The organism is Azorhizobium sp. AG788, assembly GCF_004364705.1.
Lineage (GTDB): Bacteria > Pseudomonadota > Alphaproteobacteria > Rhizobiales > Xanthobacteraceae > Azorhizobium > Azorhizobium caulinodans.
Genome location: NZ_SOBM01000008.1, coordinates 114823 through 172493 on the forward strand (window position 1 = coordinate 114823; position 57671 = coordinate 172493).

Below are 57671 nucleotides of genomic sequence, written 5' to 3' on the forward strand. Positions count from 1 at the left end.
CTTCTTGGCGGGAAGCTTGGCGGCTTCCTCGGCCAGCATGGCGGCCTGCATGTAGTTCGAGGGCCGCAGGCGGAATGTGTACTTGTTGCCCTGCGCCCAGGTCATGGCGTCGGTCAGCGGTTCGGCCGCCAGGAACAGCACCTTCTTCTGCTTGGCGTAATCCGCCACCGCGAGGCCGATGTTGGAGAAGAAGGTGCCGGTGAGCATGGCCACCCCTTCGCTCGACACCAGCTCGTTCGCCGCCGTCACGGCATCGGCGGGCTTGCCGCCGTCGTCCTTGGAGACGACCACGAACTTCTTGCCCAGCACACCGCCTGAAGCATTGATCTCTTCCACGGCCAGCTGCCAGCCCTTGCGATAGGGCTCAGTGAAAGCCGGCAGGCCCGAATAGGAATTGATCTCGCCAACCTTGACCTCACCCTGCTGCGCCCGCGCGACACCCGTCGCCAGCAGCGTGGCCGCCAAGGCGGCTCCCAAAACCTTTTTCATACGGTCATCCCCTCTGGTTATTCGACGTACCGTCTGCAAATGGTGTGCGCCGAAGCCGGCGCGAGCTTAACGCAAGCCGTCCTCGCCTTTGATCTCTTCCACCTTCAATCCACCGACGCGCGGCAGCGGCCGGCCGGAATCCGTGACCGCCACCGCGACCACGATCTCATTGGCGCGCGGGGCATCATTGATGCTCACCTGCATGCCGTCGAAGTGGCTGCGCACGAACGCAGCGTCCTTATGTCCCAGCGGAATGTCCAGCTCGGCACCGAGGCCACCCCGCCGCTTGGAGGAGGGAATGAGCGCCGCGCCCTTGCCCAGCACCTTGCGCACCGGCGTGCCCATCTTGGGGTGAAGCAAAGCGGCGGCGTGCTCCAGCTCGCCATTCTCGCCCACCAGCGCCGCCTTGCCGTAGCTCTGCGCTGCCGAACCCTCGATGCCGAGGGCCGCGACCGCGCGCTCCGTCAGGAGGCCGCCCAGTTCCTCGCCGATGGCGATGAGGTCGGACAGATCCTCCACATAGCGGCCGGCGAAGGGGTTCTCGATCACCGCCACCGCCGCCGCGCGGCGGGTGGGCGGAGAGACGGGCTTGCCCATCTCCGTATGGGTCTCTTCAACGAAAGTGACGATCTTGCGGATGGTCGCGCTCATCGCAGGCCGTCCTCGCCCTTGATCTTGTCCGCCGCGAGACCGCCGACGCGGGCATGGACGCGCGGGCCGGTGGTCATGACGAGGACCAGCACGATCTCGTCCGCCTTCGGGCCATCCGGCACGCCGACTTCCATGGCGTCGAAATGGCTGCGCACGTAGGAGGCGTTCACATGGGTCACCGGCACATCGAGCCGGGTGCCGGGGCCGCCCACCTTCTTGGTGGAGGGCACGATGGCCTTGGCGTCGCCCAGGATCTCGCGCATGGCATAGCCGCCGGGGACATGCCACAGCGCGCCATGCTCCAGCTCGCCCGCCGCACCCACGATGGCGCCCTTGCCGTAGCCGTCGATGGCGCTCTTGTCGCCGCCGAGAGCGGCGAGCAGGTCGCCCGCCATGGCGACGCCGAGCGGTGTCAAGTCGTCCATGAAACCGGCGATGTCTTCCACATAGCGACCGGCGAAGGGGTTCTCGATCACGGTCAGAATGGCGCCGCGCTTGCGCGGCTGGGCCGCGACCGGGCCGCCCTCGTGGAGGATCTCCTCAAGGATGATGAGACGCTTACGGATCTTCACCTCAGGCATGTGCGCGCCCTTGTTCTGGTTGTGGCGTTACGGAAAGAGGAACGGCGGTCGGGGCCGCGGAACCGGAGAGATGGGCGAGCGCGGCACCGGTGCCGACCGTATCGCCCTGCAAATGCAGCGCCGCCCCACAGATGAGGCCGCGCCGCACCAGATCCTGCGCACAGGCGAGGCCCGCGCCGAGCGCCTCACGCCGCTCGGCGGCGGAAAGGCTCGGCACGTCGCGGGTCACAAGGCGGGGGCCGAGGTCGCTATCCGGCTGGAGTTCGCAGGCGGGCACGCGCAGCAAACCGCGATGGCCGGGCAGGTCCACCGCATTGGCGACGATGCTTGCCGCCGCATCCGCCAGCGCGGCGCTGGGGGCGAGGATGGTGACGGCATCGGCGATGCCAAGCGAGAAGCTGCGCCCGCGCCAGCCGCTGGTGGCGACGCCACGCACCGGGCTCTCGGTGGTGAGGACCGCCGTGCCGGTGAGATACGGCCGATCCGGCCGATCCACCAGCCCGACGGTGAAACGCGCGCCCTCGGGCAGATAGAGGGCGATGTCGCCGCCATTGTTTACATAGGCCCGCGTCAGGCCGGGCCGTACCAGACCGCCGAGGACGGCCTCGGCCACGGCACCCGCCACCGCCGCCATGGGCGTGATGAAATGATCGGCCGCGAACGGCGCCACCGCCTCCCACATGCGGCGGGCCACCGGACCCGTCACCGGGCACAGATCGGGCGAAGCGGGCGCGCGCAGGGCGGTGAGTTCGCCGCACAGCGCGTCCAGCAGGCCGGTGAAGCACTCCACCGCCGCCGCATAGGCCGCGCGCACAGCCGGCTCCGCCCCCTCGGCCTCGATCACGAGGTCGATGGGGCCGTCCTGCAGATGCAGGCGGCGGCCATCGCCCAGCAGCGCCACCTGAGGCGCCCGCCGGATCGGGTTAGAGGAGGGAGCGGCGAGCATCAGCGTCAGCCGTGCGAACGCTTGGCGGTGTGCGGCGCAAGCGGCCAGGGATTCTCAAGGAAGGGCGCCACAGGGCGCACCCCCTCGCCGCGCGGAATGCCATCCACCGGGCGCACATGGTCCATGTGGCCGCCCAGCGCCTCGTAATCCGACAGGCGCAGCGTGAATTCGATGGGCGCGACCAATGCCGGGGTCGGCACATAGCCGAAGGCGTTCTCCGGCAGGCGCGTCACATCCACCATGAAGGTGATGCCGCCGCCGGGATAGACATAGACCGGCGCGCCACCGCTGGTGACGTAGGTGAGCGCGTCCTTCACCGATTTGGTGAGGCGCACCGGGTTCTCCGTCACGCCGGAGCGCAGCGAGCCGCCGGCGCCAGCCATGAACAGCACGGTGCAGAGCGCCGGCTCGCAATTCTCCTTCACCCGCTCGGTGGAGGCGACGAGATCAGCCGGCATCTCCTTCGCAACGGGCGCCAGCGTCTCGTCCAGCTCGTAATAGGCCGAGTGCTCGCCAGTGGTGGAGATGAAGAACAGGCGCAGGCCGGGCTTCGCCACCTTGGCATCGAAGGGACCGATGATGGAGAGCGGATCGGAGATATTGGTGCCGCCCCAGCCGGTGCCGGGCTCGGCCACCTGGAAATAGCGGCCGGGCGTCGAGCGCCGGCCCTTCATCTTGATGCCGGTCTCGGGAATATCCAGCAGCTTGCCGGCCTGATGCTCGGAGAGAACGCCGGTGATGTGGTCGTCCACCACCACCACCTCGTCGGCCTTGCCCAGCCACTGCTTGGCGAACATGCCGATGGTGGCCGAGCCGCAGCCCACGCGCATCCGCTCTTCCGGAATGCCGTTGACGATGGGCGCCTTGCCCGCCTGCACGATGACGGTCGCGCCGTCATCAATGGTGAGTTCAACCGCCTTGCCGTTGCACAGATCCAGCAGCGCCTCGCAGGTGACGCGGCCTTCCTTCTTGCCGCCGCCGGTGAGGTGATGCACGCCGCCCAGCGAGAGCATCTGCGAGCCGTATTCGCTGGTGGTCACATGGCCCACCGGCTCGCCAGCGGCACGTACAGTCGCCTGCTCCGGGCCGAGATAGCGGTCGGTGTCGATCTTCACCTTCACGCCGCAATAGCTGAAAATACCCTCGGTCACGACCGTGACCATGTCCACGCCCTCGACCTGCGAGGAGACGATGAAGGGCGCCGGCTTGTAGTCGGGATAGGTGGTGCCCGCGCCGATGGCGGTCACGAAGGTTTCGGGCGCGTTGATGAGCTTGCCGTCCCAGTCGCCGCTGCGATTGAAGGGCACCACATTGCCGCCCTGCTCCAGCGTGCGGTCGAGCAGCACATGGGGATCGACCCGCACCAGTTCGCCCGCGTGGTTGGCGTAGCGGTCGCAGGCGCCCGTCATGCCCGGCTTGATGTAGCACATCACGGGGCAGGCATCGCACCGGATCTTCTCATCGGCGGGACGGGCCGCTGCGGTCGCGTCGGACATGTCGCTCAAGGCTCCAGGGCACGGGAGAACCGATCGGCAGCAGCGGCGGACCGCGCGCTCCAGTTCATATGTGTACTAATGAAATAGACGCCCTCATCCGTGTCAAGCACAAGGAAAAGGCACGCTGCCTGAAAGGGCAGCGTGCCTGACATTTTTCGCGCTATGAAGGGCTTGCGGCCGCCGGCGCGCAGGTTTCACCAGAGCTCGCCGGCCTTGAAGGCGGCGGTGTGGGAACCGAGCTTGGGCGAGGGCTGGCCCGAGACCATCGGCTCGCCATCGATATTGATGGGCGTTCGCACACCCGGAACGGTGCCTCCGGCGGCATCGGGCGCCTCCATGTCGATGCGCAGCCCCCGCGCGATCACCTGCGGATCGGCGAAGACCTCATCCAGCGTATTGATCGGGCCGGCAGGAACGCCTTCCGCCTCCAGCTTCGCCAGCAGGTCCGCCTTCTGGAAGGTGGCCATGCGTTCGCTGAGAATCACGCCCAGCGCCGCCCTGTTGCGCACCCGGTCCCGATTCGTCGCATAGTCGGGGTCGGTGCCGGTCTCCGGGATGCCGAGCACGGTGCAGAAACGCCGGAACTGCCCGTCATTGCCCACCGCGATGATCACATAGCCATCCGCTACCGGGAAGACCTGATAGGGCACGATGTTGGGATGGGCGTTGCCAAGGCGCGCCGGCGCCTTGCCGCTGACCAGATAGTTCATGGCCTGATTGGCAAGCACGCCCACCTGGCAGTCGAGCAGCGCCATGTCCACCACCGCGCCCTGCCCCGTCGCATCCCGCCGCCGCAGCGCCGAGAGGATGCCCACGGTGGCATAAAGGCCGGTGTAGATGTCGGCGAAGGCGACGCCCACCTTCATGGGCTCGCCCTCCGGCTCGCCGGTGAGCGACATGATCCCACCCATGCCCTGCACCAGATAGTCGTAGCCCGCCCGCTCCGCGTAGGGCCCGGTCTGGCCGAAGCCGGTGATGGAGCAATAGATGAGGCGCGGGTTCACCGCCTTCAGGCTCTCGGCGTCGAGCCCGTATTTCTTGAGGCCGCCGACCTTGAAATTCTCCACCAGCACGTCCGCCTTGGCGGCGAGCCGGCGCACCTCCTCCTGCCCCTCGGGGGTGCGGAAGTCGATGACCACGGACTTCTTGCCGCGATTGGCGGCATGGAAATAGGCCGCCGAGAGATCGCCGCCATCGGCCGCCGGTACGAACGGCGGGCCCCAGGTGCGGGTGTCGTCGCCATCCGGGCTTTCCACCTTCACCACGTCCGCGCCGAGATCGGCGAGCACCTGCCCCACCCAGGGGCCGGCGAGGATGCGGGCGAGTTCGAGGACCTTCAGCCCCACCAGAGGACCGCTCATGGGCGCCCTCCCCGGTGGCTGGACGCGACGACGGAACACGGACACAACGACATGGAACGCCTTCTTCCGCAATGACCTTGCCGCCAGCATGGAACCGGCGGCGGCACGGTGTCGAGAGGGGAATGCGCAGCGCAAGCGGCGCTTGACGTCATTCATTAGTACAGAAACAATCTAGGCAAACAATCGCGCAAGCCAGCCAGAGGGGCGGACATGATCGCGAACCCACAGCGCGCGGCGGACCCGGCGGCCTGCGGCGCCCGTTGCCGTTTGTCCGGCCCGGAGCGGGCGTGACATGGCGGATGAGGTCTCCTTCACCGTGAACGGCGTGCCGCACAGCTTCGCGCTGCCGCGTGAGACCCCGCTCATTTATGTGCTGCGCAACGATCTCGGGCTCAACGGCCCGAAATTCGGCTGCGGCCTTGGCGAGTGCGGCGCCTGCACGGTGCTGGTGGACGGGGTGGCGGCGCGCTCGTGTGTCACGAAGCTCGCCAGCGTGGAGGGCCGGGCGGTGACGACGCTGGAGGGCCTTGGCACGCTGGCCGCCCCGCATCCGGTACAGGCCGCCTTCATCGCCGAACAGGGCGCCCAGTGCGGCTATTGTCTCAACGGCATGATCATGACCACCGTCGCCTTCCTGAAGCGCAACCCCAGCCCCTCCGAGGCCGAGGCCCGCGAAGCGCTACGCTACAATCTCTGCCGCTGCGGGACGCACGTGGAAATCCTGCGCTCCGTGCTGCGCGCCGCCCACGACATGGCCGCCGCCCCCGAGACGAGCGAAGCGTCATGAGCGAACCGACGCCTTCCACGGACGCTCTGCTCGCCCGCGCGGGCACGCTCGCCATCCTGCGCCCGGCGCAGCATGTGAAGGGCCTCGTGCCCACCGCCCCGCCGCCGGAAGGCGCGCTGGACCTCTTCCTGTTCCTCGATGATGACGGCCGGACGTTGGCCTTCAACGGCCATGTGGACCTCGGCACCGGCATCCGCACCGCACTGGCCCAGATCGTGGCCGAGGAACTGGACCTGCCGCTCGACCGCGTGACCATGGTGCTCGGCCACACCGGCGGCACGCCCAATCAGGGCGCCACCATCGCCAGCGACAGCATCCAGATTTCTGCCCAGCCGCTCCGCCGGGCGGCGGCGCAGGCCCGCCATCATCTGGTTGCGCTGGCCGCCGCGGCGCTGGAACTGCCGGAAGCCGACCTCACGGTGACGGACGGCGTGGTGCATCCGAAGGCCGGCGGCAATGCGGGCGTCACCTATGCCAACCTCCTCGCCGGCCGTCGCGACCGGCTGATGCTGGCGGAGAGCGTGGCGCTGAAACCCATCTCCGACTATCGGATCGTCGGCCAGCGCATGCCCCGCGTGGACATTCCCGCCAAGGCCACCGGCACCTTCACCTATGTGCATGACGTGCGCGTGCCCGGCATGCTGCACGGGCGCGTGGTGCGCCCGCCCTATGCGGGCATTGATGCGGGCGAGTTCATCGGCAAGAGCCTGATTGCCGTCGATGAAAGCTCGGTGGCCGATATTCCCGGCATGGTGGCGGTGGTCACCATGGGCGACTTCGTGGGCGTGGTGGCCGAGCGCGAGGAGCAGGCCGCCGAGGCCGCCCGCCGCCTGAAGGTGCGCTGGAAGGAGCCGCCGCCCCTTCCGGCGGACCTCACGGACATTCCCAACGCCCTGCGCGCGAACCCCAGCACGGTGCGGCTGCTGCACGAGCGGGGCGATGTGGAGGCGGCCCGCAGCAGCGCGGCGCAACAGATGGACCGCACCTATGTGTGGCCCTACCAGATGCACGCCTCCATCGGCCCCTCCTGCGCCGTGGCGGATGTGCGGCCGGAGGGCATCACCGTCTGGTCCGGCACGCAGAACCCCTATCCGCTGCGCGCCGACATCGCTCTGCTGCTGGGCCTGCCGGAAGAGACCATCGAGATCGTCCGCTTCGAGGCCGCCGGCTGCTATGGCCGCAACTGCGCGGACGATGTGGCGGCGGACGCCGCCTTGCTCTCACGCGCCGTCGGCCGCCCGGTGCGCGTGCAGCTCACCCGCGAGCAGGAGCACGCCTGGGAGCCCAAGGGCGCGGCGCAGCTTATGGAAATTCGGGGCGGCATCACTGCCGACGGTTCGCCGGCAGCTTACGACTTCTCCACCCGCTATCCGTCCAACGCCGCCGTCACGCTGGCGCTGCTGCTGACGGGCCGGGTGCCGGCGGACAATCCCGTCTTCGAGATGGGCGACCGCACGGCCATCCCGCCCTATGCCTATGACAACATGCGCGTTGTGGCCCATGACATGGCGCCCATCGTGCGCGCGGCGTGGCTGCGCGGGGTCTCGGCGCTGCCCAATTCCTTCGCCCACGAGAGCTATATCGACGAGCTCGCCGCCGCCGCTGGCGTCGATCCCGTCGAGTATCGCCTGCGCTATCTGCACGATCCGCGTGCCGTGGACCTCGTCAAAGAGGTGGCCGCCAAGGCCGGCTGGGAGCATCGCACCGGCCCGCGCCAGCAGGTGGTGGAGGGCGACATCGTGCGCGGCCAGGGCTTTGCCTATGCGCTCTATGTCCACTCCAAATTCCCCGGCTATGGCGCCGCGTGGTCCGCCTGGGTGGCGGACGTGGAGGTGAACAAGGCCACCGGCGACGTGAACGTGACCCGCGTGGTGGTGGGGCAGGATTCCGGCCTGATGATCAATCCGGCCGGCATCGAGCACCAGATCCACGGCAATGTCATCCAGTCCACCAGCCGCGTGCTGAAGGAGGAGGTGAGCTTCTCCAAGACCGAGGTGGCGAGCCGGGAATGGGGCGCCTATCCCATTCTCACCTTCCCGGAAGTGCCGGTCATCAAGGTGGTGCTGATGCCCCGGCCGGAGGAGCCGCCGCTCGGCTCTGGCGAGAGCGCCTCCGTGCCCAGCGCCGCCGCCATCGCCAACGCCATCTTCGATGCCACCGGCGTGCGCTTCCGCGAGCCGCCCTTCACGCCCGACCGGGTGCGCGCGGCGCTCACCGGCGAGGCGCTGCCGCCTGATCCGAAGCCTGAGAAGAAGAAGCGCTCCTGGTTCGCCCTGGCCGGCGCGGCGCTCGCCGGTGCGCTCGGCATGGCGAGCGTGGCCCTGCCCATCCGGGGCGCCATCGCACCTATCAACCCACCCGATCCCACGAGCTTTTCCGCCGAGATGATCGCCCGTGGCAAGCAGCTCACGGCGCTGGGCGATTGTGCCGTGTGCCACACCCTTCCCGGTGGCGTGACGAACGCGGGCGGGCGGGCCATGGAGACGCCCTTCGGCACGGTCTATGCCACCAATCTCACGCCCGATCCGGAAACCGGCATCGGCCGCTGGTCCTATGCCGCCTTCGAGCGGGCCATGCGCGAGGGCATCTCGCGGGACGGGCGGCATCTCTACCCGGCCTTTCCCTACACCGCCTTCACCAAGACCTCGGACACCGACCTTCAGGCGCTCTATGCCTATCTGATGTCGCAGCCCGCCGTCTCCGCCCCGACGCCCGAGGCGAAGATGGCCTTCCCCTTCAACATCCGCCCGCTCATGGCCGGCTGGAACGCGCTGTTCCTGAAGCCCGGCCAGATGGAGGCGGACCCGGCCCGCTCAGCCCAATGGAATCGCGGCGCCTATCTGGTGGAAGGGCTCGGCCATTGCGGCGCCTGCCACACGCCCCGCAACGTGCTGGGCGCCGAGAAGACCGGCGCCTCCTATCTCGCCGGCGGCATGGTGGACGGCTGGGAGGCCCCCGCCCTCACCGCCCTCTCCTCCGCGCCCATCCCGTGGACGGAAGAGGCGCTTTATTCCTATCTGCGCACCGGCTTCTCGCCCCACCACGGCACGGCGGCCGGCCCCATGGCGCCCGTCGTGCAGGAGCTCTCGTATCTGCCGGATGCGGACATCCGCGCCATGGCCACCTATCTCGCCTCCTTCGCCGGCCCCGCCCTCGCCGATCCGGCTGCCAGAGCGGCCGAATTGCAGACACAGGCGAGCGCCTCCCTGCGGCCGCTCGATACGCTGGGCGGCAAGCTCTATGAGGGCGCCTGCGCCGCCTGCCATGCCGAGAGCGGGCCGACCCTGTTCGGCGTGCGCCCGGCACTGGCGCTGAACACCAATGTCCATGCGGCGCGGCCGGACAATCTCATCCGCGTCATTCTGGACGGCATCCCCTCCCCCGCCGCCCGGGACCTCGGCGACATGCCCGCCTTCCGCGACAGCCTCGACGACGGGCAGGTGGCCGCGCTGGTGCGCTACATCCGCGCCAAATTCGCGCCCGACGCCAAGCCCTGGGAGGGCGTGGAATCGGAGGTGACGCGGCTGAGGAGCGCACCGGCGACGCATTGAGGCTCTGTACTCTCTGAGGATCTGGTCTCAACCATCCGTTCCGATGCGCCCGCCCTCGCACAGATAGCCCCTGCCCGCCCATCGCGCAGCCCTGCCCAAAATGTCCGCATCGCCAGAGCACCCAGGCGATTGACAGCCGCACGGCTTGGCTTATTTTCATTTGTATACGAACAAACTGTCCGCCACTCGCTGGTGGACGCCAGAGCCGGACGCTTTCCATGGCTTATGTCGTCACCGATGGCTGCATCCGCTGCAAATATATGGACTGCGTGTCCGTGTGCCCGGTGGACTGCTTCTACGCCGGCGAGAACATGCTGGTGATCCACCCGGACGAGTGCATCGACTGCGGCGTGTGCGAGCCGGAATGTCCGGCGGAGGCCATCGTGCCGGACACCGATCCGCGCGCGGCAGAGTGGCTGGCGCTGAACGCCGAATACGCCGCGAAATGGCCCAACATCACCGAGAAGGGCGAGCCGCCCGCCGATGCGGACGACTGGAAGGGCAAGGCTGGCAAGCTCGCTTTGCTCGACCCCGCCCCCGCCGCCTGATCCCTCCCGAACCGCCGAGCCCGACCCATGAGCAACCTGCTGGAAGAGCGCGTCCTCAGCGTCCACCACTGGACCGACCGCCTGTTCTCCTTCACCACCACGCGCGACAGCGGCTTCCGCTTCCGCAATGGCGAGTTCACCATGATCGGCCTCAGGGTGGACGGAAAGCCGCTGCTGCGCGCCTATTCGGTGGCGAGCCCCAATTATGAGGAGAATCTCGAATTCTTCTCCATCAAGGTGCCGGATGGCCCGCTGACCTCCCGCCTCCAGCATCTGAAGGTGGGCGATCCCATCATCGTCGGCAAGAAGGCCACCGGCACGCTGGTGCTGGACAATCTGAAAGCCGGCCAGAACCTCTATCTGCTCGGCACCGGCACCGGCCTTGCCCCGTTTCTCTCCATCATCCGCGATCCGGAGACCTATGAGCGCTTCGAGAAGGTGGTGCTCGTCCACGGCTGCCGGCAGGTGTCCGAGCTCGCCTATGGCGAACTCATCACGCAGGATCTGCCGGCCCACGAGTTCCTCGGCGAGGAGATCACCAACAAGCTGATCTACTATCCGACCGTGACCCGCGAGCCCTTCCGCAATCGCGGCCGCATCACCGATCTCATCGAGAGCGGCAAGCTGTTCGAGGACATCGGCCTGCCGGCCATCGACAAGGCCCGCGACCGGGTGATGCTCTGCGGCTCGCCGGAGATGATGGTGCAGCTGCGCGGCATGTTCGAGGCGCGCGGCTTCGAGGAAGGCAACAGCGGCGAGGCCGGCGACTTCGTGCTGGAAAAGGCCTTCGCCGAGCGCTGAGATTTTTTGCCCCGACGCGGTTCTCAAGCGCCGCGCCGGGGCGTAGTTTTCATATGCCTACAAATAAATGGCCGGGATCGCCCGCGCGTCGCCGGTCGCCTTCCGGAGTGCATAGATGGCCCACGACGCCCCGAGCGGCCCCACCGGCCCCACCAAGCTCGTCATCCGCAACATCGGCCTGCTGCTGAGCGGCGATCTTGAGAAGCCCATTCTCGATGCCGACACCATCGTTGCCGAGAACGGCCGCATCACCGCCATCGGCCGCCTGAAGGACGTGGACGTGGAGGGCGCCACCACCACCGTCGACGCCAATGGCGCGGCGGTGACGCCCGGCCTCATCGACAGCCACGTGCACCCGGTGGCCGGCGACTGGACGCCCCGCCAGCAGCAGCTCAACTGGATCGACAGCTTCCTGCACGGCGGCGTCACCACCATGATCTCGGCCGGCGAGGTGCATTATCCCGGCCGCCCGCGCGACGTCGTGGGTCTCAAGGCGCTCGCCATCACCGCCCAGCGCACCTTCACCGCCTTCCGTCCCGGCGGCGTGAAGATCCATGCGGGCGCTCCCGTCATCGAGCATGAGATGGTGGAGGAGGACTTCAAGGAGCTCGCCGCCGCCGGCGTGAAGCTGCTCGGCGAAGTGGGCCTCGGCGGCGTGAAGGACGGCCCCACCGCCCGCAAGATGGTCGGCTGGGCGCGCAAGTATGGCATCCAGTCCACCATCCACACCGGCGGCCCCTCCATCCCCGGCTCGGGCCTCATCGACAAGGATGTGGTGCTGGAAGCGGACACGGACGTGGTGGGCCACATCAACGGCGGCCACACCGCCCTGCCCGACAGCCAGATCCGCTGCATCTGCGAGGGCTGCAAGCGCGGCCTGGAACTGGTGCACAACGGCAATGAGCGCTCGGCCCTTTACACCCTGCGCATCGCCAAGGAGATGGGCGACCTGCACCGCGTGATCCTCGGCACCGACGCCCCTGCCGGCTCGGGCGTGCAGCCCCTCGGCATCCTGCGCATGGTCTCGCTGCTCTCCTCGCTGGGCGACCTGCCGGCGGAGCAGGCCTTCTGCCTCGCCACCGGCAACACCGCGCGCATGCGGGCGCTGGACACGGGCCTCATCGAGGTGGGCCGGGCGGCGGATTTCGTCATCATGGACACCGCCCAGCATTCCGCCGGCAAGAACCTCCTGGAGAGCGTCCAGCTGGGCGACCTGCCGGGCATCGGCATGACCATCATCGACGGCATCGTGCGCACGGAGCGCTCGCGCAACACCCCGCCCGCCACCCGCGTGCCCTTCCTCGTGAAGTAAGGCGCGGGCGGGCGGATCACGCCGCCCCGTCCCGACATTCGAGGCCGCACCCAATGGGTGCGGCCTTTTTCTTGTGCTGGCGTCCTGTTTTGGGAACCCAAATGAAAAGAGGCCCCGCTCGGGGGCCTCTTCAAAAGATCGGTCAGGCTGCGCGGAAGAACGGTCAGTTCTTCTGCACCAGGCAGTCGGCACCTTGCGCCCGCAGGCTCTGGCAGAGGTCGTTGGCCTGCTCGCGGGTGGTGAAGGGACCGACCTGCGCCCGGTAATAGATGCCGCGCTCGCCAAGGTCCGCCTTCTTCACGCTGGCCTTGTAGGTGCCGAGCAACTGCGGATAGCGCGACTGCAGCACCTTGAAGGAGCCGAGCGCATCGGCCTCGGACTTCTGCGAGGCCACCTGCACCACGAAGCCGCCGGCAGATCCCGGTGCCGCCGCCGGGGGCGGCGCGGCGGGAGCGGCGGCGGGCGCCGCCACGGAGGCGGTCTGCACTGGCGTCGGGGCGGGCGCGCCCGACGGAACGGGATTCTGGTTCGGCGCGAAGGCGATGGGCGCAACGCCGGGCGGCGGGGCCGGCACTGGCGAGGGTGCGTTCACCACGGAGCCGTCGGCGCGCACGGTCAGGGTCCGGACCTTCTTCGGCTCGGTGGGATTGGCGGCCTGGGCCGCGGCAGCCGCCGCCGCGGCGGCATTCACGTCCACGGGCTGCTCCTCGCGAGGCACCACGCGCTCATTGCCCGGATTGCCACCGCCGACGCGGTCATAGATGAGCTTCTGGCCGTCGCTCGTCTGCGTCGGCGCAGGACCCGCGGTCTTCACCGGACCTTCGCCCGCGCGGATCACCGGCGGCTGGCCGCTGGCGCTTTCCGAAGACGAGCCTTTGCCCGCGAACGTCTTGTAAGCGAACACGCCGCCAACGCCCACCACGGCCACCGCCACAACGGCGAGGGCCGCGACGATCAGGGTGCGGTTCTTGCGGCGCGGTTCGGGCTCGTAGAAATCCTCGTCGTGCGGCGGCATGTAGCCGTCGTCCGTATAGGCCGGGTCATAGGCCTCGTCATACTGCTCGTCGTGCGGGTGCCGGGACTGGGCCGTATAGGCGTAGCCCGCCTCGTCCTGCGCATAGGGGTCGTGCTGGGCCTGGCGTGCCGTCGGCTGGGCGGGGGCAGCGGCGGTGCGGGACTGGGTGTATTCGTCCCGCTGCGGTGCATAATCGCCGCGCTGGGTGAGGCCTGCATCGCGGTGATCGTGCCGGGCGGCGGCCTGCGTGAAGGCGCCACCGCGCGTCACCGTCCGCTCGGGCGGCTGCGGCGCGGGCTGCTGCTCCTCGTAATATTCGTCTTCATAGCCCTCCTGCGGCGCTGCCGGATCGGGGCGGCGGGAGAGCGAGCCATAGCCCTGACGCACGGAAGCGCGGTTCGGCTCCGTCCATTCGTCAGGCCGGGCAGCGGCGCGGGTCGGCGCCATGTGGGCGGGCGTGCCGGGCGGGGGCTCGCGCATGCCGCGACGGCCGGGCTGCCAGTCGTCATAGCGCCGATCGGGCGCGGGGGCGGGAGCGGCCTGCTGCTGGCGACCGGCCGGCGCACGGTTCGCCTCGGGCTGCACCGGCGGCGGGGCGCGACGCGGATCGTTGAAATCGGCGAAGGGGTCTTCATCCCCGATCAGCCGCGCGAGTTCAGCCAGGGCCTCGTCGGCGCGACTGGCGGGCGCGGCGTCTCGCGCGGTGGGACGCTCCATGCGCGGCACGCGGCCGTCATTGGCCTGAGTGTCGTCGCGCCGGTAGCGGAACCTGCTTTCGTCGCCCATGTCGCCTCGATTATGCCCATCGGCCATCGAGGGTGGCGGGCCGCCGGCTCTGGCGGCCCCGACCCGCGACGGTCACTTCATTTCGTCGACGGCCTCGACACCCAGCAAGCCAAGGCCAGAGGCGAGGACCGCAGCCACGCCGTGGACCAAAGCCAGACGGGCCATGGTCAATTCTCGATCATTCTCGATAATGAAGCGTAAATGTGGCAAGTCTTTTCCGCGGTTCCACTGTCCGTGGAACTCGCTCGCCACCTCATGCAGATAGAAGGCCACGCGGTGCGGTTCGCGGGCGTGAGCCGCCTGCTCCACAAGGCGCGGCCAGCCCGCCAGCCGCTTCACCAGACCAAGTTCGCCCTCGTCCGTCAACCGGTCCAGCGGCGCGTGCGCATAAATGGCGCCGCTTTCCGGCAGATCGGCATGCTGTTCCTTCGCGTTGCGCAGGATCGACTGCGCCCGCGCATGCGCATACTGCACATAGAATACGGGGTTCTCGCGGGACTGCTCGATCACCTTCGCGAGATCGAAATCGAGCGTCGCGTCATTCTTGCGGAACAGCATCATGAAGCGGACCGCATCGCGCCCCACCTCGTCCACCACCTCGCGGAGCGTGACGAAGGAGCCCGCGCGCTTCGACATGCGCACCTGCTCGCCGTTGCGCAGCAGGCGCACGAGCTGACACAGTTCCACATCGAGCGTCGCCTGACCGGCGGTGACCGCCTTCACGGCGGCCTGCATGCGCTTCACATAGCCGCCATGGTCGGCGCCCCAGACATCGATCATGCGGCGGAAGCCGCGGTCGAACTTGTCCTTGTGATAGGCGATGTCGCCGGCGAAATAGGTGTAGCTGCCGTCGGACTTCACCAGCGGGCGGTCCACATCGTCACCATGGGCGGTGGAGCGGAACAGGCTCTGCTCGCGATCCTCCCAGTCCTCGATGGGCGCGCCCTTGGGCGGCGGCAGGCGGCCCTCATAGACCTCCCCGGTGCGACGCAGTTGCTCGATGGTGAGGCCCACCCGGTCGATACCGGCGGCGGTCAGGGAGCGCTCGGAGAAGAAGACGTCGAAGGAGATGCCGAGCGCCTGGAGATCGTCGCGGATCATCTCCATCATCGCGCCGATGGCGAAGGTGCGGAAAATCGGCAGCCACTCGCTCTCAGGCGATTCCAGATATTCCGAGCCGTGCACCTCGGCGAGCGTCTTGCCCACGGGCACGAGGTAATCGCCCGGATAGAGCCCGTCGGGGATCTCGACCGTCTCGCCGGTGGCCGCCTCGCGATAGCGCAGGTAGGCGGAGCGAGCGAGCACGTCCACCTGGGCGCCCGCGTCGTTGATGTAATATTCGCGGGTCACCTTGAAACCGGCGAAAGCCAGGAGGCTCGCCAGCGCATCGCCGAACACCGCGCCCCGGCAATGGCCCACATGCATGGGGCCGGTGGGGTTGGCGGAGACGTATTCCACGTTCACCGCCTCCCCGCCCCCGAGGTCCGAGCGGCCGAAGTCGGCGCCCGCGCGCAGCAGCGCGGCGAGCACGCCGGGCCAGTAACCGGCGTCGAGGGTGAGGTTGATGAAGCCGGGTCCGGCCACGTCCACCTTGGCCACGTTCGGCACCTGCGCGAGCCGCGCGGCGATCTTCTCGGCGAGATCGCGCGGCTTCATCTTCAGGTCCTTGGCGAGGACCATGGCCGCATTGGTGGCGAGATCGCCATGGGCGGCGTCACGCGGGGGCTCGACGACGATCCGGGAGAGGTCGAGCGCGCCGGCCTCGGGCAGTTCGCCGGCAAGAGCGGCGACGGCTTCTCTCACGTGATCGGCGAAGATCGCGTAGACGTTCATGGCATCATCCGTGTGGTGAAAGCAGCCGGGCGCCTAACGCAATTCCGGCGTCGTGTCAAAAAAGCGGGCGTGCTGGTCGAGGGCGTAACGGTCGGTCATGCCGGCGATATAGTCCGCCACCCGGCGGGCCATCCGGTCGGGCGGCGCTCCCTCCAGTTGCCAGTCCGCCGGCATTTCCTGCGGCCGCGCCATGAACAGGGCGAACAGGTCGCGCACCACGCCCTGCGCCTCATCCATGATGCGATTGACCCGCGCGTGACGGTACATGTGCGGGAAGAGGAAGCCCTTCACCGCCGCCTCGGCAGTCCGCATCCCGGCCGAGAAGGCCACCAGCGGCGCGCCGGCCATGCGCACATCGAAGGAAGAGCGCACCTTGGCGGCGCGGGCGCGCGTTTCGGTCTCGCGCACCACATCCTCGACGAAGCGGGTGATGAGGCGGCGCATCACCTCGTGGATCACCCGGCCGGTTTCGAGGCTCGGCCATGACGCGCGCACCTCGGCCAGCACCGCGCCCACCAGCGGCAGCGCCTCCAGTTCGTCCAGATGGAAGAGACCGGCCCGCAGCCCGTCGTCGAGATCGTGCACGTCATAGGCGATGTCGTCGGAGATCGCCGCCACCTGCGCCTCCGGCCCGGCGTGGGTCCAGAGCTCCAGATCCTGGACCGCGGAATGGGCGACAATGGCGTGGGGCAGCACGGCACCCGTCGCACCCAGCGGCTTGCCGGAGCGGTCGGTGAGCGGACCATTGTGCTTGGCGATGCCCTCCAGCGTCTCCCAGGTGAGGTTGAGGCCGTCGAAGCCGGCATAGCGGCGCTCCAGCCGTGTCACCACCCGCAGCGACTGCGCGTTATGATCGAAGCCGCCATAGTCGGCCATGCAGGCGTCCAGCGCCCGCTCTCCGGCATGGGCAAAGGGCGGATGGCCGAGATCGTGAGCCAGCGCCAGCGCCTCCGCCAGATCCTCGTCGAGCCCGAGCGCCCGCGCGATGGAGCGCGCGATCTGCGCCACCTCCAGCGTGTGGGTGAGGCGCGTGCGATAGTGGTCGCCCTCATGGAACACGAAGACCTGCGTCTTGTGCTTGAGGCGCCGGAAGGCGGTGGAATGGATGATACGGTCGCAATCGCGCCGGAAGGCGCTGCGCGTGCCCTCCTGCTCGGGCACGAGGCGGCCGCGCGTCCACACGGGATCGCAGGCCCATGTCATGCGGGGCCGCGCACCGGAAACCGCCATGCCACCTCCATACGCCGATACCGGCGACATTGGCCGCGCACGTTGACTCGGCGGCGGGCGCACTTAACTATCCCTGCAACATGCAATCAACCGCCGAAAGGCGTGGGACGACATCCATGGATACCCCCACCACCGTGATCGTCACGGACAGCGCCGCACGGCGCATCAGCGAAATCCTGTCCGCAGAGGCGCCCGAGAGCGCGCTTCGGGTGAGCGTGGAAGGCGGCGGCTGCTCCGGCTTCCAGTATCGCTTCGACGTCACCCGCGAGCGCAACCCGGACGACATCGTCATCGAGCAGGACGGCGCGACCGTCCTCGTGGACAAGGTCTCGCTCGACTACATGTCCGGCTGCCGCATCGACTTCGTGGACGACCTGATCGGCGCCGCCTTCAAGATCGAGAACCCCCACGCCACCGCCTCGTGCGGCTGCGGGACGAGCTTCTCCATCTGAAGACCGCCTCCTATGGGCGCGCCCCCAAGCAGGGCGCGCTTGCATCGCTGCACGGGGCGGCGGCTAGGCCTTGCGCCGCGCCCCGATCACGACGCCGGTCAGGATGAACAGGGCCGAGAGGATCAGAACCGGATCCAGCCCCTCCCCGATAGAGCGTGGCGTCAGTCGCCGAGATCGCGGCGCGGCACAAGGCGGAACTGCGCGACGCAATTGCGGATCTGCTGCGTGCGAACGCCGCCGCACCGGGGACCGCCTGGGCGGCGACGCTGGCGCTCGACGGGCCATCATGAATGCGCAGATGGGCGCCGCCTCCATCGAGGCAGCGCTTCAGGGCCTCAACGACCTGCTGGACGCCCTCAACCAGAGCCATGCGGCGATGACGCGCGATTGAGGGGCTGACGATGCCGGCCGCAGGCGGCTAAGGCTCCGGCAGATGGTCCGGCCAGGCATCGTCAAGGCACGGGAACAGCCGTTCCGTGCGGGCGAGGATGACGAGGTCGGGCTTGAAGTCCTTCACGTCGGCGGCATCGAAGCCGCAATAGCCGAGCGTGCGGCGGGAGAAGTGCATCCAGCCCGCCTCCGCCACCGGCGTCCCCGCGAACAGGCGCGTCCAGGTGCCGATGGTGAAGCTGTCGCCGATGATGAGCACCCGCGGGCCTTCCGGCCGGAAGCGCTGCACATAGGGACGGAAGGCGGGGTGTTCATGCGGCGCCCGCAGCACCGGCGAGCGCTCGATGGGCGCGTCGGGCGGCTGGAAGCGCGGCACGAAATTCTGGTCATGCACCGGCCGCGCATTGCGACTGGTGCGCACGAGGTCGCCGGGCGGCGCCGGCTCCAACGGGCCGATCACCACCTTCGGGTCCACCGTCCAGTCCGGATGCCCGCCCGCCCGCAAGGCGGCGTTGAAGGCATAGACGGAGCTTGCAAAGGTCCAGTGGGTGTCGGAGCGCATGTAGCGCGGCCCGGTGAACGGCGCCTCCCGCAGCACCTTGCGCAGGTCCACGGCGGCGATGCCGTCCGCCTTCAGGCCAGCCAGCAGGAGATCATATTCGGTCGGGCGGGGCGTGAAGTCCTTCTGCCAGTCCGGCAGGTCGCGCAGTTCCACGGACTGGGCATTCGGCGGAATGGCGACCACCACCTGCCCGCCCTGCGGCGCCAGCTCGGCCTGCAGGGCCTTCGCCATCGCGACGAAGCGCTCCACCGCCTCGGCGCGCACGAGGTCGCCGGAGGACTGCGCCGGTGTGTTCTCCCGTCCCCAGAAGAGGTGGCCGTTGGAGCCCTCATAGATGTTGCGGTCGTTCGGCGCGTCCAGCGCGGCCCGGACGGTGCGGCGGAGCGCCGGCAGGCTGGCACGGAAGCCGAAATTGTCCTGCACATAGAGGCTGAAGTCCTGCACCTTCCAGAGCAGGCGCTGCGCCTCATTGGCCGGCGGGCGGCTGCGCCCGCGCCACACCCCGCGCCCCAGCGGATCCGGCACGAAATTGGCGGCCAGCAGCAGCGTGAGGATCACTAGGACGACGACGCCGAGATAGCGGCGGTGATGGCTGAGCATCGTCATGTCAGAACCGGTAGTAGAGGAACGGCGTTCCGGAGCCGCCGCCCACCCAGAGCACGCAGACGAGCATGAGGGCCGCGACCATGACATAGTCCGCCCCCACCGCCACCCAGCCCTCTCCCTTCAGCAGCGCCGGCCGGCGCCAGCGCCAGAAGCCGAGCAGTCCGCCGGCGACCAGCGCCGCGGCGCTGAGCGGGTGAAGGCCGAAGCCCAGCGCCAGCGACTGGTCGGAAAAGCCGTTGAAGCCGAGGAGGCCGCGATAGATGTCGATGGCGCCCGAGAAGGTTTCGGCGCGGAACCACACCCAGCCCAGCATCACCACCAGCACCAGATAAAGGTGCGACACGCCTGGCGGCAGGCGCCGCAGGTGGCGCCCGAGCCAGGCCCGCTCCAGCACGAGGAACGCGCCGTGCCAGGCGCCCCAGATGACAAAGTTCCAGCTCGCCCCGTGCCAGAGGCCGCACAGCAGGAAGACGATCCAGAGGTTCACATAGGTGCGGCTGGCGCCGCGCCGGTTGCCGCCGAGCGTGATGTAGACGTAGTCGCGCAGCCAGGAGGACAGGCTCATGTGCCAACGCCGCCAGAAATCGGTGACGCTGCGCGCCGTATAGGGCAGGCGGAAGTTGCGCGGCAGCGTGAAGCCCATCATCACGCCGAGCCCCACCGCCATGGTGGAGTAGCCGCCGAAGTCGAAATAGATCTGGACCGTATAGGCATAGAGGCCGAGCAGGGCCTCCACGAAGGTCGGATGGGTGGTGGAATCGAAGACACCATCGGCCAGCGCCGCCACCTCGTCGGCAATCATCACCTTCCAGGCGAGGCCGATGACGAAGAGGCGCATGCCGGCGGAAAAGCGCCCCCAGGTGACCCGCCGGTCGCCGAGCTGCCGCGCCACCGTCGCGTAGCGGACGATGGGGCCGGCCACCAGCTGCGGGAACATGGACATGTAGAGCGTGAACTGGCCGAGGCTGCGGTTGGCCCGCACACGGCCCTTATAAATGTCGGCGAGGTAAGAAATGGCGTGGAAGGAGTAGAAGGAAATTCCCAGCGGAAGGGCAATATCCGGCTCCGGCAGACGCAGATGGAACGGCGCAAGAAGCACGTTCAGGTTGTCGACTGCGAAATCCGTATATTTGAAGACGCCGAGCAGCAGCACATTTGCCGTGACGCCGAGGATGAGAAACGTCTTGCGGGAGGCGTCCTGCCGCTCATCAATACGCAGCGCGATGATGAAATTGACACAAATCGACGCCAGAAGCAGAAACAGATAGGGCACATAGCCGACAGAATAAAAAGCAAGCGAAAATAAAACCAGAACGAGATTACGGATCTTCAGCTTTCGGCTTGAGAAATAGAATATCAGGAAAAGCGGAAAGAAATAGAAAATGAACTCAACCGAAGCGAAGGTCATTTCAAGGGTGCCGCCCGCCTGCTGAAGTGCCTGCCTCGCAATGCCATCCTTTGCCGCGAGAGGCAATATGGATCACGGAATTGCGAACGACGACTTGGCCGTTTCAGTCGATGAACGACCAAGATACCTCTGTCTGGAACATTTCGAGCAATGATTTCTGTTCCGTTGCGGCGCCCCTCCCCTTCGCGCCCCTTGCGCTCTATGCTCCCGGGCAAGAAGGAGTCCCCATGCGTATCGCCACTTGGAACGTGAATTCCGTCCGCCTGCGCACCGAACATGCCGTCGCCTGGCTGAAGGAGGCACAGCCGGACGTGGTGTGCCTGCAGGAGATCAAGTGCCAGACCGAGCAGTTCCCCCGCGAGCCCTTCGAGGCGCTGGGCTACAATGTGGCGGTGCATGGACAGAAGGGCTTCAACGGCGTGGCCGTCCTCTCCAAGCGCCCGCTGGAGGACGTGACCAACGGCCTTGCGGGCGACGACAGCGACGTGCAGGCCCGCTTCATCGAGGCGGTGGTTTCGGTGCCCGGCGGCGTGGTGCGCGTGTGCTGCATCTACTTGCCCAACGGCAACCCGCCGCAGACCGGGAAATATGACTACAAGCTCGGCTTCATGGCCCGGCTGAAGGCCTTCACCGAAAGCCGCCTGAAGTTGGAGGAGCCGTTGATCCTCGCCGGCGACTTCAACGTGATTCCCGATGCCCGCGATGCCGCCGATCCCGCCGCCTGGGTCGAGGATGCGCTCTATCTGCCCCGCACCCGCGCCGCCTTCCGCGAGATCATCAACCTCGGCATGACGGACGCGCTGCGCGCCACGTCCGACGCCGAGCGCCTCTTCACCTTCTGGGATTATCAGGCGGGCGCCTGGCAGCGGGACTTCGGCATCCGCATCGATCACCTGCTGCTCTCGCCGCAGGCGGCCGACCGCCTGATCGGCGCCGGCATCGACAAGCACCTGCGCGCCCTTGAGCGCCCCTCGGACCACGTGCCCGCCTGGATCGACCTGAAGATGGCGGCGTGAGGCCGCGCGTCCGTCTGCGTTCCGGGATCAGAGGCTGAACTCGGGCCCGTCATAGGCCGTCGGCACCACGATCCGGCCGGCGGCGATGTCCGCCGTATAGCCGGTGATTGCGACGCGTACCTCCTCCGGCACGCCGGGCGCCAGAGCAAGGCGCACCGCATCGCCCGAGGAGACGCCGAGCTTCACATGCTTGCCCGGCACGAGCCGGCCGGTGACCGCATCGCGCATGGCGACAGAGACGTCTGCGATGGCGCTCGCCACAAAGACGTCGGGCGCCACGGGCACCCAGTCGCGCACATTGCCGATCTGGCGGATCTTCCTGGCGCGGCACGCCTCGATGGCACCCGTGCGTCCGGCGTTCAGCATGGTGAAGATAATGTCCGCGCCCGCATCGGCCTGCGCCGCCGTCACCTTGGCGGCAAGCGCCGCGTCGTCCTGCTCGCCGCAGAAAGTCGTCAGCAGTTTCACGCCGGGCCTCGCGTGGGCGACGCCGGCGGCATAAGCGGCGCGCCCCTTGAGGCCGGGCGGCACGCGAATGCCCGAGATGTGCCCCACGGTGCCGGTCTTCGTCATCAGCGCCGCGGCGGCGCCGGCCAGCCAGGCCGACTGCTCCTGCAACACCTCGTAGCTGGTGAGGTTCGCCCCCTCGACGCCACCCTGGATGACCAGGAACTGGATTCGCGGATGATCCGCGGCAACGATCTTCGCCGCCTCGTTGCACTGGCCGCCATGGGCGGCGATGACGGACGGCCCTTCTGCCGCGATGCGGCGCAGCGCAGCCACGAGATCGTCCTTCTGCGGCCGGACGCTATCCACCACGACCACATCGGCCTTGAGCTCGGCTGCCGCGGCCTCGAAGCCCGAGAAGCCCGCCTGCATGAAGCCGCCGTCATCCCGTCGGCCCGGCAGCAGCAGCCCGAGCTTCGGTTGCGCAGCGCGTGCGACGCCTTGCATGAGAGGCCAGGCGGCAAGGCCGCAAAGCGCGCTTCCGAACAGAAAGTGGCGTCGATCGAGACGAACCATGAGCAGACCCCACCGCAGACGGCCCCGCGCCGCTGCCCGAGCGTCATTATGCCCGGCGTTCGCAGCCGCACAAGAAAAGGGATTGCCAACTATGGAAATGGCGACTGGACGCGGCCAAGGGCCGTTTCAGCGCTGGGCGGTCTTGAGCCACTGCTCCAGATATTTCAGCGCCACCGCCCGCTCATCCTCCGTCGCTTCGGAGAAGGCGTCCTCATAAAGATCGACCACCCATTTGTCGCCGGGACCGGCGGCGCCGTCACGGGCGAGCGTCAGCCACATGAGGCCGCGCGCGCCCTGCCGGGGAATGCCCTCATCGCCCCGGAACAGAAGCTGCCCGAGCAGGGCCTGCGCCTCATACTGCCCCTTCTGGGCGGAGAGGATCAGCCAGCGGGCGGCCTGCCGCGGATCGCGCGACATGCCCGTGCCGTCGAGATACATCTTGCCGAGGCGGAACTGCGCGTCCGGATCGCCGAAATAGGAGGCCGCGTAGGAGAACATGTCCCGCGCGCGGGCCGGATCGCGGCGCACGGCGGTGTTGGGAATGCCGACGAGATAATAGGAGCCAAGGGCCACGAAGGCGCTGGCCGCAAAGCGGGCCTGCGGCGTGCCGGGATAGTCCTCGGCGTGCAGATTGGCGATGCGGCTGAAATATTCGAAGGCCTTGGCGTCGTCGCGCTTCACGCCGTCGCCGTCGGCATACATGCGGCCCAGCTTCCACTGGGCGGCGGGATGCCCCTGATCAGCCGCATAGCGCAGGGCATCGACGCCCTTCGCCGTCTGGCCGAGCCGCAGGGCCTGCGCGCCGGACCGGAAGGCCTCGTCCACCGGACGCGCACCGGGTGGCAGCGGCAGGCTGCCGGGGGGCGTCAGACCGGGAGGCGGCGCTAGACCGGCCGGCCCCGAACCATCGGTATTGCCGTCGAACGCCAGGGCCGGCGACACGGCACCGGCCACCAGCAGGCACAGGCCGGCCACGACGCCCCACGCCGTGCGGCGCAGCCCGTGGCGCCCAAGGCCGCCGTTCGTTCCGATGCTGTGATCCACCACATTCATGATGCGGAAAGCATGCCCGCCAGACCGGGCAAGATCGGGGCCACGCCAAGGCCGAGCCAAGGATTCTCCTTGGCAAAGGGGGCGGCCGCCCCACTCGTCTCGACCTTGATCGGCCCCGCACCCGAACATCTGACATCAGCCTCTGGGACGGCGGCCGGGACCATTTCCCGACTTAACGCGACCGCCGTCTCGCATGGCTGATCTTGTGGCGTTTTGTGGCGGCTTCGCGGCGCCGGACGCCCCAGTTCCCCCGCGGTCACTCTTCCGCGGAGGGGTGTGTCTTTGCCGTCACAGAACGGTGATGCACCCGCTATCCACCGTCGCTCAGCGGGAGAGCTGGGCGATGGCGGCGTTTACCTTGTCCTTGCGGGCGAGATATTCCGCGCGCTTCTCGCGCTCGGCCTCCACCACCTCCTCGGCGGCCTTGGCAACGAACTTCTCGTTCGCCAGCTTGCCGTCGATGCGCGCGACCTCCTGATCGAGCTTGGCCGCCTCCTTGGTGAGGCGCTCCAGTTCGGCCTTGAGATCCACGATGCCTTCGAGCGGCAGGGCCACCACCTCGCCGCGCACCACCATCTGCACGCTGGAGGGCGGGGCAACATCGGCGCGGGTGATGCCGGACAGACGGGCGAGACGGCGCAGCGCATCGTCCCAGGCGGAGGCCCGCGCGCGGGTCTCTTCGCTGGCGCCCACCAGCACGAGCGGCACCTGCGCGCCGGCTGGCACGTTCATCTCGGCGCGCACGGAGCGGATCTCGGTGACGAGATCGACCACCCAGCCCACTTCCGCTTCGGCGTCGGGCGCCTCCAGCGACAGCGCGGGCCACTCCGCCAGCGCCAGCAGCCCGCTGCGGGCCGGGCCCTGCTCGCCGGTGCGCGCCCACAACTCTTCCGTGAGGAAGGGCATGAAGGGATGCAGCAGGCTGAGCGCGACATCCAGAACGAAGGCGGTGGTGGCGCGGGTCTCGTCCTTGGCGGCGCCGTCGGGGCCGGAGAGGACCGGCTTCGCCAGCTCCAGATGCCAGTCGCAGAGCACGTTCCAGATAAAGCGATAGGCCGCGCCCGCCGCCTCGTTGAAGCGATAGGCCTCGATGGCCGCCGTCACCTCATTGGCCGCCCGGGTGGCCTCGCCGAGGATCCAGCGGTTGAGCGTGCCGTTGACCTTGGCCGGATCGAAGCCCTCGGCGCGCACGCAGCCGTTCATCTCGGCGAAGCGCGTGGCGTTCCAGAGCTTGGTCGCGAAGTTGCGATAGCCCTCGACGCGGGAGGTGGCGAGCTTGATGTCGCGCCCCTGCGCCGCCATGGCCGCCAGCGTGAAGCGCAAGGCGTCGGCGCCATACTGGTTGATGAGGTCCAGCGGGTCGATGACGTTGCCCTTGGACTTCGACATCTTGGCGCCCTTCTCGTCGCGGACGAGGGCGTGGATGTAGACGTCCTTGAACGGCACTTCGCCATCCATGAACTCGAGGCCCATCATCATCATCCGGGCGACCCAGAAGAAGATGATGTCGAAGCCCGTCACCAGCACGGAGGTCGGGTAGAACTTCTTCAGTTCCGCCGTCTCGTCCGGCCAGCCCATGGTGGAGAAAGGCCAAAGAGCGGACGAGAACCACGTGTCCAGCACGTCCTCGTCGCGGGTGAGGAACTGGGCACGCTTGTCGGCATCGTCGATGAGCGCCTGCGCCTCGTCGGGCGTCAGGTTCTCGGCGGCCACATTCTTGGCGATGGCCGCCTCGAAGGCCGCATCCTCATCCAGCTCGACGAAGACATTGCCGAAGGGGTCGTACCAGGCCGGGATCTGATGGCCCCACCAGAGCTGGCGGGAGACGCACCAAGGCTGGATATTCTCCAGCCACTCGAAATAGGTCTTCTCCCAGTTCTTGGGCACGAAAGTGGTGCGGCCCTCGCGCACGGCGGCGAGCGCCGGCTGGGCCAGCGTCTTGGCGTCCACATACCACTGGTCGGTCAGCCAGGGCTCGATGACGACGCCCGAGCGGTCGCCGTGGGGCACGGTGTGGGGATTGGGCTCGATCTTCTCGAGCAGCTCCATCTCCGTGAACAGCTCGACGATGCGCTTGCGGGCGGCGAAGCGGTCCTGACCGGCGAGTTCGGCGAGAATGCCGGTGGCATCGGGCGCAACGGCATAGGCCTCGGGCCGGGCCTCGAAATCGTCGCGGATGCCGCTGGCGTCGATACGGGCTTCCGCATCGAGCACGTTGATCATCGGCAAGTGGTGGCGCTTGCCGACCTCGAAGTCGTTGAAATCGTGGGCCGGGGTGATCTTCACCGCGCCCGATCCCTTCTCGGGGTCGGAATACTCATCCGCCACGATGGGAATGCGCCGGCCGACCAGCGGCAGCACGACGAACTTGCCGACGAGGTCCGAATAGCGCGGGTCTTCCGGATGCACCGCCACCGCCGTGTCGCCGAGCATGGTCTCGGGGCGCGTGGTGGCGACGATGATGAAGCGGCCGGGCTCGCCCTCCACCGGATAGCGCAGGTGCCAGAGATTGCCCTTCACCTCCACCTGCTGCACCTCGAGGTCCGAGATGGCAGTGAGCAGCTTCGGGTCCCAATTGACGAGGCGCTTGTCCTTGTAGATCAGCCCCTTGCGGTGCAGGTCCACGAACACCTTCAGCACCGCGCGGGACAGGCCCTCGTCCATGGTGAAGCGCTCGCGCGACCAGTCGCACGAGGCGCCGAGGCGCTTCAACTGGTTGACGATGGTGCCGCCCGATTCAGCCTTCCACGCCCACACCCGCTCCACGAAGGCGGCGCGGCCCATGTCACGGCGGCCCGGCTCCTTGCGCTCCATCAGCTGGCGCTCGACCACCATCTGCGTAGCGATGCCCGCGTGATCGGTGCCCGGCTGCCAGAGCACGTCCTTGCCGCGCATGCGCTCGAAGCGCGCCAGAATGTCCTGCAGCGTGTTGTTGAGCGCATGGCCCATGTGCAGCGAGCCGGTGACGTTCGGCGGCGGGATCACGATCGAGAAACCGCGCGCGTCCACGCGCTCGGGACGGCCGCAGCGGAAGGCGCCCTCCTTCTCCCATTCGGCCGAAATGCGAGCCTCGACGGCAGCGGGATCAAAGACCTTCTCGAGCATAGGGGCGCTCCGGGACGACAGGCGTCCTCAACAGATGTGTCACGGGCCGGCGGCAGGGACCGGCAGATGGAACGACGCGCCTTCGCGCCACCGGACCTCTTCAGGCCGGCGGCACGGCAGCGTCGCAGCCCGCCGCCGGAACGGCGGACGGACCAGATGCAGTGGAGGGGTTAAAGCCGCACCACGCCCCTCGCGTCAACGGGGCGGCGGCCTTTGGGCGCGCCGGGCGGCCATGCCTCCGGCGCGGGCGGATCAGCGTCCGCGGGAGACGCGCTCGATCTCGGAACGTACGAGCCGTTCCACGATGTCCGGCAGATGCTCGTCGAGCCAGGTCTTCAGCATGGGCCGGAGCATCTCCTTCATGAGATCCTCGACCGTGCGGCCCTGCTCGGGAAGCGTTGCCTCGCCGAGCGTCTCGAACGCCGCCGCAATGGCGGCATCGGCGGTGGGCGAGAGCAGGTCCTTGCGGCGCGGCTCGGGCGGCACCACGCGGGCCATGCGCACCTCCGGCAGGGGGCGGGGCTCTTCGGCGGCGCGTGCTTCTACGGGCAGAGTTGCCTCGACGGGCACAGCGGACGGGACAACCGGCTCGCGAACGGCCGCGCGCACAGGGGCCGATTCGGCCGGGCGCGGCGGCGCATCGTTGAGGCGCGGCAGTTCGCCCAGCAGATCCTCGATGCTGAGATGGGGAATCTCCGCCGGCGGCTGCGGGCGCTCGATGCGGCGCGGGGCCTCGATGGGCAACTCGGCGCGCATGGGCGCAGGCGCCGGAGCTGCCGGACGCTGGGGCACCTCGCGCGGCGGGATCATGTCACGGGCCGGCCCCGGCTCGCGCGACGGCGCGAACTCGCGCAGCGGCGGCAGCTCGCGGGCGGCGGGAAGGTCGCGTACCGTCAGCTCGGCGCGCGGCGCGGGCTCATGGCGCGGCAAGGGGTCCTGGCGCGGCAAGGGCTCTTGGCGCGGCAAGGGCTCTTGGCGCGGCGGCGGCTCGTGACGCGGGGTGGGCTCGGCGCGCAGAGGCTGCGGGTGCGGTGCAGGCTCCTGACGCATCGCCGTCTCGGGACGGGGCGCGGGCTCCTGCCGGAAGTCCGGACGCGGGGAAGCCTGACGGGGCGCTTCCGTCCGCGGCGCAAAGCGGGGATCGTCGGCATAGGGCGCCGGGCGCTCGCGGTAGGGTTCGCGGCCATCGGCCACCGGGGGCCGCGGCGGACGGGCCTCTGCGCGCGGCGGCTCCTGCGGGCGCGGGGCAGCGGGCGGAGCCGCCCGCCGTCCGGCATCCGGCTCATCATCGGAAATGATGCGCCGGATGGAGGCCAAGATCTCCTCCATGGAGGGTTCTTGCGGCTTTGGATATGCGGACATGCTGCGCCCTCGGCCGAAGACGTCCTTCAAGCTGCGTGGAACGCTGAGCTTTTTCATGGACGTCAGAATCGCCACCTGAGGTCGAAGTATGTCATGGCACCGGACCACCACAACAGATTGGGGGCCGGCCATCCAAGGGTTAATTATTATTTACCGTCCGGCGTCCGGATGCCAGCCCAGGCATCGCGGACCTGATCATAGTGCACGCGGGCATCATAGACCGGCACCTTCAGGCCCAGCGTCACCGCATCCAGCTTGCCGACGGAGGAGAGCAGCGAGTAGGCCGCCACCACACGGTCGCGCTGCGCCGTCACGAGGTTGGACTTCGAGGTGGTGAGATCGGTCTGGGCGTTCAGCACGTCGGTGGTGGTGCGCTGGCCCACGCGCCACTCTTCGCGCACGCCTTCGAGCGCCAGCGTGTTGGCGGCGACGGAGGCCTGGGCCGACTGGATCTGCGCCTTCGCGGCCTCCAGCGCGCCCCAGTACTGCACCGTGTTGGCACGCACCGTATCGCGGTTCACGTCCACCTCAATGCGGGCCTGCGTGAGCAGTTCCTTGGACTGGCGGATGGCGGAATATTCGGCGCCGCCCTGATAGATCGGCACCGTCAGGTTCAGCGCCACCGAAGCCGAGCTGGTGCTGTCCACCGCGCTGTTCTGGTCATAGCCCTGGGCGAGCTGGCCCTGAACGCTGACCACGGGCGCAAGGCCCGCCTCGGACATCTTCACCTGGAACATGGCCGCATCGACGGCGAACTTGGACGCCTGGATGGCCGGGTGCGTGGACAGGCCGGCCGCGACCGCCTTGTCGACGGTGGGCGGCAGCATGAACTCGATGGACCTGGGCGCGGTCAGCTTGCCCGGCTCCACACCGATCACCTGGCGGTAGGTGGCCTTGTAGGCCTGCAGATTCGCGACCGCCTGGGCCACCTGATAGTTGGCCGTGGCCACCTGCGCCTCGGCCTGCGCCACGTCGGTGCGGGTCACCTCACCCACATTGAAGCGGTCGCGGGTCGCCCGCAGTTCCTGCTGCAACGCGGCGAGGTTCTGATTCTGCAACTCCAGCAGGGCAATGCCCTGCAGGACGTTCATATAGGCCGTCACCGCGTTGAGCAGGATCGTCTGCTCGGTGTTGCGCAGGGTCTCCCGCGAGCCCTTGACGGACGACTCCGCCTTCTGGGTGGTGCTGGCGGTGAGGAAGCCGTTGAAGATGGTCTGCGAGACCGTGAGGTTCACCGAACGCGGCACGAGCGAGTTGGTCGCGATCGTCCCGGACGAATTGGTGCGGGCATACTGCCCGCCCACGCTGGCACCGGCGGACACGTTCGGACGATAGCCGGACAGGGCCTGCGGCACGCTTTCGTCCGTGGCACGGGTGCCGGCGCGCTGCGAGTTGAGGCTGGGGTTGTTGACGTAAGCCTGTCCGAGCGCCGTCTCGAGGGTTTGGGCGGACACGCTGGAGGTCCATGCCAGACCGGAGACTACGGCCGCCGCAGCAAGAACTGACAGGCGTCGGCAAAAATGCGTCGCAAGCGACATTGAGTTCTCCCGAACCGCGGCTCCGCCCCGAGCTGTATCTGAAAGCCAGACACGCGGATTGAATTCAGACCATATCCAGCGACACCAGACGAGAAAACCGACCGGTTCGATAACCAATTGTTTTTTGGCGCACCGCGGCAGATCGGACACAGGTCCGTTCCGCCGCCGCGCGACACGGCGCAGAGCCTAGAAAGTGAAGCGCTGCGGCGCCTCGAAGCCCGGCAGCGTGGGCACGGAGGCGTTGAACACCACCCGCTCGGACACCGCACCGCCCACCTTGGTGTAGATCACCGCATGGGCCGCGCCGCCCCGGCCGACCACCGCCACGAGACGACCGCCGTCCTTGAGCTGGTCGAACAGGGCTTGCGGCACCACATCCACGGCGCCGTTGAGAAGAATCACGTCGTAAGGCCCCTCAGCCGCCCAGCCGGCGGTGAGCGGTCCCTTGAGGACGGCGACGTTGGTGATGGCCAGTTCGCTCAGCACGCCGTTGGCGGCGGCGACGAGCTCGGCATCATCCTCCAGCGCCACTACCTGCTGCGAGAGGCGGGCCAGGACGGCGGCCGAGTATCCGGTGCCGGCGGCCACATCGAGCACGATCTCGTCGGCCTGCACGTCGGCGAGCTGAATCAGCTTGGCGAGCACCATCGGCTCGATCAGATAGCGGGCCGGCTGCTGGGCGGTCGCGGCGCGGATCACCAGATCCTCGTCGATATAGGCCAGCGACTTCAGGTTGGCGGGAACGAAGCGCTCGCGCGGCATCTCCATCATGGCGGCCACGATGCGCAGATCCGTCACGTCATTGGCGCGCACCTGGGAATCGACCATCCCCCGGCGCAGTTCCGCGTAATCGACCATCGTAATCCTCCGCCACATCCCGGCGAGCCATGTTTCGGACTCAAGAGCCACACCGCCGCCATTTTTGCAAGGCGGCGGCTGCGCTTCAGAGCCGAACCGGACCGCTTATTGCCCGATGTCGGCAAGGCCCGTGAACGTGACCTGCCGGAAGATCACGTGATCGCCCGCCTTCAACTGCTCGAACGGCTGGTTGGCCGGAACCGGCACCACAAGGCTGTTGCCCGCCGGCCCCTGGAGAGTCACCGAACGGGTGTCGGCGGCCAGCGCCGTGATGGTGGCGGCGAACTCGCGGCGATCGGTCACCACGGCGCCGGGCTTGGCACCGAGCGGGGCGGTGTCCACCGTCACCACATTGGTCGGCACGGGCGTGCCGTCATTGGGATGGACGACGCTGATGTTCGTCACCTGCTCGATCACCAGCTTGATCTCGTCGCCGACCTTCACCTGCGGGAGATTCTTGACCTCCGGACCGGCCTTCAGGGCCGACCAGTTGCCGTCGGCGGCGACCAGCGTGACCACCCGCTTGTCGAGGTCGAGGGCGGAGACCTTGGCCACGCTCTGGACGGCGCGGACGACGGTGATTTCGAGAATCGGCTGGGCCAGCGCCAGCCCCGGCGTGAGGAGCGCCGTCGCGAGCACGAAGGCCATTCGGAGAGCGGGACGGCGCATGGGGATCAATCCTCTTCCGCAGGGAGATGCCCCTGTGTGCCGTAACGAAGTAACGCTTTCAAGACGCACGCAATGACGCGGCGGTGGGGATTTCAGGCCGGTTTTCAGCGCCATCCCCAACCGCTGCATCCGCCCCTCTTGCCCCCGGCGTCCGAGTGCTTTAGGTAGCCGGCACGTGAGGCCACGTGGCGGAGTGGTTACGCAGAGGACTGCAAATCCTTGCACCCCGGTTCGATTCCGGGCGTGGCCTCCAGTTCAGCGACCCCGCCGTGCCCCGTCCGCCCGGTCGCCTGAAGGCCCGCAGATGGCCCGCTGCTTCTCCCCTTGAAGGAAGATCGGTCGCCACCGGGCGATGTGCCGTGCCGCAACGTCGGCGCGAGCGCCCGCCGCGGCTGAGCCTCCGCGGCAATTGACTTGCCGCCGGGATGGCGGTTGATGGATCGGCGCGCACGGCTCGCGCCTGGAGATGTTCATGAGCTTCCAACCGTTGGATCGCCTGCGGGCATCCATGGACAAGAGCGAGAGCTTCAGCGTGCTGCGGCGCCTGTTCCTCGCGGACGGACGTCGACACTGGAAAGGCTACGCCACCGCCTTCGCCTTCATGGGCCTGATGGCCTTCTCGACCGCCGGCATGGCCTGGCTGATGCGCGATGCGGTGAACACCATCTTCGTCACCCCCACCTTCTGGGGCGTCTGGATGGTGGCGCTCGGCGTCATGGGCCTCTCGCTCGTCAAGGGCGTCTCCGCCTACGGCCAGAACGTCACCATGGCGCGGGTCGGCAACCGCATCGTCGCCGACAACCAGAAGAAGGTCTTCGACCACCTTCTGGGGCAGGACATCTCCTATTTCGCCGCCCGCCACACGGCGGACATCTCCATGCGCCTCCAGAACGGTGCCAATTCGGCCCGCGACGCGCTGAACCTCGTCATCACCTCCATCGGCCGCGACGCCCTGTCCCTGGTGTCGCTGGTGTCCGTGGCGGTGGTGCAGGACCCCTCCCTCGCGCTGGTCGCGGTGGTGCTGATGCCGGCGGCGGTGATCGGCACCCGCAAGCTGATCAAGAAGGCCAAGAGCATCTTCCGCAAGGAGTTCGCCAGCGGCGTGAAGCTCTCCTCCATCACGCTGGAGGTCATCCAGGGCATGCGCACGGTGAAGGCCTACGGGCTGGAAGAGACCATGCGCGGCCGCGTCCATACCTATGTGAACGACGTGGAGCGCGCCGCCAACAAGCTGGTGCGTACGCAGGCCAAGTCGAGCCCGCTCATGGAGACGTTGGGCGGCTTCGCCATCGGCGGCGTGATCCTCTATGCTGGCTACAACGTGATGTTCGTGGGCAAGAGCCCCGGCGAGTTCTTCTCGGTGCTCACCGCGCTGCTGCTGGCCTATGAGCCGGCCAAGCGCCTCGCCCGCTTCCATGTGGACCTCACCGCCCATGTGATCGGCGCCCACATGCTGTTCGAGATGCTCGACCTGCCGGCCGCCGAGACCGACGACGCGGCTCGCCCGTCGCTTCCGGCCGGTGCCGGGCGCGTCGCCTTCGAGGACGTGGTGTTCGGCTATCGGCCCGGCGAACCGGTGCTGCGCGGCTTCAACTTCGTGGCCGAGCCCGGCCAGACGACGGCCCTCGTCGGTCCGTCCGGCGGCGGCAAGACCACCGTCATCAATCTCATCGAGCGCTTCTACTCGCCCGCCTCCGGCGTCGTGAGCATCGACGGCAACGATGTCACGCAGTTCAACCGTCACTCGGTGCGCGCCCTCACCGCGCTCGTGAGCCAGGACGTCTATCTGTTTTCCGGCACCGTGCGCGAGAACATCGGCTTCGGCCGGGAGGGCGCGAGCGAGGATGAGATCATCGCCGCGGCCAAGGCGGCCTATGCACACGACTTCATCATGGGCTTCGAGAACGGCTACGACACCCATGTGGGCGAGCACGGCGCCCAGCTCTCGGGCGGCCAGCGCCAGCGCATCGCCATCGCCCGCGCCTTCCTCAAGAACGCGCCCATCCTGCTGCTGGACGAAGCCACCGCCGCCCTCGACAGCGAGAGCGAGGCGGAGGTGCAGAAGGCGCTCCAGAAGCTCCAGGCGAGCCGCACCACCATCGTCATCGCCCACCGCCTCCAGACGGTGGTTCGGGCGGACCGGATCTGCGTCGTCGAGCACGGGCAGATCGCCGAGAGCGGTCGCCACGATGAACTGATGGCGCGGCGCGGCCGCTACTACAATTTCTACCAGGTGCAGTTCGCCCACGAGCACGAGCAGAACGCCGCCGGCGAAGTGCAGGCGGAGGAAGCCCGCCTTACCGCCTGAGGAACAAGCAAAACGGACGGCGCCGGATGCGGCGCTGTCCACAAGCCGGAATGCCTTGAGGCTCAAGGGCTGGCGCGAGATATCCACCGGATCGGGAACAATCTCGCAGAAATCCGCTTTCCCTGACTTCACAACGCGCCGGTCGATTGCTACATAGCCGGCCTCGGGTTGAGAGACACCCGTTCCCCGGTAGCTCAGTGGTAGAGCAACCGGCTGTTAACCGGTTGGTCGCTGGTTCGAATCCGGCCCGGGGAGCCACATTCGAAGGGATCGAGCTTGAATGAGCTCGATCCCTTTTCGATTCTCAGGCCTGTGATTATGCTCGGGCCGGAGCCGAGCCGACCGGGTCGCGCTCCGTGTTCACGGGTTCCGTCGGATGTTCCGCTCTCGCGTGATCGCGGCCTTTGTCATGGCCAGCGCCCTTTTCACGGGGGCCGGCCCGTTTCCGGCGCGCGCGGCCGATCCTTCCCCCGTCACATTGCCCTATGTCGATGCCCCGGCGGGCGGCACGGCGCTGAACCATGTGCCGCATCTGATGGTGTCCGTCGGCAGCGGGCCGGCGCGGCGCGCGGTGCTCGACACAGGGTCAACCGGCCTCGTCATCGCCGCCAAGGCGATTCCGGATTTCGAGCATCTGCCCCGCATCGGGCCACGCAGCATCACCTATCGCAGCTCCGGGCGCGTCGTGCATGGCGTGATGGTTCTGGTGCCCGTGACCATCACCGGCGCCGACGGCACGTCCGTGACCACGACGCCGATTCCCGTGCTAGCCACCCAATGGCGCGACTGCCTGCCCCATGCCCGGCGCTGCGTGCCGGCGCGCGACCTCAATGAAGGCGCCATGATCGGCATCGGCTACGGTCATGAGGCCACTACCGCCAAGGTCAGCGGGGCGGCCAAGAATCCCTTCCTCCATGTGGCCGGCATGGACGCCGCAGGTCCTTTGCGACCCGGCTATGTGGTCACCCGCAACGCCGTCACGGTGGGGCTGCCGCCGACGCTGCCGGAGGGTTTCAGCCTCGTGCGGCTGGACCGGCAGCGCGGCAATGGCGACTGGAGCCTGCCGCCCGCCTGCGTGCGGCTCGACGGCGCCAAGCCGCTGTGCGGGCCGCTCAGCGTGGATACGGGCATTCCGGACATGATCCTCACCTTGCCTTATGCGGTGCGCCGCCGCCTAGCCGGGCCGCGCGGCTACCTGCCGCCGCCGAACCGCATCGACGTCAGCGTCGGCCGGGGCGCGGAGCCTGCGGCGCAGTATGTGTTCAGCATCGGTGCCCGCGACAGCGCGAGCCCGCCGGGCACCGACCCGCGCCGAGTTCTTCTGGCCGCCGAGCCGCACCCCATCCGCGTGAACACGGGACTGCGTTTTCTCAACGCCTATGACATCATCTACGACCCGGCGGGCGGGCAGGCCGGCTATCGTCCGCATCCGCTCTGAGGCGGCCGGCATCCGTCGGGGGACGGCAAAGCCCACGCACAGCGTGAACCATCCACACAGCTTGAGCGTTAGCACAGGGTCCATGAGGAACCCGCACGCTTGACCCAGACGACGCCCCTTGAGGATTTCGCCGGCGCCCTGCGCGCCCGTCTTGCGGCCCCTGATCCCGATGCTGCGCTGATCGCCTTTCGTGACGCCGTGCTGGACGCCGCCGATCTCATCGGCACGCAGGCGGAAACCGACCAGCGCGGCAAAAGCCCCATCGCCGGTCTCGCCGCCGTGCTCCTCACCCGGGCCTTTCTTCGCAGCGGCGCACCGGAGGCGGTGGCACCCTTCCTTTCCGCCTTCGCCGTGCGCTGGGCGAAAGCCCCGCCGCCGGCGGCTCTGGAGCGCGCGCCGTGGCTCGCGGCTCGGGTGTCCGGCCAGCGGCCGCTCAGCGATCCGGAGGATGCGCTCGACTATCTGCGGATCAGCTATCCCTATCTCGAAGGCGTCTTCATCGAACTGGCGGCGGCACGCGGCGATCAGGCGGAGCTCGTCTCCCGCATCTGCGCGTTTGCGAACTACCGCCGGCAGAAGAATGACGCGCGTGGCCAAGGCCCGCTGGCGGCCGACATCGCGGAACGGGTGGAGGCGGAGCGCTATGGCCCCTTCCGCTATGATCCCGGTTTTGTCCTAGAAAAGCAGTTGGAGGCCTTCCGCCTCGGCCCACTGGACGGGCGGCTGGAGACGGTGCGGGCGTTCGAGTCGCTGGCGCTCGAGAATGCGCTGCTCAGCCGGCAGCCGGCGCGCGTCCTGCCGCTCATCGACGAACGGCTGGAGGCGCATCTCTCGGGCCCCATCGCCGATGGCGAACATTTCGTCTTCAATGCCATCTGCGTCCTCTCCGTGCTCGGCGCGTTCGACCGCGCGCTCGACGCAGCCCGGCGGCTGATCCGGCGCGGCTATGGGCTGCCGTGGCGCTTCCTCAAGGACCGCTCCGCCAGGGACTGGACCCGCCAGATGGGGCAGGACGAATGGCTGGCGCCCCTCCACGCGCTGCCAGCCTATGACGCCTTCCTCGCCGAATACGTGCTGGCGCCGCCCTCCCCTCCCGAAGGCCCTGCCCTCACCCCGCCCTGTGCCGTGCACGACGGCGTCCTCGGCGGCAAGGCCAGCAAGAGGTGCTTCATCTCGGGCAAGACGGTTGTGCCGGGAACCGGGATCGTGCGGGTGCGCCGCCTGCGGGGCATCAGCGCGGAGAGCGATTTCAACCTGGCGGACAAGGCCGCCTTCGAGGCCTCGGACTGGCAGGCAGCGCGGGTTGCGCTGGAGACCTGCACCATGCCGGTAGACTGGCTGTTTCCGGACCCGCGGCTCCAGCACGGCACGTGGGACAGCCCCCACGTCGCAGCCTTCTGCTTCGACGTGGCCCGTGCTCCGGAAAAGCTCGACATCCAGCGGGCGGTGGACCTGCTCGCCGCGTTCGAGCCGCCGCCCATGCGCTTCCTCTGGACGCCCCAGCGCTACCAGTGGCGCGAGCCCTTCGCGCCCTGTGCGGGCGACGACATGCACGGCGACGCGGCCCGGCTCGCCTGGCGCCTCGTGCGCACGGGGCATGGCGCAGAGATGCTGCGCCGCGCCTCAGCCCTGCCGCGGACCGAAGGTGACAAGCTCGTCGCGCTGCTCGCCACCTTCGATATCCCGGACCTGCGGGCGGGCGCCGCCCGGCACTTCGACCTGCCGGACGTGCCGGAGATCATGCACCTCGTCTTCGCCAGCCGGCTGACCTTCGAGGATCATCTGCGGCTCGCCGATTACGGCTCGGCCCACCCCCGCTTCCGCGCCGCCATGGTGGCGGCCATGCGGGCCTATGGGGTGCATCTCTATTCCAACAGCCACGTCACCGTGGACTGGTTCCTTCAGGGGCTGGAACACTATGCCTATGCGCACGGGTGCCAGCTCCTGTTTTTCCTCATCCACCATCCGCACGAGGACCCGGTGCTCGCGAAGGTGCTGGAAACGGGCTGGCTGCCGCGCAACCACAACACCTATGACGGCTACGACAATGCCGCGCCCTTCTATCTGCGCGCGGCGATGTTCCACATCGCCCTCCACCAGCCGGACGCGCTCGACGTCTGGGTGGACAGTGCGCGCCTCAGGGACATCAGCACCATGGCCAAGGACCGCGAGACCTTCCGCCTCATGGAAGCCCATCGGAAGAAGAAAGCCGGCCGCCGGAAGACGGGGACCTGAGCCATGAGCATGCTGCGCGCCATCGGCTTCATCTTCTTCGTGCTGGGCCTCGGCTTTCTCATCGGCTGCGGCGCGCTGACCTGGCACACGGACCGCTTCATCCGCACCGCCGCGCGGGCGCCGGGCGTGGTGATCGCGCTCGATGCCAGCCGCAGCGACGGCAAGACCTATTACGCGCCGGTGGTGCGCTTCCGCACGGCGGAAGGACGGGAACTGATGTTCACCAGCAAATGGCGGTCGCATCCCGCCGACTTCGACGTGGGGGAACAGGTGGAGGTGCTCTATCCACCGGACCGGCCGGGCGATGCCAGCATCGGCAGCCTCTGGCAGCAGCGGGGCGTCAGCCTCATCCTCGGCTTCATGGCCTTCGTCTTTCTGGTGGTCGGCGTCTGCGGCATCGTCTTCGGCCGCGTGCCGAAGGCTCCGGCGCCTGCCGCCCCACCGTCTTCCTGAGGGCGGCGCGCCGTCGCGTTACCATCCTCCGTCCGCGAGGCGTATGATCCTCCCGTCTGGTCCGCGCGTAATCGCCTCGGGTCCGCGCGCGGCTGGCCCGGAAGAGGGAGAACAGCCATGAGCGCCGCCGGCACCGCCATCATCTGGTTCCGAGACGACCTGCGCCTTGCGGACAATCCCGCGCTCGCCGCCGCGGCCGCCAGCGGGCGGCGGGTCCTCGCGCTTTATGTGCTGGACGAGGACAGCCCCGGCGTCCGTGCGCTCGGCGGCGCCGCGCTCTGGTGGCTGGCGGGATCGCTGCGGGCGCTGAAGGCGGAACTCGGCCAGCATGGCGTGCCCCTCATACTGCGGCGGGGCGAGGCCGGGCGCATCGTGCCGGACGTGGCGCGTGCCGCGGGTGCCGACCTTGTCGCCTTCAACTGGCGGGCGGGCAAGGCGGAGCAGGCGGTGGACGAGGCGGTGGCCCGCCATCTTTCGGCCGCCGGCGTGACGGTGGAGCGCACCCTCGGCCATCTGCTCCATGCGCCCGGCAGCGTGCGGGGCACGGGCGGCGGCCTGCCGCGCACCTTCTCCTCCTTCATGCGGGCGGCGGTGAAGGGCCGCGACATCGGCCGCGCCCTGCCCGTTCCGCGCCTCCACGGCGCCGCGCCCCTGCCCTGCGATGATCTGGAGGAGTGGGCGCTTGAGCCGACACAGCCCGACTGGGCCGGCGGACTGCGCACCACATGGCATCCCGGCGAAGCGGCGGCGCGGGCCCGGCTCGAAGCCTTCCTCGCCGATGGTCTTGCCGGCTATGGCGAAGGCCGCGACCGGCCGGACCAGACCCATGTGTCGCGCCTTTCACCCTATCTTCGCTTCGGCGAGATCTCGCCCCGGCAGGTGCTGCTGGCGGCGCTCGCCGCGGGCGATGCGGGCACCGTCCCGGCCAAGGACGTGCAGAAGTTCGAGGCCGAGCTCTACTGGCGGGAATTCTCCCACCATCTCCTGTTCGCGGTGCCGGACCTCGCGCGCCGCAACCTGCAAGCCTCCTTCGACGCCTTCCCGTGGCGCGAATGCCCCGGCGATCTCAAGAAATGGCAGAAGGGCCGCACCGGCTATCCCATCGTGGACGCGGGCATGCGCCAGCTCTGGCAGACGGGCTGGATGCACAATCGCGTGCGCATGATCGTCGCCTCCTTCCTCTGCAAGCACCTCCTGCTGCCCTGGCAGGATGGCGAACTGTGGTTCTGGGACACGCTGGTGGATGCCGACCTCGCCAACAATGCCGCAAGCTGGCAGTGGGTGGCGGGCTCGGGCGCCGACGCCGCGCCCTATTTCCGCATCTTCAATCCGGTGCTTCAGGGCGAGAAATTCGATCCCGAGGGCACCTATGTGCGCACCTATGTGCCCGAACTGAAGGACGTGCCCGCCCGCCTTATCCACGAGCCCTGGACGCAGCCGCTGGAGTTGACGCGATACGGCGTGCGGCTCGGCCGCGATTATCCCGAGCCCATGGTCGAGCATGGCGCCGCCCGCGACAGAGCGCTGCGGGCGTTCGAGCATACCCGCAAGGATCTACGCTCGGCGGGCTGATCTCCAGCCCCGCCCCTACTCTCTTTCAAGGCTCCCCCGCGCCACGGGACCAGCGGCGCGGTTGCCGCCGCCTGCCCCCTTGGCTAGATTGCACGGAACAATCAGGGTGGTTCAGATGAATTTCCGTGACGGACTTGTGGAATCCATCGGCAATACGCCGCTCATCAAGCTGAAGAAGGCGTCCGAACTCACGGGCTGCACCATCCTCGGCAAGGCCGAGTTCATGAATCCCGGCCAGTCGGTGAAGGACCGCGCCGCGTTGGGCATCATCCGCGACGCCATCGCCAAGAAGCAGATCGAGCCCGGCGGCGTCATCGTCGAGGGCACGGCGGGCAATACGGGCATCGGGCTTGCGCTTGTGGCCGCACCCTTCGGCTTCAAGACCGTCATCGTCATTCCCGAGACCCAGTCGCAGGAAAAGAAGGACATGCTGCGGCTTGCTGGCGCGACCCTCGTGGAAGTGCCGGCGGTGGCTTATGCCAACCCCAACAATTACGTGAAGGTCTCCGGCCGCCTTGCGCAGGAGATCGCCAAGACCGCCCCGCATGGCGCCATCTGGGCCAACCAGTTCGACAATGTCGCCAACCGGCAGGCGCATATCGACACCACCGGCCCGGAAATCTGGGAGCAGACGGACGGCAAGGTGGACGGCTTCGTGAGCGCGGTGGGCACCGGCGGGACCTTTGCCGGTGTCGGCATGGCGCTGAAGGCGCGCAACAAGGACGTGAAGATCGCCCTCGCCGATCCGCTCGGGGCCGCGCTCTATTCCTATTACACCACGGGTGAACTGAAAGCCGAGGGCTCCTCCATCACCGAGGGCATCGGACAGGGCCGCATCACCGCGAACCTTGAGGATGCGCCGGTGGACCATGCCTTCCAGATCACCGACGAGGAGGCCGTGCCCATCGTCTTCGATCTCCTGGAGCATGAGGGCCTGTGCCTCGGTGGCTCGTCCGGCATCAACATCGCCGGCGCCATCCGCCTCGCGAAGGAGCTGGGCCCCGGCCACACCATCGTAACCATCCTGTGCGATTACGGGACGCGCTATCAGTCGAAGCTGTTCAATCCGGAATTTCTGCGCTCCAAGAACCTGCCGGTGCCCGCCTGGCTCGAAGCCAGAGCGGATGTGCCGAACGTGCTCGTCTGATCCTCTCTCCTCCCCTTCGAGGCCCGACCATGACCGCCACCACTTTCGTCTCCACCGAATGGCTCGCCGCCAACCTCGGCACCCCCGGCCTCGTGGTGGTGGACGGCTCCTGGCATATGCCCGCCACGGGCCGCGACGGGCGGGCGGAATATGAGGCCGCGCACATTCCCGGCGCGGTCTTCTTCGATCTCGACGGCATTTCGGCCCATGACACCGACCTGCCCCACATGCTGCCCGGCGCTGAGGCCTTCGCGGTGGCGGTGGGCGCGCTCGGCATTTCAGAAAAGAGCCGCATCGTGGTCTATGACGCCGCAGGTTTGTTCTCGGCGCCGCGCGTGTGGTGGACCTTCAAGGCCTTCGGCGCAACGGATGTTGCGATTCTCGACGGCGGCCTGCCCAAGTGGACGGCGGAAGGCCGGCCGACGGAACAGGGGACGGTGACACCAGCCGCGCAGACCTTCTCGGCGCAGCTCGATGCATCCATCGTGGCGGATATCAGCCGCATTGAGCAGGTTCTCACGGACGGTGCCGCCCAGGTCCTGGATGCCCGCGCGGCGGAGCGTTTCGCCGGAGCGGCACCCGAGCCCCGCCCCGGCCTGCCCTCCGGCCATATGCCCGGCGCCTTCAACCTGCCGGTCGGCAAGGTGGTGCGCGACGGCCGCCTCGTGTCGCCGGACGAGATCCGCAGTGCCGTTGCGGCGTCTGGACTCGATCTGTCCCAGCCGGTGATCACCTCCTGCGGCTCCGGCGTCACGGCGGCCATTCTCTGGGTGGCGCTGGAGACCATCGGCACCCGCCCGCAGGCGCTCTATGACGGCTCCTGGACCGAATGGGCCTCGCGCGGAAAGCCCATCGCGGTCGATCCGAAGTGAGGAAAGATCAGGCGTCCATACAACTCTAGGGCGCGAAAGCGCAATCTTCGCGCAAGCTCCAGGGAAAACCCTCTCCCTGCGACGCATTTCGAGCGTGGCCCACAGCGCACGCTCCTGATACCGCAGCGTCAAGGCCGCCCCATTCGGGTCGGCAAACGGTCAAGGAGGGGGAAACATGTCCTTCAAGAATATGCCGATCATGTTGAAGATCGGCGTCGTGATCCTGCTGTTGGGCGCGTGTGCCATCGGTGGCACCCTCATCGCCGGCTCCAAGGTGGCTTCGGTGTCCGAGAGCTATCAGGGCGCCATCAAGGACGATGCCGGCTTTCTGCAATTGGCCCGCCTGAACCGTCAGATTGTGGGCATCCAGCGGTCCATTTATCAGCTCGTGATTGCCGAAGCGCCGGAGGAGGTCAAAACGGCCGAGGACCGGCTGACCTCGACCATCAATCTGCTCGACACACGCGTGAACGACGCCAAGGCCCTGTTGCCCAAGCTGTCCGGCCAGATCGACCAGATCGCATCGGACATCAAAGGCGCGCTCGCCGGCAGCGCCTGCGGCCCGACCATCAAGGCCGCCCGCGAGACCTCTGGCGCGGAGGCCATCGTCAAGGCCGGACGCATGATGGTCAATGAATGCGATCCGGTGCTGCGCGGCTACGTTGATCGCATAGCCAAGCTGATCGATGCGGCGGTCATCGAGAACAAGAAGTCTCTCGCAGAGCTTGAAGCCGCCACTGCCAGCACGATCATGTCCCTCAACATCGTGATGGGCCTTGCTGTGTTCGTGTCGCTCGTCATCGCCGGTCTGGTGGCCCGCTTCGGCATCGTCAAGCCCATCAATGGCCTGCTTGCGGTGATGACGCAGATCCAGAGTGGCAACCTCTCCGTGACGGTGCCGGACACCGAGCGCCGCGACGAAGTGGGCACCATCGCCAAGAGCGTGGAGACCTTCCGGCAGGGCCTTGAGGAAGCCGAGCGCCTGCGGCAGGAGGCGGCCCTTCAGGAGCAGCGTTCCGCCGAGAAGGTGCGCAATGAGCGTCTCCAGATCGCCTCGAACTTCGAGACCACCATGGGCGCGCTCGCCCGTGCCTTCGCCCAGTCCTCGCAGGAGATGTCGGAAGCGGCCCGCAGCCTCGCGGCGACCGCCGAGGAAACCTCCCGTCAGGCGGAAGCCGTGGGCGGGGCGGCCGAGGAAGCCAGCACCAATGTGAGCACGGTTGCCGCCTCCACCGAGGAGATGACCGCCTCCATCCGCGAGATCGCGGCGCAGGTGACCCAGACCGCCACCATCGCCACGGCCGCCGCCACCGAGACCGCCCGCACCCAGACGGAGATCATCGAGCTCTCCCAGTCGGCGGCCAAGATCGGCGAAGTGGTGGATCTCATCACCAACATCGCCAGCCAGACCAACCTGCTGGCGCTCAATGCCACCATCGAGGCGGCGCGCGCCGGCGAGATGGGCAAGGGCTTCGCCGTCGTGGCGCAGGAGGTGAAGCAGCTCGCCGCCCAGACCGCCAAGGCCACCGAGGAGATCGCCGGCAAGGTGGGCGAGATTCAGCAGGCCACCAACCGCTCGGTGGAATCCATCGACCGCATCGTGACCACCATCGGCCAGATCCAGACGGCGGCCTCCACCGTCGCCTCGGCGGTCGAAGAGCAGGGCGCCGCCACCGCCGAGATCGCCAGCAACACCCAGCAGGCGGCGCGCGGCACGGAGACGGTGAACCACAACATCGCCGGCGTCGGCCGCGCCGCCGAGATGACCGGTGCCGCTTCCAGCCAGCTCATGACGCTGTCCCAGTCCATCACCAGCCAGGCCCAGCAGCTCAAGCTGGAAGTGGAACAGGTGGTGGCGAACCTGCGCGCCGGCTAAGCCCCCAGCCAACCGCAGTGAGGAAGGGCTCCGTGCCTCCCGCACGGGGCCCTTTTCACACCTTGCGGCAATTGGGCCCATGACAGGCGATTACAAGGCTCGCGCAAGCATGCGGTACGTTCATACATCCACCACATGAGCGGTTTGCCGGTCCCGTTGTGTTGGGCTGGGGGGAACAGCCGTCCCCATGTGCCAGTGATGGGGGATCGCATGTCTTTCAAGAATCTATCGGTCATGCTCAAGATCGGCGCGATTGTTCTGATGCTCAGCGCATGTGCTGGCGTCGGCGTAGCACTGCTGAGCAGTCAGTTGCACACCGTGATCGGCACCTACGATGCCGTCATCAAGAATGACGAAGCCGCAGTGCTGGCTCTCGTCCGGTACAATCGCCAGGTCGCCGTGCTCCAGCGCGCCCTCTATCAGATCGCGGTGGCGTCGACGCCGGAACAGTCGGCGGCGGCCGACAAGGAGCTGTCGGATGCCTTGGCAGCCATGAACAACCGCCTCAAGGAAGCCAAGGCGGCGTCCGAGCAGGTTGGTGCGATCGCCCAGTCGTTCAGCGCACGGGTGGACGCGGTCATGGCGAGCCCCTGCGGCCCCGTGATCAAATTCGCGCGTGAGGCGATGGACCCGCAGTCCATTGTCACCGCCGGCCAGCGCATGACCAACGAGTGCGATGCCGCCCTGAAGCCCATCGGGCAGGAGATCGTGCGAGCCAATGATCGCATAACGGCGGAGTTGAACCAGCGCACCGACGCCGTGCGCGACGATGCGCTGCGCCTCGCCACGCTCATCACCACCGCGCTCGCCATCGCCGTTCTCATCTGCTTCGGCCTCGGCTTCGCCGTCGCCCGCTATGGCATCGTGGTGCCCATCAATCGCGTGCTTGGCGTGATGTCGGACATCCAGGCCGGCAAGCTTCAGGTCAAGGTGCCTGACACGGATCGCGGCGACGAGGTGGGCACCATCGCCAAGAGCGTGGAGACCTTCCGGCAGGGCCTTGAGGAAGCCGAGCGCCTGCGGCAGGAGGCCGCCCTTCAGGAGCAGCGTTCCGCCGAGAAGGTGCGCAACGAGCGCCTCCAGATCGCGGCGAATTTCGAGGCCACCATGGGTAATCTCGCCCGCGCCTTCGCGCAGTCGTCCCACGAGATGTCCGATGCCGCCCGGAGCCTTGCCGCCACCGCCGAGGAGACCTCCCGCCAGGCGGAAGCCGTGGGCGGGGCGGCCGAGGAAGCCAGCACCAACGTGAACACGGTCGCCGCCTCCACCGAGGAGATGACCGCCTCCATCCGCGAGATTTCGGCGCAGGTCTCGCAGACCGCCACCATCGCCACCGCCGCAGCGGCGGAAACCTCCCGCACGCAGACGGAGATCATCGAACTCTCCCAGTCGGCGGCCAAGATCGGCGAAGTGGTGGACCTCATCACCAACATCGCCAGCCAGACCAACCTGCTGGCGCTCAACGCCACCATCGAGGCCGCACGCGCCGGCGAGAGCGGCAAGGGATTCGCCGTGGTGGCGCAGGAGGTGAAGCAGCTCGCCGCCCAGACCGCCAAGGCCACCGAGGAAATCGCCGGCAAGGTGGGCGAGATCCAGCAGGCGACCAACCGCTCGGTGGAATCCATCGACCGCATCGTGACCACCATCGGCCAGATCCAGACGGCGGCCTCCACCGTCGCCTCGGCGGTCGAAGAGCAGGGCGCCGCCACCGCCGAGATCGCCAGCAACACCCAGCAGGCGGCGCGCGGCACGGAGACGGTGAACCACAACATCACCGGCGTCGGCCGCGCCGCCGAGATGACCGGCGCTGCGTCCAGCCAGCTCATGACGCTGTCCCAGTCGATCACCGACCAGGCCCAGCAGCTCAAGCGGGAAGTGGAACAGGTGGTGGCGAACCTGCGGGCCGGCTGATCGCCACTATCTCTTGGAAACAAAACGGAAAGGGCCCCGCACGGGGCCCTTTCACGCATTCCGACATCGGATACCCGCCACGCCGCTACATGAGCCCCAGCGCGCGCAGTTCCCGGCGCATCTCCTCGGGCAGCTCCTCGCCGCCGGTTCCCTCGCGCAGATCGGCGGGCGCCTCCTGCGCCTTGAGATAGCGCCAGCCCTGGAACGGGCGCGAGGGACGCGGCGCCACCTTGAGCACGGCCGGGTCCAGCACAAGATGGCAGCGGCGGATGCCGTCCGCATCCACGAAGGGGCGCACGTCCGTCAGCTTCTGGCGGCAGGCCACCTCGCCCTTGATGACCCAGTAGAGCGAGCCGCCGTCCAGCAGTTCGTCCACACGGGTCGGCACCATGCGTGTGGTATGCACCTGCTCGACGGCAAGGCCGAGCCGGCGCTTCTCGTCGAGGCGTTCGGCGATCCAGTCCTCAAGATCGGCGACGGAAGTCGCGCCGACGCACAGCTTCAGCAGATGGAGCGGCATGGTCTCGACGTTTCGGGTTCAGCGCTTGACGGTGGGCCAGTCGATCTCGTCCTCGGCCACCACCCAGCTTTCCTCGAGGGCCGCCTCGCGCCAGCGCACGAAGGCGGGATGGGCGTGGATGGCGTCCACATAGGCCGCGCTCACCGGATCGAGGGGGACCCCATAGGTGCGCAGCCGCGTGGCGACCGGCGCATACATGGCGTCCGCCGCACCAAAGGCACCGAAGAGGAACGGGCCGGCGCCGCCGAACCGGGCGCGCGCCGCGGTCCAGAGAGCGCAGATGCGGTCCACGTCCTTGCGCACGGGCGCATCGATGGACCGCGGCTCGACCGGGCGGGCGAGGTTCATGGGCAACGCGTTGCGCAGCGCGCCGAAGCCGGCGTGCATCTCGGCGGAGATGGCCTGCGCCATGGCGCGGGCGAGCGGATCCTGCGGCCAGAGGCCCGCCTCGGGGTGGCGCTCGGCCACATAGGAGATGATGGCGAGGGATTCCCACACCACCGCCTCGCCGTCGATCAGCACCGGCACGCGGCCGGCGGTGCCCAGCCCGGCCAGACGGGCCTGGAAGGCATCGCTGCCGAGGGGCACCAGTTCCTCGGTGAAGGGAATGTCCGCGGCGGCGAGCGCGAGCCAGGGCCGCAGCGACCACGAGGAATAGGTCTTGTTGGCGATGATCAGTCGATAAGCCATCCCGCAAGCCTCCGATGGAGCAGAACGCCGGATGGCGGCTATGCCAGACGCCTGACCCGCCGGATTGCAGGGTGCCTAGCGCATCGCCATCAGGGTCGCGTCAAACCCGCCGAAGACATAGGCGATGGCGACGCAAAGGCCAAATGCGGTGAGCGCGATGCGCGCGAAGCACCAGCAGGACCGTCCGTTTTTTGCGCTCATGATGAGACGACGAACCTTCTTACAGTCGCGACCTGCTGCCGCCACGATCCGGAGAACGCAGGCGCAGCATTTCGAGTGTCGCTTTGGTTAATGAAACGTGAACGTATGCGCAATCCCCCAAGCTTGCAGCCCACAGGTTTTCATGGCTGGCCTGCGTTGGGCTTGCATCTCACGGGGTCCGGTGCGAGGACGGCGCCATGACCGACAAACCGATCGACGACCGCCCAGTTGGCGAAACTGCGCCCCAGGGCGCCCTGCCCTCCGACGCCGAGGTGGAGGCCTCCATCCTCGCCATGGCCCGCGCCCGCGAGGACGGCAAGAGCATCGATCCGTCCGACGTCGCCAAGGCGTTCGGGCCCGGCGAGAACTGGCAGCGCGTGCTGCCGGTGGTGCGCCGCGTCGCCGTGCGCCTTGCCAAGGAAGGCCGCCTCCTCATCTATCGCAAGGGCAAGCCCGTGGACCCGGAGGCGTTTCGCGGCGTCTACCGCCTCGGCCTGCCGCGCGAGGACTGATCAGCGGGCCGCAGGCTCCGGCGCCGGAAACAGCGCCGGAATGCGGCCGGAGGCATAATAGGCACCGAGCCCCATCCATTCGCGCACCGCGATGTCGGTGATGTCGAGGCCGCTCGCCACTCGGCGGAACACGCCATTGAGCCGCCCCGGTCCAAGCGTGCGGTAGTCCACGGGATAGGCCGTCACCGGAAAGCCCACCTCGCGGAAGCACCCGACCGCCCGCGGCATGTGGAAGGCGGACGTGACGAGCAGCCACCGCTCGCCCGGCACCGGCGTGATGAGCTTGCGGGTCTCGACGGCATTCTGCGCCGTGTTGCGCGAGCGGCGCTCATAAGTGACCCGCGTGACGTCGAGCCCCACGTCGGCGAAAGCGAGCCGCACCGCATCCTGCGCCGCCGGCATGCTCTCGTCATACTCGCCGCTGCCGCCGGAGAAGACGAGCTTCGCCTGCGGATAGCGCCGGGCCAGCGCCGCGAAGGCGAGCACGCGCTCCGCCGCGTCATTGAGCGCGGTCACTCCACGCACCACCGACACCTCGGGCACCTCGGCCCCGCCCAGCATGATGATGCCGTCCACCGGCCGGCCGTCATCCACGAAGGGCGGGAAGCGCTCCTCCAGCGGCGACATGAGATAATTGCCCGCCGGGGAGAAGCCGAAGCCCATCAGCCCCGCCGTCGCCAGAACCGCGAACACGAGGCCGGTACGCCTCAGCCGCAGCAGCAGCGCGGCAACGGCGAGGACGAGCAGGAAGACGCAGAAGTTCGACGGCGCCGCGAGGAACCAGCCTGCCTTGGAGAGGGTGTAGAAGATGCCCATCCGCCCGTCCCGACGCCGCCCCCGGCCCCGGCCGGAGGATCAGCGCCCTGATGTGACGGGACGCCCGCCGGTGCGCAAGGCCCCGGCGGGCGCGGCTACCGCTCACGCGGTCTTTTCGAACAGTTCGCGACCGATCAGCATGCGGCGGATCTCGCTGGTACCGGCGCCGATCTCATAGAGCTTGGCATCGCGCAGCAGGCGGCCGGTGGGATAGTCGTTGATGTAACCATTGCCGCCCAGCGTCTGGATCGCCTCCAGCGCCATCCACGTGGCCTTTTCGGCGGCGATGAGGATCGCGCCGGCGGCATCCTCACGGGTGGTGAGGCCGCGATCGCAGGCCTTGGCCACCGCATAGACATAGGCCTTCACGGAGTTCATCGCGACGTACATGTCGGCGATCTTGCCCTGCATCAGCTGGAAGGTGCCGATGGGCTGGCCGAACTGCTTGCGCTCATGGACATAGGGAATCACCACGTCCATGCAGGCCTGCATGATGCCGATGGGGCCGCCCGCCAGCACGGCGCGCTCGTAGTCGAGGCCGGACATGAGCACGTTCACGCCGCGCCCCACCTGCCCCAGCACGTTCTCCTCGGGCACCTCGCAATCCTCGAACACCAGTTCGCCGGTGTCGGAGCCGCGCATCCCGAGCTTGTCCAGCTTCTGCGCCGTGGAGAAGCCCTTGAACCCCTTTTCGATGAGGAAGGCGGTGATGCCGCGCGCGCCGGCCGCGGGATCGGTCTTGGCATAGACCACCAGAGTCTCGGCGATGGGGCCGTTGGTGATCCACATCTTGGAGCCGTTGAGGATGTAGCGGTCGCCCTTCTTCTCCGCGCGGGTGCGCATGGAGACGACGTCCGACCCCGCGCCCGGCTCGGACATGGCGAGCGCGCCCACATGCTCGCCGGAAATGAGCTTGGGCAGGTAGCGCTGCTTCTGTTCCTGCGAGCCGTTGCGGCGGATCTGGTTCACGCACAGGTTGGAATGGGCGCCGTAGGAGAGACCGACGGAGGCCGAGGCGCGGCTGATCTCCTCCATGGCGATGACATGCTCGAGATAGCCGAGGCCCGAACCGCCATACTCCTCTTCCACCGTGAGCCCCAGGAGGCCCAGCGCCCCCAGTTCCGGCCAGAGGTCGCGGGGAAACTGGTTGCTCCGGTCGATCTCGTCGGCGCGCGGGGCGATGCGGTCCTGCGAGAAGCCGCGCACGCTGTCGCGCAGCAGATCGGCGGTCTCGCCGAGCTGGAAATCGAATCCGGTTTGGGCGTTGGCAAGCATCTGGCGTCCTCTCCCTGGCCCTGAAGGCCGTACGACATGGGCGCGGACTTCTGCGGTCCGGCTGCTGAGGGATCGTAGAACAGGAAGCAGCGGGCGGGAAAGCGGCGGGGAGACGCGGCGGGCCCGCCTCAGACGGGCGGGACGGAACGGCCGGGCGGGCGGCGCGTGGTCTGGAACTGCTCCCGGTTCTGCGCCACGAGATCGGCGGCGGCCGCCGCCGGCAGCGGCGCGGAGAAAAGGAAACCCTGCGCCTGCTGGGCGCCGAAGGCCCGCAGGAAGCGCACCTGCTCGAGATTGTCCACGCCCTCGGCGGTGAGCGTGATGCCGAGCGAGCGGCCGAGCCGGATCACATGCTCGACGATGGAGGCCGCATCACGCTCCACCCCGAGATTGGCGATGAACGAGCGGTCGATCTTGATCTTGGTGACGGGAAAGTTGCGCACGTGCAGCAGCGAGGCATGGCCGGTGCCGAAATCATCGAGTGCGAGGCGCACGCCGTGGGCCCGCAGACGATCCAGCGTCTCCTTCACATCCCGGCCGCTGTCCAGCATGGCGCTTTCGGTCAGCTCGATCTCCAGCCGCTCCGGCGGAAAGCCGGTCTCCCGCAGCACGTCCAGAATGCGCTCGGCCATGCCGGGGTAGCGCAGGTTCACCGGCGACATGTTCACCGCCAGCGAAATGCCGCCGAACGCCTTGGCCTCCAGGCAGGCATGGCGGAGCACCCAGGCATCGATGCGGGTGATGAGGCGGGTGCCTTCCGCGACCCACAGGAACTCGCCCGGCAGCAGCCGCCCACGCTGGGGATGGTTCCAGCGCACCAAGGCTTCCATGCCTACGATGCGGCGGGTCTCGAGATCCACCTGCGGCTGGTAGACCATGGAGAACTGCCCGCGCTCCAGCGCCTCCGCCAGTTCCGTCTCCAGCGTCAGGCGGTGCTGGAGCTCGCGCTCGAAATGCGGCTGGAAGCGCACCGCCGCGCTGCGTCCCATATGCTTGGCGCGGTAGAGCGCCATGTCGGCCCGCCGCATGAGGTCGTCGCCATAGGTGGCGTCATGGGGCGCGAGCGCGATGCCGATGGAGGCACTGACGCCGAGTTCCGCACCGTCGATGGCGATGGTCTGCTCCAGCGAGCGGAACACCGCTGCGACGATGCCGTCGACCTCCCGGGCATGCGCGAACGGCATGAGCAGCACGAACTCGTCGCCGCCGATACGTCCGGCAAGACCCGAGGGGGCGGCGCAGGCGGACAGGCGATCGCCCACCGTGCGCAGCAGGGTGTCGCCGGCGGCATGGCCGAGCGTGTCGTTGATGTCCTTGAAGCTGTCGAGGTCCACGAACATCAGCGCGACGCCGCGCTCCGGTGGCAGGTCCATCAGCACGTTCTGGAGCTGCGCCAGCACCTGCGCGCGGTTGGCGAGACCGGTCAGTGTGTCCTGCGAGGCGAGGATGGTGGCCTGCGCCTCGCTCTCGGCCAGCGCCGCCGCCGATCGGCGGGCTTCCCGCAGCATGAGGACGCACATGGCCAGAAGGAAGGTGGAGAGCAGCGCCACCGGCGGCGCCACCTGCTTCAGGAAGGTGAGCCCCGGCCGATCCTCCGGCCAGGTGATGGAGATCGGCCGGCCATCCACCATGTCGCGCAGCGCCAGCGTGGTGGTCGTGGGGCCAGCCCCCTCCTGCAGATGGAAGGCGCCCGCATTGAAATTCTGGCCGAGTTCCCGGAACAGGTCCTGATTGAGGAGATCGACCGTCACCGCATAGACCGGCCCCGCGCCGCCCGCCGTCCGGGTGCCCGGGGCGCGATTGACAGTGACCGCGCGGACAGCCGCAAGACCCGACAGCTTGCCTTGGGAGACGACGCCCGAAGCTTCCTTCTGGGCCTGCGCCTGCTGCACGATCTGCCTGAGCGCCGGCTTCATGTCCTCCAGCGCACCGGGCGAGAGGCTCTGGCCGGACGAGGAGGCGTAGAGCACCTGTCCGTCCTGATCGAGCAGGAAGTTCTGCTCGAAGCCGAAGGTGTCGTTCAGCGGGCGGCCAAAGGCCTGCTGGAACCACGCCTCGCTGAGCGCGCCTCCCGATGGGGCGGGATTTTCCGCGTTGGAGGCCGCGGCCTTCAGCGCCTGGACCATGTGCTGGGTGTGGGCGTCGAGAAAGGCCCGGACCGCCTCCCGCTCCCGCTGCTCGCGGGCGAGATCCCATTGCATCAGCCCCCAGACGAGAAAAGCCAGCAAGCCGCCGGCGATGACCAGCATGGCGGTCAGGAGCCAGTGGTTCGAGGGTTTCCCGCTGCGCTTCAGGGCAAACGTGATGGGAGCCTCCGTCGACGCGGGTTCCGGCGCCCCCCGGAATCCGGCGGTCATGTTCTAGGGACCCTCGCCTGCAACCCGCAAGCTGATCTGTGTCGCGTGTGCGAAGAAATCACGTGCGCTGGTGGATTACACCCTAATTTTAACGCGCGCCCCATGTTTATATCGGGCCTATTTCCCAGGCGTTGCAGCAACCATCGCGGGACAATCCGTGTCGCTGCTCTTGCGAGGTCTGCAATTTCAGCCGAGGTGAAACCACAGCGAGGCGAGACCGAGAAACGCGAAGAATCCGACCGTATCGGTGACGGTGGTCACAAAAACACCGGACGCCACCGCCGGGTCCTGCCGAAAGTAATGCACCGTGAGCGGGATCAGGATGCCGAACAGGCCCGCGGCCAGCATGTTGATGACCAGCGCACAGGCGATCACGCCGCCGAGCTGCCAGTTGCCGAACCACAGCGCCGCGATGAGACCGAGGAGGCAGGCGAGCGCAAGGCCATTCGCCAGCCCCACCAGCACCTCGCGCAGCACGATGCGCCGCGCGTTATGGCTGCCGAGGTCGCGGGTCGCCAGCGCCCGCACAGCCACCGTCATGGTCTGGTTGCCCGCATTGCCGCCCATGGAGGCGACAATGGGCATCAGTACGGCCAGCGCCACCATCTTCTCGATGGACACGGCAAACAGGTCGATGATGGAGGCGGCGAGGAACGCGGTCCCGAGATTGACCACCAGCCACGGCAGGCGGCTCTTCGCCGTATAGGCGACCGTGTCGGAGAGTTCCTCGTCGCTGCCGACGCCGGCGAGCGCGCGCAGATCCTCGTCCGCCTCCTCCTGGATCACGTCCACCACGTCGTCGATGGTCATCACGCCCACGAGGCGGCCGGCATCGTCCACCACCGGCGCCGAGACGAGGTTGTAGCGCTCGAAGGTGCGGGCCACCTCCTCCTGGTCCTCGCTGGCCTTCACCACCTGCACCCGCTCGGTCTTCACCGCCGTGACCAGCACGGAGCGCTTGGTGCGCAGCAGACGATCGAGCGGCACCGCGCCCATGAGGTGATAGGCCGGGTCCACCACGAACACCTCGTAGAAGGTGTCGGGCAGGTCGTCGGTCTGCTGCACGTAGTCGAGCACGCGGCCGACGGTCCAGAACGGCGGCACCGCAATGAAATCCGTCTGCATGCGCCGGCCGGCGCTTTCCTCGGGATAGTCGAGGGAGCGCTGGAGGGCGACGCGTTCGGGCGCCGGAATGTGGGCGAGGATGGCCGCCTTGTCGTCCGCGTCGAGGTCTTCGAGGATGTAGACGGCATCATCCGACTCAAGCGTGCGGATGCCTTCCGCCACCATGAGCGGCGGCAGGTGACTGAGCAGACCGACGCGGTCGGTCTCGTCGAGTTCGGTGAGCGCGGTGAAGTCGAAATCCGCACCGAGCGTTTCGACGAGCCGCACCCGCGCCTCGGCGGGCAGCGCCTCGAGGAGATCGCCCATGTCCGCTTCATGGAGATCCCTGAGCCGGGCGCGCAGTTCGTCCGAAGGCCCCTCGGCCAGCCCGGCCTCCACGGCGGCGAGGAAGGCCTCCGAGATGGCGTCATCCGCATCCCGGATCGGCGGCAGCAGGGTGGCGACATCCACGGCCTCGGCTTCCTCGCGCATGGCTCGCCTCCTCAAGGGTCAGGATTGATATGGGCCGGCCGGAGGTCTAGAGCCTGCTCTGGACCGGTTGAGCCGGAGCCGCCTGCGCATCGCCCCTTCCAGGGCGCGATACCGCTGCGGCTGTCCGGCCGAACCGCTCACCGGGCGTGGACGCGGCCGCACCTGCCTATCGACGGACAGGAGCGGTCGGTTCCACGGTCAGGACCATGATTCCGCACTGCAACGGCTCTAAGGGGCGGGCGCGGACAAGGCAACGGGCCCATGCCCTTACAGGAGCCGCACGGCATGCCCGCCAGCAATGTAAGTCGCACCTGCGTCCTTCTCGCCACGGTTCTGGCGGCCGTGCTCTCGTTCGCGCCCGCCCGGCCCGCATCCGCGGCGTCCGCGGCCGCCGCCTGCCCCGGCCGGCCGGATGCGCTCGGCACCGCGCGGGTGATCGAGGTGCCGGCGGGGGTGCAGGTGGGCACCAAGTCCTTCCCCCAGACCCTGCCGCTGGAGAAGGGCGAGGTGGTGCTGACCTTCGATGACGGACCGTGGCCGCACACCACCGCCGCCATTCTCGACGCCCTGAAGGCCGAATGCGTGAAGGCGACCTTCTTCCTCATCGGCGAGAACGCCCGCGCGCGGCCGGAACTGGTGAAGCGGGAGATCGCCGAAGGACACACGGTCGCCCACCACTCCATGACCCATCCCGATGCGACGCTCGCCAAGCTGCCCTTCCCTGCCGCGGTGGCGGAGATCACGAAGGGCATGGCGGCGGACGATCTCGCCGCCTATGGCAGCGCCGGATCGGCCGAGCAGCTCGCTCCGCGCGTGCCCTTCTTCCGCTTTCCCGGCTTTGCTTCCACCCCCGAGTTGCTGGAAGCGCTCCGCGCCCGCGGTGTCTCCGTCTTCGGGGCGGACTTCTGGGCGTCCGACTGGAACAAGATGACGCCGGAGCAGGAACTCGCCCTCGTCCTGCAGCGCCTCGACGCGACCGGCGGCGGCATCGTGCTCTTCCACGACACGAAAGCGCAGACGGCGGCCATGATTCCGGCGTTCTTGCGGGCTTTAGCTCAGCGTGGCTACCGCGTGGTCCACATGGTTCCCGCCCGCCAGCGCGCGACCCAACGTTAGCTTGTCTCCGCCGCCCGCAGGCGCAGAACCTGCGGACGCGGAAGCGCCACGGGTCGTTCGCAACGGGCGGCCCCGTCTTCAGAAGCGGCGTCGCCGACCGGCGCCATGCGGGTTACGGCACATGCGTTCCATCCTCCTGGCGGGGCTCGTCGCCTCCATCGCAAGTTCAGCCCTCGCACAGTCGGTTCTCCCGGCCGCGCCTTCCCCGCAGTTGCCGGCCGCTCCGGCGCTGCCCGCCGCTGCCCCCGTCGCTCCCGCGATCCCGGCCGCTGCCGCCGCGAGCGCCACGCCCGCCAGCACCGGGGCCGGCCTGACGCCGCCGCCGCAACTGCCGCCGCCCTCTGCCTGCCCCGGCAATCCCGATGCGCTCGGCGTCTCGCGGGTGATCGCCATCGATCCGAAGACCAGCCCCTTCCTCGGCCGGCTGCAATACAAGCAGACGCTGCCGCTGGAGAAAGGCGAGGTGGTGCTGACCTTTGACGATGGCCCGTTGGCGCCCATGACCACCCGCGTACTCGACACGCTGGCCCATGAGTGCGTGAAGGCCACCTTCTTCATCGTCGGCCGCATGGCCCATTCCAATCCGCACCTGCTGCAGCGGACGCTGGCGGACGGCCACACCATCGGCACCCACAGCGAGACCCATCCGCTCATCTTCCCCAAGCTCACGCAGGAAGCGGGCGTTCAGGAGATCGAGCAGGGCTTCGCCTCCGTCACCAAGGCGCTCGCGCCCGTGGGCGCCGCACCCAATCCGTGGTTCCGCTTCCCCGGTCTCGGCCGCACCAAATTCTACGAGGCCTATACGCAGGAGCACGGCATCGCCGTCTTCAGCGTGGACGAGGTGGCCGACGACTGGATGCATCTGAAGCCGGAAGAGGTGGAGAAGCGTGCCCTCGACCGGCTCGAGGCGCGGGGCGGCGGCATTCTGCTGCTGCACGACATCCAGCCCGCCACTGCCGTCATGCTGCCGAACCTGCTGCGCGAACTGAAGGCGCGGGGCTTCCGCATCGTGCATGTGGTGCCGGCGACCGCCGGCATGGTGGCGAGCCTCCCCGGCCCCGGTCCGCGCGGCCACATCCAGCCGACCGCAGCCAGCGTGACCACCGCCGCGCCCGGCACCGCTCCGGCCAAGCCCGCGCAACCCAAGCCCGCGACCGCGCCGAAGCCCGCAACACCCGCGACGGCCACCGCCCGTCCCGTCCCCCCCACACCGCGGACGACGGCGACCGCCGCCGCCGCGCCGGCCGAACCCGCCGCCGCCGGCGCCCCCCAGGCCATCTCCCCCCACGCGCAGGCCGGTGATGGTGGCTCCGATGCGCCGGGCCTCGGCCAGTTCTGGCCGCGCCTGTGGAACGACACGATGAAGGGCCTGTCGGGCGGTACCGACAAGAACTGAGAGGCATGGTTGCGGTTCTGGCCCGACCGCCGCCCTCCAGTAGAGTGGATTGATCTCAGTCTTCGAAGCGGCGCTGCATGAGCAGAACGTCGTGCCTCTGGCCATCTGTCCCGAGGAAATGTTCGTCCATGACGCCCACGCGACGGTAACCGAAACGTTCATGAAGCCGAATCGAAGACGGGTTGTCGGTGCGTATTTCAGCCAGAAGACTGATCAGACCCAGTTCCTCGCGTGCGATCATCAGCAGGGCGCTTAGCGCTACAGCGCCGACGCCACGGCCGCGGTAGCCTTCCGCAAGCGCGATACCGCCATATGCCTTCGGCGGCTCGTCGACCCGACTGATCTGGATGAAGCCAACGGCTGCGCCGTCCGTTTCGGCGATGACTCGAAAGAGCCCGCCAGGGGCCGAGGAGCGCCGCGCGATCCATTCCCTGACAGCGTCGTCGTCGGTCCGCTCAGGAACCGAAAGGAGCATGTTCTGCAGCCGGGAATCGCGGCGCATCTGCGCGAGAACGGCAAAATCAGCATCCACCGGCCGCCGGGCGATGAAGCCGGACACCGCCACGCAATCGCTCATATGAAGAACCTGCCGCGCTGATAATAAGAGCTAATATACAAGCTGACGCTGACGCGAAGCTAACGCAACGAGAGCCGGCCTTTCGCGATCGCACGTTCCCGTGTGACGGGCCAAACGGACGGGAAGCGGGTGCAAGTGGCCGGAACCGGCAGAGGCGAAAGAGGAAAAGAAAAAGGCCCGCCGGATCGCTCCGGACGGGCCTTTTTTCTACCAAAACCTGGTGCGGACGAGAGGACTCGAACCTCCACGGGTCTCCCCACTAGCACCTCAAGCTAGCGCGTCTACCAATTCCGCCACGACCGCAGTCAGGGATGGTGTCCGGTGCCGGCTTCATTCGAAGCACCCCGGCACCGGGAGCCCTCGTCTAGCAAATCGAATCCGCGGCCACAAGGCCTCACAGTCGGCTTAAGACAGTTCTATATACGCACCTGTGGATGGCACCTCCGCCACCCTCCAGAACCTGAGCCAGATGAACGTTTCCTCGCGCCCGCGCTCGACGCTGACCACCGCCTTCCTGCCGAAGGACGCCGCCGCCCCGCCCGTGGACTGGACCATCAGCGACACGCCCGTCGCCTATCCGGACGCGGTCGCCGCCATGGAGGCGCGCGCCGCCGCCATTGCCGCGGGCGAGGCGCCGGAACTGGTGTGGCTGGTGGAGCATCCGCCCCTCTACACCGCCGGAACCAGCGCCCGGCGCGAAGACCTGATCGACCAGCGCTTCCCCGTCTATGAGAGCGGGCGCGGCGGGCAGTTCACCTATCACGGTCCCGGCCAGCGGGTGGCCTATGTGATGCTGGACCTCAAGCGCCGCGATCCGGATCTGCGCCGCTATGTGGGCGCGCTGGAGGCGTGGCTGATCTCAACGCTCGCCGCCTTCAACATCACCGGCGAGCGGCGCGAGGACCGGGTGGGCGTGTGGGTGCCGCGCGGCGGCGGCGTGGAGGACAAGATCGCCGCCATCGGCATCCGCGTGCGCCAGTGGGTGAGCTTCCACGGCATCTCGCTGAACGTGGACCCGGACCTCACCCATTTCGGCGGCATCGTGCCCTGCGGCGTGCGCGAGCACGGGGTGACGAGCTTCACCGACCTCGGGCTGCTGGTCTCCATGCCGGAAGTGGACAGCGTCCTGCGCGTCGCCTTCGAGGAGATCTTCGGGCCGACGCGGCTCGCCTGACCGCGCTGGCGCACGGGCGGCGGCAAAACGCGCCGCCCCCTTTCAGAAGCGCCGGCCGTTCAGGAAATCGATGGCGCCCTGGAGGATGAAAGCGGCGGCGTGCTGGTCGATGACATTGGCCCGCTTGGCCCGGCTGACGTCCGCCGAGATCAGCGCCCGCTCCACCGCGACTGTGGACAGGCGCTCGTCCCAGAAGGCGA

At 68.2% G+C, this 57671-nt stretch carries 48 protein-coding genes and 3 tRNA genes (2 of these 51 only partly in view); 23 read left to right on the forward strand and 28 right to left on the reverse strand.

What is annotated here, in order from left to right; genetic code table 11:
• The 6 genes from DFO45_RS20595 to DFO45_RS20620 form a co-directional block, all read right to left on the reverse strand.
• Nucleotides 1–489 carry the 5' portion of an ABC transporter substrate-binding protein gene (locus tag DFO45_RS20595; protein WP_043879404.1) on the reverse strand. Its footprint begins 708 nt before the window's first position, so the window shows 489 of its 1197 coding nt (coding positions 1–489); its start codon is at nt 487–489; the stop codon falls past the left edge of the window.
• 66 nt (nt 490–555) lie between these two features.
• A complete protein-coding gene (locus tag DFO45_RS20600) occupies nt 556–1140 on the reverse strand; it encodes an amino acid synthesis family protein (protein ID WP_133866335.1) in 585 nt (194 codons plus the stop codon).
• Nucleotides 1137–1721 (reverse strand): amino acid synthesis family protein, encoded by a 585-nt coding sequence (locus tag DFO45_RS20605; RefSeq protein ID WP_133866336.1) that lies wholly within the window; start codon nt 1719–1721, stop codon nt 1137–1139. The genes DFO45_RS20600 and DFO45_RS20605 overlap by 4 nt, the downstream gene beginning before the upstream one ends.
• A complete protein-coding gene (locus DFO45_RS20610; RefSeq protein WP_133866443.1) occupies nt 1714–2640 on the reverse strand; it encodes a UPF0280 family protein in 927 nt (308 codons plus the stop codon). Before DFO45_RS20610 ends, DFO45_RS20605 begins: the two co-directional genes overlap by 8 nt.
• Nucleotides 2641–2672: 32 nt before the next feature.
• Nucleotides 2673–4163 carry a 6-hydroxynicotinate reductase gene (locus tag DFO45_RS20615; protein WP_043879406.1) on the reverse strand — a complete coding sequence of 497 codons (1491 nt, stop codon included), beginning with the start codon at nt 4161–4163 and terminating at the stop codon, nt 2673–2675.
• Between the two features lie 194 nt (nt 4164–4357).
• Nucleotides 4358–5524 (reverse strand): CaiB/BaiF CoA-transferase family protein, encoded by a 1167-nt coding sequence (locus DFO45_RS20620; protein ID WP_133866337.1) that lies wholly within the window; start codon nt 5522–5524, stop codon nt 4358–4360.
• 292 nt (nt 5525–5816) lie between these two features.
• On the opposite strand from DFO45_RS20620, the gene DFO45_RS20625 reads away from it, so the two are divergent.
• The 5 genes from DFO45_RS20625 (at nt 5817) to DFO45_RS20645 (ending at nt 12523) form a co-directional block, all read left to right on the forward strand.
• Nucleotides 5817–6311, forward strand: coding sequence for a (2Fe-2S)-binding protein (locus tag DFO45_RS20625; RefSeq protein WP_133866338.1), 495 nt, complete (start codon nt 5817–5819; stop codon nt 6309–6311).
• Nucleotides 6308–9862: a molybdopterin cofactor-binding domain-containing protein gene (locus DFO45_RS20630; RefSeq protein ID WP_133866339.1), complete on the forward strand. Its 3555-nt coding sequence runs from the start codon at nt 6308–6310 to the stop codon at nt 9860–9862. Before DFO45_RS20625 ends, DFO45_RS20630 begins: the two co-directional genes overlap by 4 nt.
• Before the next feature lie 218 nt (nt 9863–10080).
• Entirely contained in the window at nt 10081–10410 is a 330-nt protein-coding gene (gene fdxA, locus DFO45_RS20635) for a ferredoxin FdxA (protein WP_133866340.1), read from the forward strand.
• A 27-nt stretch (nt 10411–10437) separates the two neighbouring features.
• Nucleotides 10438–11211, forward strand: a complete 774-nt coding sequence (locus tag DFO45_RS20640; RefSeq protein ID WP_133866341.1) for a ferredoxin--NADP reductase — start codon at nt 10438–10440, stop codon at nt 11209–11211.
• Between the two features lie 115 nt (nt 11212–11326).
• Complete coding sequence (locus tag DFO45_RS20645) at nt 11327–12523, forward strand: amidohydrolase family protein (RefSeq protein WP_012171328.1); 1197 nt, start codon at nt 11327–11329, stop codon at nt 12521–12523.
• Between the two features lie 163 nt (nt 12524–12686).
• Here the strand turns inward: DFO45_RS20645 and DFO45_RS20650 are convergent, their stop codons facing one another.
• From DFO45_RS20650 to DFO45_RS20660, 3 genes are all read right to left on the reverse strand, one after another.
• Nucleotides 12687–14324 carry an SPOR domain-containing protein gene (locus tag DFO45_RS20650; protein ID WP_133866342.1) on the reverse strand — a complete coding sequence of 546 codons (1638 nt, stop codon included), beginning with the start codon at nt 14322–14324 and terminating at the stop codon, nt 12687–12689.
• Between the two features lie 72 nt (nt 14325–14396).
• Complete coding sequence (gene argS / locus DFO45_RS20655) at nt 14397–16157, reverse strand: arginine--tRNA ligase (RefSeq protein WP_133866343.1); 1761 nt, start codon at nt 16155–16157, stop codon at nt 14397–14399.
• A gap of 33 nt (nt 16158–16190) precedes the next feature.
• Nucleotides 16191–17387 (reverse strand): deoxyguanosinetriphosphate triphosphohydrolase, encoded by a 1197-nt coding sequence (locus DFO45_RS20660; RefSeq protein WP_133866344.1) that lies wholly within the window; start codon nt 17385–17387, stop codon nt 16191–16193.
• 116 nt (nt 17388–17503) lie between these two features.
• Between DFO45_RS20660 and erpA the strand changes: the two genes are divergently transcribed.
• Together erpA and DFO45_RS25440 are read left to right on the forward strand one after the other, a co-directional pair.
• Nucleotides 17504–17839: an iron-sulfur cluster insertion protein ErpA gene (erpA, locus tag DFO45_RS20665; protein ID WP_043879408.1), complete on the forward strand. Its 336-nt coding sequence runs from the start codon at nt 17504–17506 to the stop codon at nt 17837–17839.
• Nucleotides 17840–17994: 155 nt separating this feature from the next.
• Nucleotides 17995–18129: a hypothetical protein gene (locus tag DFO45_RS25440; protein ID WP_280960290.1), complete on the forward strand. Its 135-nt coding sequence runs from the start codon at nt 17995–17997 to the stop codon at nt 18127–18129.
• 128 nt (nt 18130–18257) lie between these two features.
• Here the strand turns inward: DFO45_RS25440 and DFO45_RS20670 are convergent, their stop codons facing one another.
• Nucleotides 18258–19397 carry a hypothetical protein gene (locus DFO45_RS20670; protein WP_166657199.1) on the reverse strand — a complete coding sequence of 380 codons (1140 nt, stop codon included), beginning with the start codon at nt 19395–19397 and terminating at the stop codon, nt 18258–18260.
• A gap of 1 nt (nt 19398) precedes the next feature.
• Entirely contained in the window at nt 19399–20805 is a 1407-nt protein-coding gene (locus DFO45_RS20675; RefSeq protein ID WP_133866346.1) for an MBOAT family protein, read from the reverse strand.
• Nucleotides 20806–21032: 227 nt separating this feature from the next.
• Here DFO45_RS20675 and xth point away from each other — a divergent pair, with 227 nt between their 5' ends.
• Nucleotides 21033–21821, forward strand: coding sequence for an exodeoxyribonuclease III (gene xth, locus DFO45_RS20680; RefSeq protein WP_133866347.1), 789 nt, complete (start codon nt 21033–21035; stop codon nt 21819–21821).
• 27 nt (nt 21822–21848) lie between these two features.
• On the opposite strand, the gene DFO45_RS20685 is transcribed toward xth, so the two are convergent.
• The 7 genes from DFO45_RS20685 to DFO45_RS20715 all read right to left on the reverse strand — a co-directional run bounded on the left by DFO45_RS20685 (nt 21849) and on the right by DFO45_RS20715 (nt 31429).
• Nucleotides 21849–22775, reverse strand: a complete 927-nt coding sequence (locus DFO45_RS20685; protein ID WP_208299845.1) for a BMP family protein — start codon at nt 22773–22775, stop codon at nt 21849–21851.
• A gap of 195 nt (nt 22776–22970) precedes the next feature.
• The gene (locus tag DFO45_RS20690; protein WP_245518206.1) at nt 22971–23957 is read right to left on the reverse strand and encodes a tetratricopeptide repeat protein; all 987 of its coding nucleotides are present in this window, start codon (nt 23955–23957) and stop codon (nt 22971–22973) included.
• A gap of 264 nt (nt 23958–24221) precedes the next feature.
• Nucleotides 24222–27002 (reverse strand): valine--tRNA ligase, encoded by a 2781-nt coding sequence (locus tag DFO45_RS20695; protein ID WP_133866349.1) that lies wholly within the window; start codon nt 27000–27002, stop codon nt 24222–24224.
• Between the two features lie 252 nt (nt 27003–27254).
• Nucleotides 27255–28331 (reverse strand): DUF2497 domain-containing protein, encoded by a 1077-nt coding sequence (locus tag DFO45_RS20700; protein ID WP_245518207.1) that lies wholly within the window; start codon nt 28329–28331, stop codon nt 27255–27257.
• A gap of 179 nt (nt 28332–28510) precedes the next feature.
• Nucleotides 28511–29818 carry a TolC family outer membrane protein gene (locus tag DFO45_RS20705; protein ID WP_245518208.1) on the reverse strand — a complete coding sequence of 436 codons (1308 nt, stop codon included), beginning with the start codon at nt 29816–29818 and terminating at the stop codon, nt 28511–28513.
• A gap of 270 nt (nt 29819–30088) precedes the next feature.
• Nucleotides 30089–30760 carry a protein-L-isoaspartate O-methyltransferase gene (locus DFO45_RS20710; protein WP_133866351.1) on the reverse strand — a complete coding sequence of 224 codons (672 nt, stop codon included), beginning with the start codon at nt 30758–30760 and terminating at the stop codon, nt 30089–30091.
• A 105-nt stretch (nt 30761–30865) separates the two neighbouring features.
• Nucleotides 30866–31429: a hypothetical protein gene (locus DFO45_RS20715; protein WP_133866352.1), complete on the reverse strand. Its 564-nt coding sequence runs from the start codon at nt 31427–31429 to the stop codon at nt 30866–30868.
• A gap of 179 nt (nt 31430–31608) precedes the next feature.
• On the opposite strand from DFO45_RS20715, the gene DFO45_RS20720 reads away from it, so the two are divergent.
• The 11 genes from DFO45_RS20720 (at nt 31609) to DFO45_RS20770 (ending at nt 45241) form a co-directional block, all read left to right on the forward strand.
• Nucleotides 31609–31682, forward strand: a tRNA-Cys gene (locus DFO45_RS20720).
• Nucleotides 31683–31901: 219 nt separating this feature from the next.
• Complete coding sequence (locus DFO45_RS20725; protein WP_133866353.1) at nt 31902–33737, forward strand: ABC transporter ATP-binding protein; 1836 nt, start codon at nt 31902–31904, stop codon at nt 33735–33737.
• Between the two features lie 183 nt (nt 33738–33920).
• Nucleotides 33921–33995, forward strand: a tRNA-Asn gene (locus DFO45_RS20730).
• A gap of 151 nt (nt 33996–34146) precedes the next feature.
• A complete protein-coding gene (locus tag DFO45_RS20735) occupies nt 34147–35175 on the forward strand; it encodes a hypothetical protein (protein ID WP_133866354.1) in 1029 nt (342 codons plus the stop codon).
• Between the two features lie 99 nt (nt 35176–35274).
• A complete protein-coding gene (locus DFO45_RS20740) occupies nt 35275–37410 on the forward strand; it encodes a hypothetical protein (RefSeq protein WP_133866355.1) in 2136 nt (711 codons plus the stop codon).
• A gap of 3 nt (nt 37411–37413) precedes the next feature.
• Nucleotides 37414–37863, forward strand: coding sequence for a DUF3592 domain-containing protein (locus DFO45_RS20745; protein WP_133866356.1), 450 nt, complete (start codon nt 37414–37416; stop codon nt 37861–37863).
• Between the two features lie 117 nt (nt 37864–37980).
• The gene (locus tag DFO45_RS20750; protein ID WP_133866357.1) at nt 37981–39435 is read left to right on the forward strand and encodes a deoxyribodipyrimidine photo-lyase; all 1455 of its coding nucleotides are present in this window, start codon (nt 37981–37983) and stop codon (nt 39433–39435) included.
• Between the two features lie 115 nt (nt 39436–39550).
• Entirely contained in the window at nt 39551–40582 is a 1032-nt protein-coding gene (locus DFO45_RS20755; RefSeq protein WP_133866358.1) for a cysteine synthase A, read from the forward strand.
• A 29-nt stretch (nt 40583–40611) separates the two neighbouring features.
• On the forward strand, nt 40612–41454 hold the full coding sequence (gene sseA, locus DFO45_RS20760) for a 3-mercaptopyruvate sulfurtransferase (RefSeq protein WP_133866359.1): 843 nt from the start codon (nt 40612–40614) through the stop codon (nt 41452–41454).
• Nucleotides 41455–41629: 175 nt separating this feature from the next.
• Nucleotides 41630–43330: a HAMP domain-containing methyl-accepting chemotaxis protein gene (locus DFO45_RS20765; protein WP_245518209.1), complete on the forward strand. Its 1701-nt coding sequence runs from the start codon at nt 41630–41632 to the stop codon at nt 43328–43330.
• A gap of 210 nt (nt 43331–43540) precedes the next feature.
• Nucleotides 43541–45241: a methyl-accepting chemotaxis protein gene (locus DFO45_RS20770; protein WP_245518210.1), complete on the forward strand. Its 1701-nt coding sequence runs from the start codon at nt 43541–43543 to the stop codon at nt 45239–45241.
• Nucleotides 45242–45326: 85 nt separating this feature from the next.
• On the opposite strand, the gene DFO45_RS20775 is transcribed toward DFO45_RS20770, so the two are convergent.
• From DFO45_RS20775 to DFO45_RS25445, 3 genes are all read right to left on the reverse strand, one after another.
• Nucleotides 45327–45761: a DUF1489 family protein gene (locus tag DFO45_RS20775; protein ID WP_012171353.1), complete on the reverse strand. Its 435-nt coding sequence runs from the start codon at nt 45759–45761 to the stop codon at nt 45327–45329.
• 18 nt (nt 45762–45779) lie between these two features.
• On the reverse strand, nt 45780–46451 hold the full coding sequence (locus DFO45_RS20780) for a glutathione S-transferase family protein (protein WP_133866360.1): 672 nt from the start codon (nt 46449–46451) through the stop codon (nt 45780–45782).
• A gap of 75 nt (nt 46452–46526) precedes the next feature.
• A complete protein-coding gene (locus DFO45_RS25445; RefSeq protein ID WP_274532288.1) occupies nt 46527–46652 on the reverse strand; it encodes a hypothetical protein in 126 nt (41 codons plus the stop codon).
• Nucleotides 46653–46849: 197 nt separating this feature from the next.
• On the opposite strand from DFO45_RS25445, the gene DFO45_RS20785 reads away from it, so the two are divergent.
• The gene (locus DFO45_RS20785; RefSeq protein ID WP_133866361.1) at nt 46850–47164 is read left to right on the forward strand and encodes a DUF3253 domain-containing protein; all 315 of its coding nucleotides are present in this window, start codon (nt 46850–46852) and stop codon (nt 47162–47164) included.
• Here DFO45_RS20785 and DFO45_RS20790 read toward each other — a convergent pair whose 3' ends face one another.
• From DFO45_RS20790 to mgtE, 4 genes are all read right to left on the reverse strand, one after another.
• Nucleotides 47165–47980, reverse strand: coding sequence for a YdcF family protein (locus DFO45_RS20790; protein WP_245518211.1), 816 nt, complete (start codon nt 47978–47980; stop codon nt 47165–47167).
• 102 nt (nt 47981–48082) lie between these two features.
• Nucleotides 48083–49255: an isovaleryl-CoA dehydrogenase gene (locus tag DFO45_RS20795; RefSeq protein ID WP_012171357.1), complete on the reverse strand. Its 1173-nt coding sequence runs from the start codon at nt 49253–49255 to the stop codon at nt 48083–48085.
• A 128-nt stretch (nt 49256–49383) separates the two neighbouring features.
• Nucleotides 49384–51612, reverse strand: coding sequence for a bifunctional diguanylate cyclase/phosphodiesterase (locus DFO45_RS20800; protein ID WP_133866362.1), 2229 nt, complete (start codon nt 51610–51612; stop codon nt 49384–49386).
• A gap of 186 nt (nt 51613–51798) precedes the next feature.
• Nucleotides 51799–53208 (reverse strand): magnesium transporter, encoded by a 1410-nt coding sequence (mgtE, locus tag DFO45_RS20805; protein ID WP_133866363.1) that lies wholly within the window; start codon nt 53206–53208, stop codon nt 51799–51801.
• A gap of 285 nt (nt 53209–53493) precedes the next feature.
• On the opposite strand from mgtE, the gene DFO45_RS20810 reads away from it, so the two are divergent.
• Nucleotides 53494–54324 (forward strand): polysaccharide deacetylase family protein, encoded by an 831-nt coding sequence (locus DFO45_RS20810; protein ID WP_133866364.1) that lies wholly within the window; start codon nt 53494–53496, stop codon nt 54322–54324.
• Nucleotides 54325–54445: 121 nt separating this feature from the next.
• Complete coding sequence (locus tag DFO45_RS20820) at nt 54446–55720, forward strand: polysaccharide deacetylase family protein (RefSeq protein ID WP_166657201.1); 1275 nt, start codon at nt 54446–54448, stop codon at nt 55718–55720.
• A 55-nt stretch (nt 55721–55775) separates the two neighbouring features.
• On the opposite strand, the gene DFO45_RS20825 is transcribed toward DFO45_RS20820, so the two are convergent.
• Both DFO45_RS20825 and DFO45_RS20830 read right to left on the reverse strand, forming a co-directional pair.
• On the reverse strand, nt 55776–56285 hold the full coding sequence (locus DFO45_RS20825; RefSeq protein ID WP_158304120.1) for a GNAT family protein: 510 nt from the start codon (nt 56283–56285) through the stop codon (nt 55776–55778).
• Between the two features lie 230 nt (nt 56286–56515).
• Nucleotides 56516–56600 (reverse strand) — tRNA-Leu (locus DFO45_RS20830).
• 166 nt (nt 56601–56766) lie between these two features.
• Here DFO45_RS20830 and lipB point away from each other — a divergent pair.
• Nucleotides 56767–57471, forward strand: a complete 705-nt coding sequence (lipB, locus tag DFO45_RS20835) for a lipoyl(octanoyl) transferase LipB (RefSeq protein ID WP_133866367.1) — start codon at nt 56767–56769, stop codon at nt 57469–57471.
• Between the two features lie 42 nt (nt 57472–57513).
• Here lipB and ruvX read toward each other — a convergent pair whose 3' ends face one another.
• Nucleotides 57514–57671: the 3' portion of a Holliday junction resolvase RuvX gene (gene ruvX / locus DFO45_RS20840; RefSeq protein ID WP_133866368.1), read on the reverse strand. It continues 340 nt past the right edge of the window; the window shows 158 of its 498 coding nt (coding positions 341–498); its start codon lies beyond the right edge, outside the window; the stop codon is at nt 57514–57516.

Excerpts from the sequence above, each read along its gene's own strand:
- DFO45_RS20645 (WP_012171328.1), top strand. The coding sequence starts at position 11,327 with ATGGCCCACGACGCCCCGAGCGGCCCCACCGGCCCCACCAAGCTCGTC.
- fdxA (WP_133866340.1), top strand. The coding sequence starts at position 10,081 with ATGGCTTATGTCGTCACCGATGGCTGCATCCGCTGCAAATATATGGAC.
- DFO45_RS20745 (WP_133866356.1), top strand. The coding sequence starts at position 37,414 with ATGAGCATGCTGCGCGCCATCGGCTTCATCTTCTTCGTGCTGGGCCTC.
- DFO45_RS20700 (WP_245518207.1), bottom strand. The coding sequence starts at position 28,331 with ATGGAGGAGATCTTGGCCTCCATCCGGCGCATCATTTCCGATGATGAG.
- DFO45_RS20630 (WP_133866339.1), top strand. The coding sequence starts at position 6,308 with ATGAGCGAACCGACGCCTTCCACGGACGCTCTGCTCGCCCGCGCGGGC.
- erpA (WP_043879408.1), top strand. The coding sequence starts at position 17,504 with ATGGATACCCCCACCACCGTGATCGTCACGGACAGCGCCGCACGGCGC.
- DFO45_RS20625 (WP_133866338.1), top strand. The coding sequence starts at position 5,817 with ATGGCGGATGAGGTCTCCTTCACCGTGAACGGCGTGCCGCACAGCTTC.
- DFO45_RS20620 (WP_133866337.1), bottom strand. The coding sequence starts at position 5,524 with ATGAGCGGTCCTCTGGTGGGGCTGAAGGTCCTCGAACTCGCCCGCATC.
- DFO45_RS20640 (WP_133866341.1), top strand. The coding sequence starts at position 10,438 with ATGAGCAACCTGCTGGAAGAGCGCGTCCTCAGCGTCCACCACTGGACC.
- DFO45_RS20660 (WP_133866344.1), bottom strand. The coding sequence starts at position 17,387 with ATGGCGGTTTCCGGTGCGCGGCCCCGCATGACATGGGCCTGCGATCCC.
- DFO45_RS20785 (WP_133866361.1), top strand. The coding sequence starts at position 46,850 with ATGACCGACAAACCGATCGACGACCGCCCAGTTGGCGAAACTGCGCCC.
- sseA (WP_133866359.1), top strand. The coding sequence starts at position 40,612 with ATGACCGCCACCACTTTCGTCTCCACCGAATGGCTCGCCGCCAACCTC.
- argS (WP_133866343.1), bottom strand. The coding sequence starts at position 16,157 with ATGAACGTCTACGCGATCTTCGCCGATCACGTGAGAGAAGCCGTCGCC.
- DFO45_RS20800 (WP_133866362.1), bottom strand. The coding sequence starts at position 51,612 with ATGACCGCCGGATTCCGGGGGGCGCCGGAACCCGCGTCGACGGAGGCT.
- DFO45_RS20735 (WP_133866354.1), top strand. The coding sequence starts at position 34,147 with ATGGCCAGCGCCCTTTTCACGGGGGCCGGCCCGTTTCCGGCGCGCGCG.
- DFO45_RS20675 (WP_133866346.1), bottom strand. The coding sequence starts at position 20,805 with ATGACCTTCGCTTCGGTTGAGTTCATTTTCTATTTCTTTCCGCTTTTC.
- lipB (WP_133866367.1), top strand. The coding sequence starts at position 56,767 with ATGAACGTTTCCTCGCGCCCGCGCTCGACGCTGACCACCGCCTTCCTG.
- DFO45_RS20790 (WP_245518211.1), bottom strand. The coding sequence starts at position 47,980 with ATGGGCATCTTCTACACCCTCTCCAAGGCAGGCTGGTTCCTCGCGGCG.
- DFO45_RS20695 (WP_133866349.1), bottom strand. The coding sequence starts at position 27,002 with ATGCTCGAGAAGGTCTTTGATCCCGCTGCCGTCGAGGCTCGCATTTCG.
- DFO45_RS20725 (WP_133866353.1), top strand. The coding sequence starts at position 31,902 with ATGAGCTTCCAACCGTTGGATCGCCTGCGGGCATCCATGGACAAGAGC.
- DFO45_RS20615 (WP_043879406.1), bottom strand. The coding sequence starts at position 4,163 with ATGTCCGACGCGACCGCAGCGGCCCGTCCCGCCGATGAGAAGATCCGG.
- xth (WP_133866347.1), top strand. The coding sequence starts at position 21,033 with ATGCGTATCGCCACTTGGAACGTGAATTCCGTCCGCCTGCGCACCGAA.
- DFO45_RS20715 (WP_133866352.1), bottom strand. The coding sequence starts at position 31,429 with ATGCGCCGTCCCGCTCTCCGAATGGCCTTCGTGCTCGCGACGGCGCTC.
- DFO45_RS20820 (WP_166657201.1), top strand. The coding sequence starts at position 54,446 with ATGCGTTCCATCCTCCTGGCGGGGCTCGTCGCCTCCATCGCAAGTTCA.
- DFO45_RS20775 (WP_012171353.1), bottom strand. The coding sequence starts at position 45,761 with ATGCCGCTCCATCTGCTGAAGCTGTGCGTCGGCGCGACTTCCGTCGCC.
- DFO45_RS20670 (WP_166657199.1), bottom strand. The coding sequence starts at position 19,397 with ATGACGATGCTCAGCCATCACCGCCGCTATCTCGGCGTCGTCGTCCTA.
- DFO45_RS20710 (WP_133866351.1), bottom strand. The coding sequence starts at position 30,760 with ATGGTCGATTACGCGGAACTGCGCCGGGGGATGGTCGATTCCCAGGTG.
- DFO45_RS20780 (WP_133866360.1), bottom strand. The coding sequence starts at position 46,451 with ATGGCTTATCGACTGATCATCGCCAACAAGACCTATTCCTCGTGGTCG.
- DFO45_RS20810 (WP_133866364.1), top strand. The coding sequence starts at position 53,494 with ATGCCCGCCAGCAATGTAAGTCGCACCTGCGTCCTTCTCGCCACGGTT.
- DFO45_RS20650 (WP_133866342.1), bottom strand. The coding sequence starts at position 14,324 with ATGGGCGACGAAAGCAGGTTCCGCTACCGGCGCGACGACACTCAGGCC.
- mgtE (WP_133866363.1), bottom strand. The coding sequence starts at position 53,208 with ATGCGCGAGGAAGCCGAGGCCGTGGATGTCGCCACCCTGCTGCCGCCG.
- DFO45_RS20685 (WP_208299845.1), bottom strand. The coding sequence starts at position 22,775 with ATGCAAGGCGTCGCACGCGCTGCGCAACCGAAGCTCGGGCTGCTGCTG.
- DFO45_RS20755 (WP_133866358.1), top strand. The coding sequence starts at position 39,551 with ATGAATTTCCGTGACGGACTTGTGGAATCCATCGGCAATACGCCGCTC.
- DFO45_RS20600 (WP_133866335.1), bottom strand. The coding sequence starts at position 1,140 with ATGAGCGCGACCATCCGCAAGATCGTCACTTTCGTTGAAGAGACCCAT.
- DFO45_RS20765 (WP_245518209.1), top strand. The coding sequence starts at position 41,630 with ATGTCCTTCAAGAATATGCCGATCATGTTGAAGATCGGCGTCGTGATC.
- DFO45_RS25445 (WP_274532288.1), bottom strand. The coding sequence starts at position 46,652 with ATGAGCGCAAAAAACGGACGGTCCTGCTGGTGCTTCGCGCGCATCGCG.
- DFO45_RS20605 (WP_133866336.1), bottom strand. The coding sequence starts at position 1,721 with ATGCCTGAGGTGAAGATCCGTAAGCGTCTCATCATCCTTGAGGAGATC.
- DFO45_RS20750 (WP_133866357.1), top strand. The coding sequence starts at position 37,981 with ATGAGCGCCGCCGGCACCGCCATCATCTGGTTCCGAGACGACCTGCGC.
- DFO45_RS20770 (WP_245518210.1), top strand. The coding sequence starts at position 43,541 with ATGTCTTTCAAGAATCTATCGGTCATGCTCAAGATCGGCGCGATTGTT.
- DFO45_RS20795 (WP_012171357.1), bottom strand. The coding sequence starts at position 49,255 with ATGCTTGCCAACGCCCAAACCGGATTCGATTTCCAGCTCGGCGAGACC.